The following is a 43,880-nucleotide window of genomic DNA, read 5'->3' as shown; positions in this document are numbered from 1 at the left end:
GCCTGCTTCGCCTGGTAGGCCTCCGACATCGGCTTGGCGTAGCCGGCGGCGGTTTCGGCGGCCTTGAACTCGTCGTCCTCGACGGCGATGAACTTGGCGCCGAGCGAGGCGACCTGTTCCTTGGCGGCGGGGCGGACATCGGTTGCGGTGACCACCGCGCCGAGACGGCGGGCCGTTGCGATCGCCTGCAGGCCGGCGACGCCGGCGCCCATGACGAAGACCTTGGCGGCCGGAACCGTACCGGCAGCGGTCATCATCATCGGCATGGCGCGGCCGTATTCGTGGGAAGCGTCGATCACCGCGCGGTAGCCCGCAAGGTTCGCCTGGGAGGACAGCACGTCCATCGACTGGGCGCGGGTGATGCGCGGCATCAGTTCCATGGCGAAGGCGGTTACGCCAGCCTTGGCCATCTCCGCCAAGGCGGCATCGTTGCCGTAAGGGTCCATCACGGCGAAGACGACGGCACCGGACCGGTAGGCGGCGATCTCGGCGGCGGTCGGCCGATTGACCCTGAAGATGACGTCACCGGACCCGGCATCGGCAACCGTGCCGATCTTCGCGCCGGCCGCTTCGAAATCGCTGTCGGGAATGCCGGACGCCAGGCCGGCGCCGCTTTCCACCACAACCGAAAAGCCGAGTGCCGTCAGCCGCTTGACAGTCTCGGGCGAAGCAGAAACGCGAGGTTCGCCCGAGCCGCGCTCGGCGGGAATGAAGATGATCTGGCTCACGCTTGGCTACCCCCTCCCCGGCACGCGGCACAACTGCGCGCCTGCCGTATCGTTTAGACTTTACAATAATCCATAAAATGGGCAACTTGTCCACATCTTTGAATATGGTACTTGTTCGACATATACCGATGCCATATCAATGGCCAAACGGCGGCTCTGGGAGGTTTAATTGTTCAAGATCAACGGCGCGAAGCGGCTGCGCGCGCGAGTGGTTCGACAATCCAGACGACCCCGGCATGACGGCGCTTTATCTGGAGCGATAACTGAACTTCGGGCTGACGCGCGAAGAACTGCAGTCCGGAAAGCCGCTTATGTCTGTCGAAATCGAGGGCAATTGTCGACAGCTTCTGCAACCCCGCCGCCAAGTTGTTCGTCCCAGTCTGCGTTCAAGATCGGTGCCCGATGGGCGAGGAACTGTGATTGATCTGGAATAAGGGCTTGAAGATGCGCTATTATTTGTTTTCGCGCGGCAACGGAACCCGGATCCTGTGCCGGCTTCCGCCTAAGGTTTGATTGGAATGGCTTCTCCTTTCATCGCTGCGATCCGCGGCATGAATGACTGGATCTCAGGACCGGCCTCCCTGCTGGATGAACTCGCGCGCGTCAAATCCGGCAGCCGCGTGGCCGCGCGAATCGCGGACGATTTGAGTGCGCTTGAAATCGAGCCGACGAACAGCAGAAAGCGGTCAGCGGCCCTGTCTTTCCCGATTTCCCCCGACTTGCAGGCGCCGGCTGGATTACGCACATTGGTGAACGGGAAGACGGTCTATCTCGAAGTCCCTGCGAATTGGATAATTGCGCGCCGCATCGAACTGCCGCTGGAGGCAGCCAGCCACGTTGAAGGCATCGTTACGTCGCGCATAGGCGCGCTCTCTCCGTTGCCGGCGTCCGAAATCTACTTCGGCTATAAGGCCCGCGGGGTCAGCCGCGAAACGCGGCAAATCACCGTTTCTGTGGCGATCGTTCAGAGGTCGCGCGTCGCTGCGGCATTGACCTGTCTGAATTTGGCCGAGACCCGTCAAGTGGTGATTTCGGCGTTGTGTCGGGAGGGTGATGTCGTAGAAGTATTGACTCAGCGGCAACGCGCCGCCGGCGCGCGCACTCGTATAAAATTCGTTCTTGCCGGGGTCTTAGGCGCGAGTTTGGTCGCTGCAGTCACGGCTTTGGCGGTGCGACCGATAATCCAGACCAGCTATGGCGAGCGCCGCACCGCTCTCGATATCCGTGCTGAGAAGGCGCGCCAGATAATCGCGCAGGCGGCGGCTCCCGACAAGGCGGATACGGCGCCGGAGCAGGAGGCACTGAACATCAAGGATGACGCGATCAGCGCGCTGGGAGCATTGGACGACCTCGCCGGGGCTTTGCCGAAGCATTCCTATGCCGTTGAGGTATCTTTCGCGAATGGCCGCATGCGTCTCTCGGGCCGGACAATGGATGTACCCGAAGTGCTTACAGCGCTCGAATCGTCGGGTCGCTTTGAAGACAGCAAGTTGGTTGGGGCCGCCCTGCGAGTAGAGGATAGTGTGACCTCGGAGTTCGAGGTCGAGACCCGCCCACTCATACGTACGGGAGGTTCGCTCAAATGAGGATGGCACCGCTCTGGCGCGACACACGGCTTCAGTCCCTTGTCGTCATAGCCCTGCTGGTCGTCGGAGCACTTGTGGCCGTTGTCGATACGCTTCTGTTCTTGCGAACGGAGGCGCGCGCGCTGTCGCTATACGAGGAGCGTACCGCTTTGCTCGAAAGCAAGGCGTCCATGTCCCAGCTTCCACAGAGTGCAAAGCAGGCGCTGGAGCCAGGCGAAGGCAAGATTCTTCTCGAGGCGCAGACCCGCGGGCTTGTCTCGGCCACATTCCAGCGTCTGCTGTCCAACCGTGTAGAACGCGCGGGTGCCGTTATCCGGCGTATCGACGTTGCCGCCGATGGCCAGGTCACCAATATTGACGACCCTCAACTGCAATCCCTGGAGCGTATTCGTTTGACTGCCGATATCGAGGTCATGCAACAATCGCTACCGGACCTGATGTACGCGATTGAAGCCGGCTCGCCCGTGATGGTCGTTGATAGCTTCACGCTTCGGCTGAACCGTAAAGTCGGCATCTCGGAGGCAGATCAGACCTCGAGTTTCATGGATCGACCGCTGTCGCTGAACGTCACGCTGTCGGCATTCCGGGAGAAGGGAGCCGACTCGTGATGATATTGCTGCGCGCGACAATCATGCTCTCTGCCATCGCGGTTTCCCTGAGCTTGTCCTTCGGCGCGGAAATACGATCGGTCAGGAAGCGCCCTGTGAGCGACTACTCGGCTCTTCGGGACCTGCCGCTGTTCTCGCCGGACCGGGCAGCTCCGGTCGCGTTTGTGGCGCCCGAGCCGGAACCCGTTGTCACGCAGCCCGAACCGGAGCCTGAGCCGCCGCCCGCTGCAGCGCCCGATTGGCAACTGGTTGGGATCGTACGATCGGAGAAGGTCAACAGTGCGATCTTTACCACTTCAGCCGACATGGCTGCCTTCACACTGCGCACTGGGGAAAGCCGGGAAAGCTGGACACTGAAAGAAGTCGGCCAGTTTGAAGTGAAGCTCGATGGAGCGGGGGGACGTGCCTCGCTGCGGTTTTCCGATCAGGTGAGCGGTGGGCAGATGTTTCCGCCGGAGCCAGCCGATACCAGTGGAGAGGGTGGTTGATGAGCAGACTTTTGCGAGCGCCTTGGTAACTCACAGCTGACACCAGATATGATCGTGCCAGGCTACGAGCGGGAATAGACATTCAACCGCGCAGTTAGGAAGTTTGGCCGCCATGGGCACCACAGCATTTGCATACAAGGCTTTGAATGGCGAGGGACGGCTCGAACTCGGGCGGATCGATGCGGCCGATTCCGACGATGCAGTTCAGAAACTCGAGGCACGCGGGCTGATACCGGTAAGTGTCGACCAGAACCGCCAGACCGCATCGCGCGTACCGATATCCTCGACGCAGATACCGACGGCTCAGGTCACGCGGCTGCTCTCCGACCTGTCAATCATGTTGAATGCGGGGATCCGGGTCGACGAGGCGCTGGCCCTGATGGAAAAAGAGTTCGACAGCGGCAGGCTTCAGCCCGTGGTTGCAGACATCCGCACCGCACTGGCATCGGGACAGTCGTTCTCCGGTGCGTTGGAAACCTGGCCTGCACTTTTTCCGGCGTTCCAGATTGCTATGGTTCGTGTTGCCGAAACCTCTGGCAAGTTGCCAACCCTCCTGTCGCGGATCGTGCAAGAACGGCAGCATTTCGAGACGTTGCGAGTCAAGGTCAGCGAAGCGCTGCGATACCCGGCGGTGCTATTTGCCGGGACCATCTGCGTATTGGTTTTCTTCTTGGTTGGGGTCGTCCCTCAGTTCGAATCTCTGATCATGCAGAGCGGCAAGCAAGACACGGTGATGACCATGATGTTTGCGGTTTCGAATTTCTTGCGTTCCTACGGGCTGGTCCTTTTAGTCGCGGCTTTGGTTTTCGTATTGATAGGATTCGCGGCTGCGCGGCGCGGTCTTCTCTCGGCATTGCTCTGGGGGGTTGCGAAGAAACTTCCGCTCCTTTCGGAGATACCGGGAAGCTATCGCACAGGGCGCTTCGCGCGCCTCCTGGGTATCATGGTCGAAACGGGTGTCGCAGTTCCAGTGGCCTTCAAGCTCATCAGTGATACCATCGATCATGGCGAAGCCGCCCGAATACGCGCGCAGCAGGCATCCGATGCGCTGAGGCAGGGAAACAGGCTCAGCTATGCGCTTGAGATCCTTCAACTTCCCCCGCTGGCTGTACGTATGTTGAGGCTCGGCGAGCAAAGTGGCGAACTCGCGGGGCTGGCTTATCGCGTCGCAGATTTCTATGAGGTGCGGCTCGAACGGTCGCTGTCCCGTATCGTCGGGCTTGTCGGCCCTGCCGCGGTGGCGACGATTAGTATCTTGATCGGTGGGATGATCGTATCGATAATGACCACCCTTATGTCCTTCAACGACATGGTCCGCTAGGGAGCCTGTTTGCATGAGCGTACGTCTCGCGTTTTTTACCGGTCCAATGCAGCGCAAGCGTTCTCGGCGTCGCAGAGCGGGCTTCACGCTGATCGAAATGCTGGTGGTGCTGGCCATTATCGGCTTGATCTCCGCGCTCGTTGGCCCTCGCGTGCTTGAGCAGTTATCCGACTCCCGCGAGCGCGCGGCGAAGCTTCAGATCGAGGCGTTTTCCAGCGCTCTCGACATTTTCTACATCGATGTCGGCCGTTATCCGGCGCAGGCCGAAGGCTTGGGGGCTCTGCTACGCAAACCCTCGACCGTCCCGGTCTGGAACGGGCCGTATATTCGCGGCGAGAGCGTTCCGCGCGATCCATGGGGCAACGAATACAAATACACGAGCAACGGAAAAACGTTCAAAATCACCACCGACGGACCCGGCGGTCGCGGCTCCAATGTATCCGCTCAGCCATAAGGGAAACCGCAGAAGCACGCAGCGGGGCGTCGTGTTGCTCGACGTGGTCGCGGCGCTTGCCGTCGTAGCCCTGGCGGCCTTCGTCATAATGCCCCGCCCGCGGTCCAGCATCGGAGTTGCCGAGCTTTCAGCCGAGGCGGTCCGCGTCAGCGGCGAATTCCGTAAGGGCAGGGTCACGGCGATATCGACCGGCGGTGTGGTCGACGTTACTGTCGATGCAGGAAATCATCGCATCCAGGTAGATGGCGCCAATCCAATTTCAATCAGGGAAGAGGTGGTCCTAGACTGGGTCACATCCGACCAGTGTCCCATACGGAACGGGAGCAGAGCCTTGAGATTCCTCGCCGACGGACGCTCCTGCGGCGGCGTCATGACACTTTCCGCCAACGGTAAAGAGATCGAACTTCGCGTCGATTGGTTGACCGGGCGTGTGGAAATGAGCCCGAAATGACAGCGCGGCGCAGTCGCGGCTTCACGCTGATCGAAGTCTTGGCTTCTCTCGCCATCGCCGTTCTGCTGACCATTCCCATTGCACGGTTGGTTGCGGGCGCTGCCGGTGCATTCGCGAGTTTGGAGCGATCTACGGAACGACGTGTCGGGATGCAGGCTGCGATGGCAGCCGCGATGACGCTTCAGCCGCTGCGAGCGGGGCGGAGCGCGATCGGAGATTTCATAGTCACCGCGGAACCCTATCGATTCGAACGGAGCGCCGCGTTGGCGAAGGCGGGATGGCAGCTTTACGCCATTACTGTTCGCAGCGCCGGCGGATCGCATGACATCGTGGTTCAGACCGTGCGTCTCGGCAAACTGCAATGACGTGGAAACGCGATGCGCGAGCCGGCTTCACGCTGATCGAGGCTCTGGCTTCGCTCGTGCTTACAACGATGCTGTTTGGCGGGCTGGCGCTCTACACCGGAACCTGGCTGCCCCACTGGCAGGGAATCATCGCGAGAGGCGGCCAGGAGGACACCGTGGCCGTGGTTCTTGATCGGATGGTCGAGGATCTGGAGGCGGCGCAGCCCAGCTATGCCAAGTCGCAAGGGACCGCCGTGGTTGACTTCACGGGCCATATTTCGGAGGTCACCTTCGTGCGCCAAGCGCTCGGTTACGAGCCGCGTGCGGGACTTGATGAAGTCACCTATCTAGTGGGTCGGGATGGCGCCCGCGCCGCTCTTATACGCGCCCGCCGGGATTATGGTACGGGCGAGAACGGGGACAGAGACGAAGACGAAGACGGAGAGGAACTCCCCCTCTTGCGCGGAGACCTGAAGCTTTCGTTCGGCTATGCCGGGCCGGACGGCGACCTTAGCCCCGAATGGGCAAGCAGGAACCGCATGCCGTCACTCGTCCGCATCGAGATATCCGGAAGCTCTCCGCGTCCCTGGCGACAATGGGCCTATGCGCGGTTGCGCGTCGATCTGCCCGCGCGTTGCGGCGCCGCAGACGCGCTCGCGCCGTGCCTGCAACGCTACGGCAACGGTTCCTGAACGCCGCAGGCTGTACCACGGCAGAGGTCGGATACACTGAACCGGGTCTTTCATGCCCCGGCGCCGAACATGCTGTGATTATCCGACTCCACCCTATGTCAGCACCTGGTCGGGCTTCGTCTACGTGGCCTTCGTGAATCGATGCCTATGCCCGCCACGTCGTCGGCTGGCTGGTGAGCAGGACGCCGCATACCCAATCGAGTGGGTCGTGGTCATGGCTGGGTTGAGCAAACGTTATACCGAGATCACATCTTCTCAGTTGTCGCGCGAGCCAATGCTGCAATAGTGCGGTCGGTTAGGTCTCTACGGCGATCATGATAACGAGTGTTGCTGTTCGGGCCCAGATCCAGACCAGAGAGGATGAGCTGGTCTAAAATTCGGGAGGAGAACGTAAATGACAGTCAGCCGACGCTCATTGTTGAAGGCAGGTGCCGGGATCGCCGCCGCAGGGGTGGCTAGCAGCGTTTTGCAGGTGAACATTGGCCATGCCGCGGACCCGCGCGTAGCCGATATCGTTGTTGTGGGTTGCGGCTCGGCGGGCCTTGGCGCCGCAGTCGCCGCCGCGGAGGCGGGCGCGTCGGTTATTGTCCTCGAAGCGCAACCACACATTGGCGGACGTGGCATCGTCAGCTCAGGCAACATTCCCATTGGAGGCGGAACCCCTGCCCAGATAGCGGCCGGCATCGTGGACACACCAGATCTCCTGTATGGCGATCTTACCGACTGGTCCATCACCCTGGCGAACGGCTCTACGAGCTACCGCTATAACGATCGCGAACTCATCCGGGCATTTGCCGACCTTAACGTCGACCTTTACAACTTCTTGGTCCGCCATGGCGTCAGGTGGACGAGAAGCACGGTCGACAACGTCGGCGGCAATGAAGTCGGCAATTCTGTCAACCGCATGATGCATACGGCGATCATGGACTACGTATCGGTCCGGACCGGCTTGCAGGTAGCCGCGAACCAGCAGGCGACGACATCTCAAGGGCCCGGCTTCATACGTCCGCTGGAGGCCGCAGCCATCGCGCGTGGCGTGAAGATCCTGCTGAACTACCGTTTGGAGTCGCTGCACCGATCGCAAGCGGGCGTGGTCGGGGTCGTAGCCTCCAATCAAGGCCGCCTCGTTAACATTCAGGCACGCAAGGGCGTAATCATCGCGAGCGGCGGCGGAAACGGGAATGTGGAATACCGCCGACAGTTCGACCCACGTCTCACTGCGGAGTACTGCGGCGTCGCTGGCGAGCCCTATTCCTTCCAGGACGCCAGCGGCATCATCGCAGGGCTGAATGTCGGCGCGTCCCTCGCGGGCACGTACAACCAGACCGCAGAGTTCGGCACTAACATCACGAAGCCAACCGCCATCGGAACGCGGTACAACTACTCGTTCCTACAGTGGGGGCCCCAGAGCCCTGTCTTCCACCTTGCGAAAGCGTCAGGACTGGCCAACGTCAACAACCAGAACGTTATCCACGTAAACATGATCGGGAAGCGGTTCTTCGACGAAACGGGAGGTCAATTCCCGACAAACAGCGCTAGATCGGTCAACCCGTACACTCAGGGCAGCTACCTGAACGCCAAGAACATCACATACAATCCACAAAACTGGATCAACGCCGCCATGGCGGGAATCGGCGACGGCAGAAATGGCGGCGGCCCGATCTGGGCGATCTTCGATGCAGACGCCGTGACCCGCCAGAGATGGACTGTGGCGCCACCCTTCGTCGATCCTGACGGATTCTTTTTCGAGGCAAACACGCTGGAGGAACTCGCACAGAAGATCGTCATGCCGCATCAGCGGGTTCCCATGCCGCCGGGAAACCTGGTCGCCACGGTGGAGCGGTACAACAGCTTTGTTGGGGGTGTCGACACCGACTTCGGCAAACCGACACCGCAATACAAGATCCAGAAGGCGCCCTTCTATGCCGCCTGGTCGACGCCGGTGCTCCACGACGCCCGGTCCGGCTTGCGCATCAACGGCTCAAGCCAGGTCCTCGACTTTGCCGGTAAGGTAATTCCCGGTCTCTACGCCGCCGGCGAAGCTGCTGGCGGATTCAGTCAACACGGGAACGCCCGAGCTCTCATTCAAGGCATCATCGCAGCAAGGCACGCAGCCTCACGTTCGGCTTAGCAGGACTGCAGCTCTCAACAATAGTCTCGCCAGACCTCTAGGTCCGGCGGGACTACCTGTTTCCCGGAGCCGATTGCGGTGAATCCGGCACCGGCTGCATGGGACCGGCCATCAGCGTCACCCAATCACACGGTCATGATTGCGCGTCACCTGACTTTCACGCGGACACCCGGGCGCACGGAAGGGACCACGTCGCCACCGACACGCAGCGCTTCGCCGGCAAAGAACTTGAAGATATTGCCGGCTCGTCGTGCGCGCCGCAGCCCATCGAGCGCGATGCCGTCCGCGGGCGGATTGAAGGCGGGCGATAGGAAGGTGCCGATGCAGTGTGCGATGGCATTCATCCCCCGTGGTCGCCGTCAGCGCCGGCGACAGGCCGAGGATCAGTGCCGGGTCGCAGATCGCGTCCACGGCGCGAGGAAGGGCGAGATGACGCCGACCTTGCGGCCATTTTCGAGGATGAGGATCTCGCCCCGGCCATTTCGCTGCCGGTGCCGACGGCCGTGCGGGAGGTAACGCGATCGGCCCCCGCTTTCGATTACGGCAAAGCTTTGCAGCGACGTCGTGTGTCGCGCAGACGGCGACGCCTTTGGCAAGATCCATGGACGAGCCGCCGCCCACGGCGCCGATGCCATCGCAATCGCCTTCCTTGTACAAGCGCACCGCCTCGCGCACGGCAGCCTTGTTCGAACTCGGCGGAATGCCGTCAAAGAGGGCAACGGTGCCCGCGTGCGCGAACGTGTCCGGGACGGTCTCGATGATGCCGGCCGCCTCCCCGGTCCGTCACGATTAGCGGACAGCGGATGCCGACCCGTTCGCACTGCTGCCGGAGCAGGCTGATGGCGCCGAACTCGAATTGGATCCAGGTGATGTCGTTGATGAGAGCCATCGCAATGAGCGCTGGTTATAGCACACGAACCGGCCGAGATCGCCACCACCGGCCGCTTCCGATACTCCTTTCTGGGTGACGGCGACGCCCTGACGGACACAGCTCCGACCGGCGCGGTCGCGCCGACCTCAGGACTGGCGATGGACCAATTCGTCAATCAGCAGTTTGGCGGCAGGCGGGACCCGCGTCCCCTTGCGGGTGACGAGCTCATAGGGCTCGCTTCGCGACGCCAGGACCAGCGGCAGGATGCGCATCATCTGCCGGTGCGCGAAGAACTGCGCGACTTCTATCGACACTAGGGCCACGAAGGACGGGTTGGCCTGCAGCAGCGCCAGCGTCGCAAAAGCGGAGGTCGTCTCGAGCAGGTGCTGCGGGAACTGGATCCCACAATCGCGGTATTCGCGTTCGAGCGAGAGCCGCATCGGCATGTTCGCGCGATATACCACCCATCGGTATGGCGCCAGCTCCTGCAGGGTGAGCTTCTTTGCGTATCGAAGCGGATGGCTGACATTCGCGATCACCGCGAGCGTTTCATCCTGGAGATTCACGCTGTCGTAGGCCTGCGGCGCTTGGCTGATGGTCGTGCGGCAGATCGCCAGGTCGAGCCGGCCGGCGTCGAGCTGGGCCAGCAGGGCAGCGCTGGTGTCCTCGACAATCTCGACGGACAAGTCGGTCTGCCGCGCGACGAGTGCGGAGATGGCATCGGTGAGCAGTGGCACTGCGCCCATGATAACGCCCGCCGCCACCCTCCCGCCTTGGCCACGCATGATTCCGACGATCTCGTCGCGCAGGTGCGCGAGATCCGTCTGGATCAGGCGCGCATAGCGGATCACGCAATGGCCGACGGCATTGGGCTCTAGACCCCGGTTGGTGCGAACGAACAGCGGCGTACCGAAGGTTGTCTCGATTTCCTGCAATGCCTTGCTCGCACCCGGTTGCGTCAACGCGACCTGCTGCGAGGCCTTCAGGAGCGAGCCGTGCTCGTCCAGCGCGACTAAGAACCGCAGCTGTTTCAGGTGGAGCCTGGAAATGATCGAGTGGAGCGGTGGAGTCATGCCTAAATGTTATATCAGCATCACGTCGGCTGCAAGAATTTCAAATGAAGATCGTTGGCGGTCCTTCGCCAGATTGGGTGAGCCGCTTTGTCCGAATATGCGACGAAGGACCAGGAAATGGCTGATTCTTGCATTATCGGACATTGTCGTCAGTATATAGAGATGGGCCAAGTCATCGAGCGAAACGGCGTAAATCACCTCGAAGAAAGCGCGGCGCTCTCTCAGCACCGCTTCCGGCGGTGATGTTTCCGCGCCGGAGGTGTTGGGCGAACGCTCCTCCCCTGTCGGCGAGGAGCGGCCGCCAGCTCATCTCGCTAGCCTTGCCGATCGCGCCCGCGGTTATGTCGAGGCCGCCAGTTCCGCCAACACGCGCAAAGCCTACGCCGCCGACTGGAAGCATTTTTCTGCGTGGTGCCAGCGGTCCAATCTTTCTCCTCTCCCCCCGCATCCGCAAGCCGTCGGGCTTTACATCACAGCCTGTGCCGTTGACACCGCTTCCGGCTCAGCCCAGTGAGGCGCCAAGGCTAACTCGGTCTCAACCATCGAACGGCGTCTTTCCTCACTGTCCTGGAACTATGCCCAGCGCGGTCTCATGCTCGATCGCAAGGATCGGCATATCGCCACCGTGATGGCCGGCATCCGCAACAGCCATGCCCGTCCCCCGGTGCAGAAGGAAGCGGTCATGGCTGAGGATATCATCGCCACGGTCGAAACGCTCGATCGCGGCTCACTGCGCGGGCTATGGGATCGGGCCATGCTGCTCGTCGGCTTTGCCGGCGGCATGCGGCGCTTCGAGATCGTCGGCCTCGATCTGAAGGCTGATCAGACCGAAGACGGCCGCGGGGGGATCGAGATCCTCGATAAGGGCATGCTCGTAACCCTGCGCGGCAAAACTGGTTGGCGAGAGGTCGAGATCGGCCGCGGCTCAGCCGATGCGATGTGCACGGTTGCCGCGATCGAGACGTGGGTCAAGTTCGCCAAGCTGGCTCATAGTCCCCTCTTTCGCCGCGTTGCTGGACAGGGGAAGGCTGTTGGGTCAGACCGATTGAACGACAAGGAGGTGGCGCGGCTTGTGAAACGCGCTGCTATGGCCGCCGGCGTTCGCGGCGATCTCAGCGAGATCGAACGCGCCTTCAAGTTCTCCGGTCATTCCTTTCGTGCTGGCCTCGCCTCCTCTGCGGAGGTCAACGAACGCTACGTTCAGAAGCAACTGGGCCATGCCTCCGCCGAGATGACGTGGCGTTACCAGCGGCGGCGCGACCGGTTTCGAGTGAATCTCATCAAGGCGTCGGGACTTTGAACATCGCCTCCCCTGCCCCGGCCGGTGTGACACGCTAACCCTCTCCCCCAGCCGGCACCTCCAGGAATAGTAGCTTCTGAGTTCACCGATCTGAAACAATCATGCCTGAGACGTGTTCGCCATACTTCCCCAGAAGGAGCCAACCATGTCTTACGGCCGCTTTACCGCAACGATCGTCACCTCGACGGTGGCCATGTTCGGGTTGATGTATCTCAATACTTATGCTCTCGATCATGTGAGCTACAGCCAGACAAGGACCTGGATGGCCCTGTTGATGGGCGCCGTCATGACAATCATCATGATGTTGTTCATGTGGTCGATGTACAAAAACAAAACCACAAACCCAGCCATCATCGTGGCAAGCGTTGTAGTGTTCGCCGGTTCGCTCTGGCTCGTGCGGAGCCAGGAAACGGTTTACGACGTCAACTATATGAAAGCGACGATATCACATCGTTCGATTGCGATCATGACCGGCGAACGCGCTCATATCAGAGATCCGCAAGTGCGAAAGCTGGCGGACGAAGTAAAAAACACATCATGGTAAATGATTTCATAAAGGAACTCTATCTATAAGTTTGAGGTTCCTCACTGGATATGCTTCGTAGTTCGATTGTACCACGATGACCTCTACGATGAAAACGGTTTGCCGACGTGATTGCCGCCCACACGTCTGTCATTGTTGCCACGTCGCTCGGCGAGCCTGAAGCTCAATAGTTCCATACGCTCATTACCCGTGAGGACATCGTCATCGGGTGGCTGACGCTGGTCGAAGCGCGCATGGTACTTGCCGATAAGAATTTCCCGAATGCTGCAACCATCATTTCACAGCTGGTCGCATTGCCGAACGTCACCGCCGCATTTGGTGAGCGTCACTTTTATGCTGCTGAGAAGGCTTTTGAGGCGTTCGGCAAGGGCCGGCATCCCGCCGGCCTCAACATGGGTGACTGTTTTTCCTATGCGGTGGCGGCGATCGCCAAGGCCCCTCTCCCCTTCAAGGGCCAGGACTTTGGACAGACCGACCTGAAACTTCATCCGTCGTCGTCGCAATAAGCAAGGGAAATTTATGGAAGACCGCGTCAGGTCCGCGCTCAAAAAGCCGCCCAACATCGCCCATTCCGATACGGGCCAGAGCAGGCTAGTCGCGAACTTCATTCCCTCCTAATGGAACGCCGAAGTGTATGGCGGCTTCGATCTGACCGAACTCACCAGTGTCGATCCTCATGTCGGCGAGGACATAGCAACGATTTTCACATTCCTCGTCCGCGAGAGGGATGTCGTCTACCCCACCGACTATCACAGCGAGATCGGGACAGATCATCGCCCGCTGGCGCCCGCAGGCCAGGGCGGCGGATTTGTGGGCCGTCGACATCAGACCGTCTCTGTCCGGCGTCGAGCGCCGTGCCGTCGAGCTTGACACTATCGCATCCGTGTTGCCTCTCGAGCGCCGTGACGAACTCGCCGAACTGTTGACCGATCGCAACGTCGAGACGCTGCGCCATCTTCTCAACCAGGGCATGGGCGCCAATACGCTGTGGGCACTGACCTCCGATCTCGCCTATCTCGATACCTGGGGGATGGTGGCAACCGGAACCGCTCTCCCCTGGCCGGCACCGGAGGCGCTGCTGCTGAAATTTGTCGCCCATCATCGTTGGGATCCGGACAAGCGCGCCGCCGATCCCGATCACGGCATGCCGGTTGAGGTCGACGACAACCTGCGGCGCCAGGGCTTTCTGAGATCCACCGGTCCGCACGCACCGGATACCGTGCGCCGGCGGCCGGCGAACTGGTCGACCCTGACCAAATGGCGCGGGTTTGACGGCGCCTTCACCTCCCCTGCCCTCAAATCCGCCATCCCGCCTCTGACCTGAGACCCCAAAGCTCCTCCAGATTTTGGTAGAGTCCGTGGTATCAAGTTGACGGACGGAATGAAGCGTGCACGGTTTACGGACGAGCAAATCATCAGAATGCTGAAGGAGCAGGAGAGTGGCCAGAGGACGGCCGATGTCTGCCGCAAGCACGGAGTATCCGAGGCGACCTTTTATAAATACAAGGCAAAGTATGGCGGCATCGATGTCTCCGACGTCAGGAAGCTGAAGGCCTTGGAAGATGAGAACGCCAAGCTGAAGAAGCTGCTCGCCGAGGCGATGCTGGAGGACGCCCTTCTGAAGGATGTGGCATCAAAAATGGTAACGCCCGGCGCAAAGCGGGATGCGGTGGCCCATGTCTGCAAAGAGCATGACGTGAGCACAGCGCCGGGCGTGTGCAATCCTGGCGGTGGATAGGTGGAGCGTGCGACATTGCAGCGTTCGGCCGAGCGATGTATCCATCCGGGATGGTCTGGTACCTGACATACAACCCGTCCGCGCCCTCGAACAGGCGTGCCACTCCATCGCTCTTTCCAACGATCTAGTTTATGGGGAACATATCATTCAGCTTGTAAGCGACCTCCGTCCGGTTGGTCGCTTTCAACTTCTTCATGATATTCCGGATATGAACCTTGACGGTGCTTTCTCGCAGATTCAGTTCGTAGGCGATGATCTTGTTCGCCTTACCCTTGCGAAGAGCTTCAACCACCGCTTCCTGGCGCAGCGTGAACATGCCGGAGAGAAGCCGCGGCTCCGAAGCCGTCGGCGTGCTCATCAGGTGCCTTACGGAGAGCACACTGCTTGCCGGGACGAAGACGCCCCCGGCAACCGCCAGTCCGATCGCTTCGACGCAGACAGCAATCCCGACACAGGAAGGAATGAAGCCCCGTGCTCCATATTCCAGCATCTTCACGACCTGGGCCAGATCATCGGAGTCGGAAAGCACAATGATGGGTGGCGATCTGAACTCCGCCATCACCTTGGAGATCTCGCTCGCCAAGGTCGAATCATCTGTTTTCCGACTACCGATGTTGAAGAGGACGGCCTGGACAGGCGGGTAGAGGTCTTTTTCGTGCTTCCACTCCTCAATGGAGCCGACCGCGCACACATCCATGTTCAGACCACGATCGATAAGAGCCTTGGCCAGGCATTCGCGATCCAGTGCTCTTGAATCGAGTATTACGAGAGAACCACCGTAACTTGGTTTAGTCTCCATCCCAACATCTCTATCGGGAATTTTGGGAAATTCATTTACAGGGCGAAAAGAATCCACAGCTGCAGGCGACCGGCTGTTGCCGTTAATCGTCAAACTCATCGTACCCCCTAACCTGAGGTCAAAGCGATACGCCCCTCAGGATCGTAACTCAGAGCGTCAACAGCCTGCACTTGTCATTTTTATCATTTATTGTCTCAATGATACGCCCGATACGTACTTTCGTCTATCATCATATATGAAAAAATAGTAAAAATTTCGTCAGAACGTCCCGCTAAGATACCACAATGTATTATATTTCCAAGTTGACTGACGCTCACGTCAAAATCGGGGTTTAGTTCCCCGTGTAAGGACCCAATTATAAATTTGAACAATCTGGTCAGCTTTGACATCCCAAGTGTATCTTTCTTGAACACGCGCAGCAGCGCCCATACTAAGAGAGGAGACCCGTTTCGGGTGAATTTCCAGATCCTTAAACGCCTGGGAAAAACCGGCGATCAACGTTTCTCGGCTTCTGAAATCGACTGATATCCCGGATTGCTCGTCAATCAGTTCGGCAGGACCGCCGTAATTTGCGACGATCGGGACCAGGCCCATGGACATCGCCTCCACCACGACGCCGCCGCCAAATTCCCGAATGCTTGGCGATGCCAGCACCTGATAGTTCGATAGCACGGCCGCAAGGTCCTTTTGCTCTACCCAGCCGGCAAAGCGAACCTTATCCTGCAGATCTTTCAGCCGGACCGCATCCTCTAGTTCCTGGCGTTGCGGACCCTCGCCAATGATCAGGATCTCGATCTCCAGAGGCCCTTGATATCGCGCCACCGCTTCGATCAGAACATCCGCGCCTTTGTAGGGAACCAACCTGCCGATGAATACGAGCCCCAGCCTATTGCCAGTGAGTTCCCGTTGACGAAATGGAAATCGGTCGAGATCGGCGGCGTTTTCCGGGATAATGAAGGTCCGCTCCTCGCAGCCTTTCGGAAGCTCGCTCCAAGTATGGTGAGACCCCGCGATAATGGCCGCGGCATTCGCTCTGGTCGAATGATAAAAAGGCATGAGGAAATGAAGCTTGCGGACTATCGACAGCCATTCGCGCTCCTTGCCTCTCACGTCGTAAAAACCCTTCGGCCAGGGCAGACCACCATTCAACGGTCCCAATACGAAGGGAATGCGGTACCGCTTCAACCTGTTCGCGATCGGGCTCTGGCTCGTCGGACTGAGCGGCGTGATCCTATGGACCAAGTCGAATTCGCCGGCGACCAATTGATCACCCAGCAGCCTCCAGACTTCACGCTCGAAGCTGTAGTACGAAAACGAGGACAGGGCTGTGACAACTGTCCAGCCCTTGTTGCCGCCGCCGCGCATGACTTCGCCGAACCTGTAGAGGGCTCGGGCGGTCCGCTCATTGTCGATCACCACGAAATCGCGATTCGGGACCAGACCGGCCCTCAGGAAGGCATCGCGGTTTCGAATCTGGGTGACGAGAAGGGCGTCGGTTTTCCGCATGATGGCACGTGCGAGATTCCAGCCGACAAGCGGCACGCTCGTCCACTCCGGGTTGGCCGCCTCGACGATCAGCAAGGGCCTGAGCTTTCGACGATCCAGACCCGACACGTCGGCCACGGAGGCTCCTGCGAAGATGGACCGGTCACCTTGGACATCGCGAGGCGCGGTTAATTCTGCCTGCAGCACGTACTCCATGTGCTGACCATCCATATTCATCGACAATAACCCTTTGTGACAGGCGCGGCATATTTGGACCGGCGCCTTCCGTATGATGGTGCTTTGCGGAAAGGGCTTGCGTAAAGCACGACCTAGCCCCCGGATAATCTTGACGACGGCTACCCCGAGATGATGAACCGCCGCCGCATGTATATATAAAGAGAGGTTACACGGGAGACACGATGGACGGCAAATCTGAAAAAGGACGCAGGGATACACCTTTCGATGTATAATTTGATTGTACGCTTAAAAAAAACCTTTAAGCACTGCATATAGATGGACAGAAATACTTCCAATGATGTAACCGACGGGCCAGACAAGCAGAACGGCTGCCTCATATCGAAAATTGTTGAGCCTGTGACGCTGATTGAAATAAAGCATTGCAGGTATGGTCGGCACGCTGCAGAGCGCTATTGCCCAAACTGCGCCGTAGAATCCGAAGGCAAAATAGGCGAACGGCAGACAGATAAAGACCGAGAATGCCCGGATCAAATTCAAGATGGTCTGGTTCCGTGGTTCATTCACCGCAAGATAGATGGCGGATAGTGTTCCGAACCGTGAGACCAGCAGGCTGAAGGACAATATCTGGATGATCGGGCCTGCATCCAGATAACGATCGTCGTAGAGGAGTTCGGTCAGCATCCGACCGCCCGAAAAGACCGCGCCGGCGCTGCCTATGAATACGAGATCGAAAGGCAAGCGAATTTTCTGGAACATCGGGCGCAGCCGATCGGGTTGCTCGCGCGCTATCTTGCTGAGCGCCGGCATCGCGACGCTTGAAAACAGCCGTCCGCCGGCGCCCTCCAGCATGGCAACGAGGTTGAAGGCGAGAATATAAAGGCCGAGCGTGACGGGGCTTGCCCAACCTGCGAGGAAAAAGCGGTCACCGTTTGCCGCGATCACCGTGAGGATCGAGGACAGCATGATCCAGCGGCCGAAGCGAACTAGATCCATCACGGCTTCTCTGTTCCAATTCAGGCTGTTATGCTCTCCGCGGAGCCATAGGTGGCTGAGAATGGTGGTGGTCAGCGAAGAGACGAGCGTCGAGAGTACGAAGGACCAGATGGAGCCCGTGGACCAGGCCAGTATTACGGCAACCGTGAGACTGATCGCCTGCGCCGCGATCTCGATGACCGTCAGGCGCCCGAGATCGAGATGGCGGAAAGCCGTGATGAACTTCGTCGATTGCAGACCCATGATGACGGTGCAGAAGGATGTTCCCATGATGACGGCAGGAAGTTCCGGAACGGCATAGACAGACCCGGCGGGAAACAGCCCGAATTGAGCGGCACGGCCGATCGCGACTGCAACCAGCACGCATGCGAACCAGATCAGGCATCCGTGCAGGATCTGGAGGGACCAGGCCGTATCCAGATAGGACTTGTCGTCTCCCATCTCGCTTTGAATGGCTGCCGGCCTGAGGCCAAGGTCGGACAACATCGCGATCGACACCTGCACGGTCGTGGCGACCGCCATGATGCCAAACATTTCCGGCATCAATAGACGCGTCAGGATCAGGCTGCTGGCGATGCGCAATATCTGCAAAGCCACATAGCCGATCATCGACCATCCCGCAGCCCGCACGATCAGGCTGCGAAAGCCAGCCTTCGGCGGTTGCTCCTGTGCCTGCGGATCGCCGGAAAGCTGATCGTCACCGCCGCCACGGGATACGTCATCCCAATCAGGAGAGACCGCCGATTCGGTCATTGGATATGCCCTCGGTCCGTCACCGCCGGATTCAGCGGCGGCATCACGCGACTTCAAAACTTGCGCGCGATGCAAGGCTCTCTCTTAGAAGCAGCTCTGTCGCACCTGAGGGTTCGCTGTGCTTCTGCTCCCCGGACGCCTCGGCAACGACCATCCGCATGCGTTCGGCAAGCACGCGGACATAAGGATCGAGCACCATGCTGTCGTGATCCCCTGGCACTTCGGAGATGTTGAGTTGCGCAACGTGCTCGCGCCAGCCATTGTCGGCCAGCAGGATGTCGCGGTTCTCCTTGAGGCTGCGCCCTCCGCTCAGGCGATAGAAGGCCGCAGGCTTGGGCCTGAACAGCGTGACCGGTCCCGCATAGGGCTTCACCTGATATTCACGGGCAGCGTGCCTGAAGGCGAATTCGATCTTTTCGTTGTTGAACTGGTCCGTCGTGCCGCTTTCGTGCCCGGCCTCCTGCCTTGCCCGGTTGCTGGCTTCATGACGTTTGCGATCCCGAAAATATTTGGCGAAGTAACTTGCCTTGTGGCGGCGAATATCCTGCAGCTTTATGAGCAGGCGGTCGCGGAAGGCCAATTGCGGCTGACGCGGCAGCGGCGTATCCAGCATCACCACATGGGAAACCTCCTCTCCGGTTTCCTTCAACTGCCGGGCTATCTCGTAAGCCGTTATGCCGCCGCCCGAATAGCCGCCGAGCAGATAGGGCCCGTGAGGCTGCACCATGCGCATTTCGGCAATGTAGTCGGCCGCCATATCCTCGAATGACAGATGGGGTTCGCGGTCGCCAAAGAGTCCGCGCGCCTGCAGCCCGTAGACGGGCCTGTCGGCACCCATGGACATCGCCAGATGGCGGAGATTCAAGATGTTGCCGAACATGCCCGCACAGATGAAGAGCGGCGTTGCCTTGGTGTCCTTGCCCGGGTTCATCAGGACGAGATGAAGCGGTTTTGCCGCGACAGACCCAGTCGTCGCCACGCCGGGTCCGTCTGACCCTTCCGCCGCCGGCAGCTCGGCAGCGATCTTTTCGGCACATTGAGCAATCGTCGGAGCTTCGAACAGCATCGATATCGGCAGATCCAACCCATATTGCTTCTTGATCATGCGGAAGAGGCGGACAGCGATCAGGGAGTGGCCTCCGATATCGAAGAAGCTATCGTGAACACCCACTTTGGCGATGCCGAGCAGTTCCCGCCAATAACCGGCAAGTGTTTCCTCGATGGCGTTCCTCGGCGCGATGAATTCGTTTTCGAGATCCGGCCGCTCGAAATTGTCGCCCGCAGGTGCGGCCACTTCGGCAGTGGCGGCGACCCAGTTCCGCAACAGCTCGAGATCGATCGAACTGATGATCGGTTGAGGTTCGGATGTGGCGATCGCCCGCAGCAATGCCTCGAAACCTTCGGCCGGCAGGATACCGTTGCGCAGCTGCGCTGCGAGCCTCGCCAGAGACGGAGACGGAGACGGAGATGCGTGTTTCCGCGGAGCCGTCGCGTGGGGATCCGAAACGGCGAGGCTGGCTAGAGCGACATCGCTTTCCAGCCTGCGCATGACGAACCGCTCGGCTTCGAAGACAACATCGCCCCGCCGGTCGGCGATCGTCACATCGAAGGCGGCATAACCTTCACCCAAATCACCGCTGTCTGCGATATGTACGATGCTGACGATCTCGGGCGGAAGCGGCTTGTAGAGGACTATCCGACCATAGGCGGCAGGCGCCCACAGGGAGGTTTCCGGTTCATAGTCACGCGCGAGTTCCAAGGCGAAACCCGTCGCGATGTCGAGCAGGGCAGGATGCAGCAGCACGCCCTTTGCCAGATCGCCGGCGAAAGAAGAGTCGAGCCGCAGATCTGCGACGGCCATATCCTCTCCCATCGCGATTGATCGCAATACAGCCCAGCGAGGACCAAAACGGATATGTCTTTCCTGCACTGAGGAAAGTGTCGCGTCACCTTCCGCGACACGCTTTTGACGACACGAAGAGCCCAGGCTGGCGATATCGATGAGCTGAGCGGGCCTCGCCTTCAGCGGTTTCAAAATAGCTTCCACATGCTTTGCGAAGGATTCGACCTGGCCATCCGGAGGTCCGGCCAGAATGACAACGCGATATTGCCCTTCCAACGGCTCCAGCCGTAGGCGTAGAGCTCTCGTCTCGCCGTCTCCGAACACGAGGGGTTTCAGGAAGACGAGGTCGGTAACCTCGGCCTCAAAGGAGAGGCCATATTCGCGAACCGCCTGAGCGAGCACTTCCATATAACCCGTACCGGGCATCACCGCCTGGCCGGAAACCAGCCGGTGCTCACTCAGCATCCATTGCGTTTCCGGGCTCGCCAACCCTTCGAGCCAGGGTGTGCCCGTTTCATCCTCCATCCAGCGCTGGAAGAACGGGCCGGCTGCAGGCCCTGAAACGGGGCGAACGCCGTCCTGCGCTTTCGGATAGCCGAGCGCCCGTGCAGCAAGACCGATCTCGCTCCAGACACCCCAGTGCAATGCAATCGTCGCACGGTCGGTGCGGTGCGATCGGCTCTGCGCAAAGGCATTGAGGTAGGCGTTGGCCGCTACATAGTCGACCTGTCCCGCCCGGACGACGTCGGTACTCGTGGACGAGAACATGACGACGAAATCGAGAGGGACACTTTCAAACGCAGCGTCCAGAACGGACGTACCGAGCACTTTCGGCGTCAACACCCGATCCATACCTTCGCGCGTCTTTGTCTGGATCAGGCCATCGTCAACAAAGCCGGCGGCATGGAACACGCCGTTGATTTCACCGAAGCGGGAAAGCGATGTCTCGACGGCGCGAGCCATCTGCTCGGGATTGGCGACATCGGCGTTGAGATAGAGCACGTCCGCCCCACTCTCTTCGAGCTTGCGGATCGCGGAGATCGCCCGCCGAACGCTATCATGCCGGTGGGTTCGGTCATAGAGATCCCAATGTTCGCGCCGCGGCAATATTGTCCGGCCAACCAGGACGATCCGGGCTTGAAACCGGCGAACGAGTTCGCCGGCAAGAGCAAGCGCAATCTCGCTCAATCCGCCGGAGAAGAAATAAACGTCCCTTTCACGAAGCTTGGCTTCCTTCCCGGGCACATCCTTCAACGGCAGCCGCTGATGGACCTGCGTCCATCGCCGCCCCTTTCGAAGCGAGACGACTTCGCATGCGGGCTTTGCATGGATATCTTCCCAGAGTTGTTCGATGAGTGCAGCCGCATCAGGATTTTCCTGTTCCGTCGCCCTTCCCGTCAGTCGAGCAAGAAGAGATCCGTTGCGGAGTGCGCGAGCCGCCACGGGCAGATCGATATCGACCACCTTGATCGTGGCGCCCGCGATCTCCTTCGGCAGCACCAGAGCGGGGCCTAAGACCGTCGCTTTTTCCGGATAGGGCAGAGGCTCTTCCGCCACCTGCTGCATGCCGTTCGTCACAATCGTGAAGTGTATGTCCTGCGGACCGCCCGCATCTGCCCACGCCTGCGCAAGATAGAGAATACTGTCGAAACCGCATTCCTGATTGCGGTGGAAGAAATTCGAGCCGGGCCGGAAGATTTCTTCCTGTGTCAACAGCCACATATGCACGACATGCGATGGCAGCTTGCCATCGCTCGAAAGGCCGGCGATCAGGGCATCATATCCCGCACGGCCGAATTCCGGGCACAGCGTGTAATCTGTAGCGCTGCGGCGAATGAAAGCATCGCCCAGCGATATCGTCACCACCCGATGGCCTGAGGCTCTAAGCCGATCGACGAGGCTTGAAGCAATCCCTGCAGAGTCCATGAAGAAAAGCCAGGATCGCGGCTCCTTCTCCCTACCCGGCTCATAGTCGACAAGCGTCTGCTTCCAAGTGGGGCGATAGCCCCATCGTTCGATGTCCGCTTCCTTTGCCAAAACGGGATCCGAGCCGGAACGCCGGTCGTTGGCTGAACGTTCGATGAAGAAGCGCCGATGCTGGAACGGATAGGTCGGTAACCGGACGCGCCTGGGAACACATCCCTCCCAAAGCCGGTCGATATTGACATCGAGGCCCACGGCCCAAGCGCGGCCGATGGCAGAAAGGAAATGGAGCCGGTCGTCGCCGGCCTCGTCCGGATGGGGCAGGCTGTTGATCACCCGGTTTGCAGGGATCGAGCCTTGCGCCTTGGTCAAAGACGAAAGCACCCGGCCTGGACCGATTTCAATATAAACCAGCCCAGGATCTGCGGCGAGAGCGGCTATCCCGTCCGAGAAATGGACGGTCGAACGAAGGTGACCGACCCAATACATCGGATCGGTCGCCTCTTCGGCGTTCAAAGGCAATCCCGTACGATTCGATAGGATCGGAACTGCCGGAGCGCGAAGAGAAATACTGCGAAGAAAAGTCTCGAATGCGTCAAGGATCGGATCGACAAGCCGCGAATGGGCCGCGATATCGATGGGGATACGCGTTGCATCCACGCCTTGTTCGGAAAGCGACCGCTGGAAATCCTCAAGATCTTCGTTCAAGCCCGAGACGACGCAGAGCGATGGCGCATTGACCGACGCGACATCCAGCGACGCGGGGAGAAGTTCCGAAACGGCATCGCGTGAAAGCGGCACGCTCAGCATCCCGCTCGGACGGATCGTCTCGAACAGCCGACCGCGCAGATGCACCAGATTGACGGCGTCCCGGAAGGATATGACCCCTGCAAGACAGGCAGCCGCGTTCTCACCCATGGAATGGCCGATCAGCGCCTTTGGCTTGATCCCCCAATCGATCCAGAGCCGCGCGAGCCCGATTTCGGTGATCAGGATCGCCGGCAGTTGGAGGGAGGGGCGCAGAAATGCCTTTGCCGCGGCGGCATTGTACTCCGTCAGCCAGGTGGCGCGGATCTCCGCCGCTGCGTCCGACGACAGATAGGAAAGCCCTTCATCGACAGTGGCGCGAAAGGCATCCTCTTCCTCGTAGAGCCGTTTTGCCATCCCGACATGTTGGGCACCGCCACCGGGGAACAGGAATACAGCTCCGGACGGATTCGGCACAGGCTGGTGGACAAACCCGCGGCTGGCGGAATTCGAAAGGGCGTCGATGGCATCTTCGCGCCCCCTCACGGCAAGGACCATGCGGTGGTCGAAATGTTTGCGGCCATGCTGGAGCGTATAGCTGATGTCACTCAGCGAGAGCCTCGGTTGACCGGATATCACCGCAGCCAGCCGGTCCGCCATCTGGTCGATCGTTCTACGCTGCCGGGCCGAAAGAAATAAAAGTGTAGGTTCGGAATCGCCTTCCGTTTCGGAACCCTCCCCCTCGGCCTCGAGCGTATAGGGAGATGGTGCCTGCTCGATGATGGCATGTGCATTCGTGCCGCCGACACCGAGGGAATTGACCGCAGCCCGGCGCGGGCCTGGCGCGTCCGGCCACTTGATCAGCGTATTGTTGACCCGGAACGGGCTGCGTTCGAAGTCGATGGCCGGGTTGGGCCGCTCGAAGCCGACCGTCGGAGGAATAGTGCCTTCGCTTACGGCCAGAGCCGCCTTGATGAGGCCTACGACGCCGGCCGCCGTATCCAGATGACCTATGTTCGATTTAACCGACCCGACATGGCAGAATCCCGTTCGGTCGGTGCTTTGACGAAAAGCCTCGGTCAAAGCTTCGATTTCGATCGGATCGCCGAGAAAAGTTCCGGTCCCGTGGCATTCCACATATTGGATGGTCTCGGCTTCGACGCCTGCCAATCCCTGTGCCTCGAGGATCGCCGCCGCCTGTCCGCTAACGCTCGGCGCCAGATAGCCCGCCTTGCTGCTGCCGTCGTTGTTAACGGCCGTTCCCTTGATGACGGCGTGGATTGCGTCGCCGTCGCGCAACGCATCCGACAGGCGGCGAAGCACCACTACGCCGACCCCGCTGCCGAACACCGTACCCGCGGCGCGATGATCGAAGGCACGGCAGTGGCCGTCCGGCGACAGGATTTCCCCCTCCTGGAACATGTATCCGCGCCGGTGCGGAAACTCGATCGTCACCCCGCCGGCAAGCGCCATGTCGCATTCGCCGGAGATCAGGCTCTGACAGGCGTAGTGGACGGCGACGAGCGAGGTGGAACAAGCCGTCTGGATATTTACGCTCGGACCTTGGAGATCGAACGTGAACGAGGCGCGCGTGGCAAGAAAATCCTTGTCATTGCCCGTATGTCGCAGCAGGAACATGCCGACCTGATCGACGAGATTGCGATTGCTGCAAACGTTGAAGTAAAAATACGCACCCATTCCACAGCCTGCAAAGATGCCGACCGGACCACGGCGGGCGTGGGGGGACGAGATCCGGCCGGCATCCTCCATGGCTTCCCAAGCACATTCCAGGAAATGGCGGTGCTGTGGATCCATGATTGCTGCTTCTTTGGGATTCAGGCTGAAGAATTCCGCATCGAACATTTCCATGTCGGGCAGATCGGCGCCGCGGGGTACGTAATTCGGATGATGAATCCGCTCCGGATCCTCGCCTTCCGCGAGAAGATCGTCTGTCGAGAAGGTGCGAATGGATTCCACACCGTCGCACAGGTTCTTCCAGAACTCGGTGACATTGCGCGCACCGGGGACGCGCAATGCCATGCCGACGATAGCGATATCGCCGGCACAGATTTGGTTTGCCCCTTCAAGCATTGATGACCGCCCTTGCCCCGGAAACACGCCCCGGAAGCTCACCCCAATGAGCCATCGGGTCTTGTTTCGCTTTCCATTGAAATGTTCACGAGTACAACTCGCCTGGTTCAATCTGCTGCCAGTGGAGACGCAACCGCAATTCGTCCGTTGGACGGGGTGATCATCTTTAAGACGGAAGGATAGCCGGACCTTACAATTCAGGCTGAGGCACACTCATCCCGATGGCTGATCTTGCGCATGTTGAAAATCACCCCGCCCCCCGGTTCTATCGAAGAGGCCGGAACATCAACGAGCGGGGACGAGATTCATGCGCGAATTGACATGCGTTCTAATCGGTGGCGGATCGTTGCTGGTTCAATGCGCCGAAATCCTGAAGGCACACGGACATCGGATCCCGGTTATCGCGACATCGAGCCCGTTTGTGCAAAAATGGGCTTTGATCGGAGAGACCCGCATTCTCGACGCCGACAAGGACTATACGCCCGGCATGATGGAACACGATTATGACTGGCTCTTCAGCATCGCCAACCTGCACATGGTTCCACAGGCCGCCTGGCAGCACGCCCGCGTAGGCTCAGCCAATTTTCACGACGGATTGCTGCCGCAGATGGCAGGGTTGAATACTCCCGCCTGGGCGATCATCGAAGGCCATAACCGGCACGGCGTGACCTGGCACGCCATCAACGCAGGCATCGACGAGGGCGACATCTATGCCCAGCAGAGCTTCGACATCAGTCCGGACGAAACCGCCCTGACCCTGAACACCAAATGCTTCGAAGCTGGAATTGCGACATTCTCATCGATGCTCGCCGACATCGAACTAGGCACGCTGTCGCCTCGCCGGCAGAATCTCGAAGCTCGAACCTATTACGAACGATTCAAACGACCCGCTGCTGCGGCAACGCTCGACTTCGCCATGCCTGCCGGAGAGCTCTCCCGCCTGGTGCGCGGTCTGGATTTCGGTCCGGGTTATTCCAATCCTCTCGCCACGCCAAAAATCCGCCTTGGTACCGGTGTGTATACGGTCTCGCACCTGCGCGTCCTCGAAGGCGACCTGAATGGTGAACCTGGACTGGTGATGTCGGTCGGCGCCCACGGCGTCACGGTCGGCAGCGCCGATATGCCGGTCCTGCTCGAAGCCACCCGCAGAGATGGTCTGAGCGTGTCTGCGCTTTCGTCGGTCCTGCGTCCGGGCGACCGGCTGCCAACCCTAGCCGACGTCGATAAGGCTTCCCTTTCCGAAACGGTTGCGGCCCTTGCAAGGCATGAAGCGTTCTTTCGCAATGCGCTCGAAAACAGCGTCGATATTGACCTGCCATATGTGACGGCGCCGGACGGGCATGCTACTGATATTCACACAATAAGTCTGCCACTTTTCAGACAATTCTCGGCACCGGAGCGGGCGGCTCTGGTCATCGCGTTCCTGATGCGCCTTACGGTCCAGCCTGCATTCGATATCGCCTACACGAATGACCGGCTGATCGATCTATCCGCTCGCCATCCCGGATATCTTGCCGGATCCCTGCCCCTGCACGCCGATCTGGCCGCATGTACAACGGTCGATGACGTCGTCGCGCAGGCGGAGCGTACATTGAAAGCTCTCGACGCCCGCCAAGGCTATTGCAGCGACCTTCCCGATCGCCACCCCGGCCTCCCAATGCAGCAATTGACGATCGGAATCGCAGACACACGCAATCCGTCTTTTCCCGGTCCAGTCAAAGGCTGCGCCCTGACTTTCCTTTTCGCCGAAACCCGGACCGACCTCGTCTACGATAGGACGCGCATCGATGACCGGCAGGCCGAGAACATGGCGACGGCATTCGCCGTGCTGGCTTCCGCATTTGACCGTTCGGTCGCGATCGAAGCCCTACCGTTGATGTCCGCAGCCGATCGGAAGATGGTCGTCTACGACTGGAACGAGACCGGGCGAAAGTATGATGCCGGTGCATGCGTTCATCGGCTTATCGAAGAGCAGGTAGACCGGACGCCGAATGCCGAGGCGCTCGCGTTCCACAGCCATTCGCTGACCTACCGGGAAATGGACCAGCGGGCGAACCGCATCGCGCAGGCGCTGATTGCCGAAGGCGTCGGCCCGGACGTGACCGTCGGCCTATATCTTCCGCGTTCGCTGGACTTGGTCGTCGGCGCGCTCGCCATCATGAAGGCGGGTGGCGCCTATATCCCTCTCGATCCGCACTTTCCGGCAGATCGGCTCGCATTCATGATCAAGGACAGCCGCGCGAAACTGGTGCTGACCGAACGAAATCTTGCGAAATCCTCGACACTTGCGGGAGCGGATTTCCTGTGTATCGAGGATATCCTCAAGAGGAAACCGAGTTGCGACCGCCCGGCAAGTCATGTCGAATCAAACAACCTCGCCTATGTGATCTACACCTCGGGATCCACTGGCACACCCAAAGGGGTGATGATCGAGCACCGCAACGTCGTCAACTTCTTCACAGGCATGAACGAGCGGGTGCCCTCCTCCACTGACGGGCGCAATGTCTGGCTGGCGGTGACCAGTCTCTCCTTCGACATCTCGGTTCTGGAGCTCTTCTGGACGCTTGCTCGCGGTTTCAAGGTCGTCATCCATTCCTCGGAGGTCATCGAGGCAAAGGCAAAGAGCAAAGCTTTTGCGGGTCGCGGTACCAATCTCGATTTTGGTCTCTTCTACTGGGGCAATGACGACGGGACGGGACCGGAAAAATACCGGCTCCTCATCGAGGGCGCGAAATTTGCCGATGCGAACGGCTTCGACTCGCTTTGGACGCCGGAGCGTCACTTCCATGCCTTCGGCGGCCCCTATCCGAACCCCGCGGTAACCGGCGCGGCCGTCGCGGCGGTGACCAAGAACCTCTCGATCCGGGCCGGCAGCTGCGTCCTGCCGCTTCATCATCCGGCGCGCGTGGCGGAGGAATGGGCGGTCCTGGACAATCTCAGCAACGGTCGCGTGGCCCTCGCCTTCGCTTCCGGCTGGATGCCGGAGGACTTCGTATTGCGGCCCGAAAACGCACCACCGAGGAACAAGGCGAGCCTGGTGCGGGAAATCGAGACGGTCCGCAAACTCTGGCGCGGCGACAGCGTCGAATTCGATTTCGGCGCCGGCACGATTGCGGTGGTGACCCAGCCGCGACCGGTTCAGAAGGAACTTCCGGTCTGGCTGACCACCGCGGGCAACCCGGAAAGCTATCGGGAAGCCGCAAGACTAGGCGCCAACGTGCTTACCCATCTGCTCGGGCAATCCATCGAGGAGCTTGGTGAGAAGATCCATATTTATCGGGAAACGTTGGCCGAGGCCGGCCGCAACCCGTCAGACTACAAGGTCACCCTGATGCTGCACACTCTCATCGGCGAGGACCGCGAGGAGGTGCGGGATCTGGCCCGCGATCCCATGAAGACGTACCTGCGCAGCGCCGCCGCGCTGATCAAACAATACGCCTGGGCGTTTCCGGCTTTCAAAAAGCCTCAGGGCATCGTCCAGCCGATGGATATCGACCTTCAGTCGCTCGCTCCGGACGAGATGGACGCGATCCTGGAATTCGCGTTCCTGCGCTATTTCGAAGACAGCGGGCTGTTCGGCACGGTGGATGATGCGCTCGAACGGCTGGAAGAGGTCAAGGCTGCCGGCGTCGACGATATTGCCTGCCTCATCGATTTCGGCCTGCCGGCCGATGCCGTCCTGGAGGGGCTTCCACTACTGGCCGATGTCGTTCAGGCAAGCAAACACCTCGTCGATGACGAAGGCTCCGGAGGCTTTGCAGACGAGATCCGCAGGCACAAGGTCACCCATCTGCAATGCACGCCCTCGATGGCACGCATGTTCATGATGGTGGACGAGGATCGAGCAGCGCTCAGCGATATCCGGCATCTCTTCCTTGGCGGCGAAGCATTGCAAGGGTCCCTGCTGGCGGCGCTGCGGACGGTGACGGATGCGAGTGTCGAAAACATGTACGGCCCGACGGAGACGACCATCTGGTCGTCCACCTACACCGCCGGCCCTTCAACGGGAGTCATCCCGATCGGCCGCCCCATCGCAAATACGCAACTCTATGTCCTCGATACTGCGCTGAGACCCGTTCCACCCGGCGATGTCGGCGAACTCTGCATTGGCGGCGATGGCGTCGCCCGCGGATATTTCAACCGGGAACAGCTCACCAAAGAGCGATTCCTCCCCAACCCCTTCACTGCCGGCCGCATCTACCGGACCGGCGATCTTGCCCGCTTCGACAGGAATGGAACCCTGCATTTCCTGGGCCGGACCGATCATCAGGTGAAAATCCGCGGTCATCGCATAGAACTTGGCGAGATCGAGGCTCGTATCGGGACATTTGCCGGCATCCAGGAAGCCGTCGTCATCGCCCGCAAGGACAGTCCCGGCGATGTAAGGCTCGTCGCCTACATGCGGACCAACGGAGCGCCGATCTGCGAACAGGCGCTGCGCGCGCACATCGCCGAGACCCTGCCGGACGTGATGATGCCTTCGCATTTCGTGACGATGGAGACTTTCCCGCTCACCCCCAACGCCAAGGTGGACCGCAATCGACTGCCGGCGCCGGTGGAAAAGGCGCAAGCGCCCGCCGTCACGTTCATCGAGCCCTCCAGCAATCTTCAACGGGAGATCAGCGAAGTTTTCGGCCGGGCACTCGGTCTGCAAAAGGTCGGCATATTCGACAACTTCTTTGCGCTCGGCGGGCACTCGCTTCTGGCCGTCCAGGTCCATCGGGAGATGAAGGCGAAGCTGGCACCGGATCTGACGATTACTGACCTCTTCCGCTTCCCGACCGTAGCGCTCCTGGCCGACCGCATCTCCGACAAGGGCAAGCCGGATTCCAACATGACGCAGGCGGCAGAACGGGCTGCCATGCGCCGCAGCGCGCTGGAACGGCGTGCAACGCTTGTCCGGGTGGAGACGAAAGTCTGACCGATGTTGTTCGAGGGCATATTCGACCCTTTCATCTCAGTGGCGGAAAGCGCCCTGTCGGCAGACTTTCCCGCCCTTTTTCCCGAAGAGCAGACGGCGATAGCCGGGGCCATGACCCGCCGGCAGCGCGAGTTCATTGCCGGCCGCACTTGCGCCAGACAGGCCATGAACGGCCTGGGGCTGGCCGATATGCCGATCCCCATGGGTGTTGACCGCGCACCCATATGGCCTGGGGGGGTCACCGGCAGCATCAGCCATTCCACCACCCGCTGCGCGGCCGTCGCGGCGCGGCATTCGGACGGCATAAAGGCGCTCGGGATCGATCTGGAGGAGGCCGCACCGCTCGATGAAGCGTTGGCGGAAGATATATGCACGCTCTCCGAACGCATCTGGCTTGAGCGCCAGCAGCCATTCATCCGGGGGCTTTTGCTGACGGCGATTTTCAGCGCAAAGGAATGCGCGTACAAATGCCAGTATCCGCTGAGCCACGCCATATTCGGCTATGACGCCGTCCGCGTCGAACTCAAGCTGGCGGAAGAATCCTTCACGGCATGTTTCGAAACGGATATTGCGCCCTTCAGGACTTTCGACCGGTTGGACGGACGGATCGCCTTTCGGCGAGGTTACATCGTCGCCGGCATGATGATCCGCTGAGAAACTCAGCCGGGACCAAGCCGCGATCCGCGGCCGATTAGTTCGCCGTAGAAAAGCATGGCGAGGGGCAATACGGCATAGACATACCGCCGCCACAGTCGGCGCGGATCGGAACAGAGCCTGTGCAGCCACTCGAGACCGGAACGCCGCATCCAGACGGGCGCGCGTCTCTTCGCACCGACGAGGAATTCGAGCGAGGCGCCGATACACAGGCCGATACCCCGTGCTTCCGGATGGCGCGACAGCTCATAGGCGATCTTTTCGGATTGCGGTGAGCCCACGGCAATAAAGAGAAACCGAGCCTCTGCCGCTACAGCGAATTCGACGCAGGCTTCCAGAGCTTCGGGATTGTCCCAGATTCCATGAGGTGGCAAACAGGCGCGGAACTGCACGCCGGGATATCGGGCGCGGAGATCCCGCACGACGGATTCATGGGGCGCAATGAGGGTGATCAAATCGCCGTCACGGATGACGGAACTGAAAATACCTGCCGTGAGATCGGAGCCGGTGACCACCGGGAGCTTCAGGAAGAGCAGTCTGGCCAGGCCTGCAATGGGCCGGCTGTCGCAAACGGAAATCCATGCGTTCTTATAATATTGCCCAAGGCCGCCGTTTCTCTGCAACCTGACGACATGGTCGACATTGGGGGTGACGATATAGCGGAAGCGTAATCCCGGAGCCGCGTTCCTGACCATGTCGAGGACGTTTTCGTGGGTGAGAGGATCGAACGGTGATCCCAGAAAATACCGCCTTCCAGACTTGGCCGGACCACGGTCTATTGGATAGGACGGGACATCGACGATCGCCATGGACCAGTTCCTCCTTATCTGCGACCACCACACGAAACATCGGCAGCGAAGAATTACTTTCCCAAGTAACTCTCTGCTTTCATTACCTTAACTGTAATATCTACCGACACCCTCGCTCAATCGCACCGGCCGGCATCAGATGGACGTAGGCGTTTCCAAATCGGCCCTTCACCGTCCGAAAAAGGATGAGCCTTCGTCCCCTCGAACGTGGTAGGGCGAGGTAAATTCGATCGGCGAGCTTTTGACTATGATGCCGCTCATGAAGTCACTTCAGGGGCGAGGATCATGTCGCAATATCTGTTGAGTTCGGCCGCACTGCTATTATCGCTGGTGCTTCTCTTTCCCGCGGTTGTCCTCGCGATTGAATGTGTCGCAGGCAGCGCCAGCCCACGCAAAGCAGCACTGCGGGACAGGCGGCGACCATCGGTGGCGGTCCTTGTTCCCGCACATAACGAAGAGCTGCAGATCAGCGATACGGTGCGGAACATTCAAGAGCAGCTGCGGAATGGTGATCGGCTGGTCGTGGTCGCGGACAATTGTAACGACATGACATCGATGAATGCACGCGACGCGGGTGCAGAAGTTGTCGAGCGCTTCGATGCGCTTCACCGCGGCAAGGGATATGCACTGGACGCCGGCGTCCGATATCTTGCCGAGGCGCCGCCGGAGATCGTCGTGATCGTCGATGCCGACTGCTGGCTCGAACCCGGAGCGCTGGACGAACTCACCCGCATGTGCGCGGCGACCAATAGACCTCTTCAATCGCGCTATCTGATGATCGCACCGCCTGTTGCCGCGATCAATCTCGCAGTGTCAGAGTTCGCCTTCCTTCTCAAGAACCGTATCCGGCTTCTCGGATTGACGAGGCTCGGCCTTCCCGTCCAGTTGACCGGATCCGGCATGGCATTTCCGTGGTCGGTAATCCGCGAAGCGGAACTCGCACACGGCAATCTCGTGGAGGACATGAAGCTCGGATTGGATCTCGCCCGCGCCGGCCATGCCCCGCTTTTCTGCGATACGGCGGTGATAAGGAGCAGGTTCCCCTATTCGATTAAGGGACTTGGAACTCAGGTCTCGCGATGGGACGCCGGACGCCTCCGTCTGATGCGTTCACTGCTTTCCGCTTTGCTGGATACCGGCACGTTCAGGAACAGCGGCTATCTGGCACTGGTTCTCGATGCATTGGTCCCTCCGCTCACACTGCTCGCCGCGCTCCTCTTCGCTATGCTGCTTCTGACGGGGATACTTGCGGCGACGGAGGCGGCAATGGTGCCCTTCCTTGTCTCCACCTTGAGCGTCACACTTTTTGGGACTGCCCTTGCGAATGCGTGGTGGGTTCACGGAAAGCGCGTGCTTCCACCGCATGCCCTGATCGAACTGCCGAAATATGCCATCGGCAAGATCAAGCGCTATCCCGGTTATATGTTGAATTCACGCAGGTCAGTCTGGATAAGGACCGATCGTGACCGGCCGACAGAGACCTGATCGGCACAAGGCGAGCAGCGCGGCAGCGGCGAACCCTCGCCCTGCAGCGTGTTCAGACGCAGATCTTCGTCGCCAGTTCCTCGGCGATATACGCGCCCACCCGCAAGGCATTGGCTGCGATGGTTAAGCTCGGATTGGCTCCCCCGCTCGTGGGAAAGAAAGAAGCATCCACGATGTAGAGGTTGGGAAGATCATAGGTGCGATTATTGACGTCCAGAACCGCAGTCGACGGATCCGTGCCGAAGCGGCAGGTGCCGCAGGCATGGCCGAAATTGAGATTCACCTCGGAGCCCAGCACCATCATCCGATGACGCTTGAAAGCTTGCCTATAAAGGCGGCGAAACGCCTTGATCCGCTGACGGAGTTCTGCGTGAACCGTATATTCGAAGAAGATCCGGTCCGGCTCCTGGGGATTGGGCTTCACCCGGTTTTCCGGGTAGGGCATGTCCTCGAGAATTGAAGCGAAGATCGTCGCTTTGCCGGAAATGAACGCGCCAATCGCCGCCGGAATGCGCATCAGGGGCTTGAGCGGCTTCAGCCAGATCCAGCCCTGCCGGTCGATGATCGATTTCAGGAAATGCAGGATGTTCCTGGAGGTCGCGGTCAGTCCGGTCGATTGGATGACCCCGAATTTCAGGCCCTGATATTCGTAGAAATCCCGGAAGGCGATCGACTTTCCCGGCGTCGACACGCGCATACGGCCCCGTGGCCAGACGGCAAAAAAGTCGGAAACATGAAACATGAGGTTGCGGCCGACGAGATCAGATGTGTTTGCCACGCCGTTGGGCCAGAGTTCGTTCCGGGAGTTGAGAAGCAGCAATGGCGTAGAAAGCGCCCCTGCAGCCAGAACGTAACGTTTGGCAGTGAAGGTGAGCGCCTTGCCATTCCTCCGGCAGAGCAATTCCGTCACTTCACCTTTGCCAGCTTCGATCTTTTCCACATTGCATTGATCGACGATCATGGCGTTGCCGGTCGCAAGCGCGGGCTCGATGAAGGCGTGACGGGCATCCTGTTTGCAGGACTTGTGGCAAATGGCACCGCCGCATTGGCTGCAATCTTCGACGTATCTACATGCGGTATGAACCCGGTAGGGATGCATGCCGTTGGATTGCACTGAATCGAAAAAGTATTGATCGCATCGCGTCATCACGGGGGGATCGATGACATCCGCTTCGGGCTGCAGCGGGTCCTGGCTGCCGCGTACCTGAAGAAGGCGCTCGGCCAGTCGATAAAACGGTTCAAGCCCTTCATAATCGATGGGCCAGGCCGGCTCGCCGAGCTCATCGGTGGCCTGGAAATCTCCGGGCGAGAAACGTTCGAGTGCCGCCGCGTAAAGGAGCGTTGATCCTCCGGCGCCGCATCCGAGCGCTGGAAAGAACCGGACGGATTGATTGTCCACCATGCCGGAAATCTGCTGCGGCCATCGCCCGTTCCTCAAACGCATGGTTTCATCGAAAGTATCCGGGTCATCCTCGTCCTGCGAAAATTGCGAAAATCCTTTTTCGATGAACAAGACACGTCGGCCGGCTTTTGCCAGCGCATAACCGACGGCCGCGCCGCCCATTCCTGCGCCTACGATGGCGACGTCCCACTCAAACTCCATTGCATCACCATACAACTAGGACCGTGGCGGAAGCTTCTGACCGCCGAAGCCGCGACTGGATGGATTGCCAAGTGAGAATTGAAAATAAAGAAGAACAATAAAGTTTAATCTCCCTTCACACCCGTCAAACAATGAAATAAATGTCAACTGATAATAAATTTAAGTTGCGACCTATTCAATTATTAATCCAAATCTACCCATGATCCAATTACCACCTAAGGCATATCCAAGCCGAAAATAGGCTATAAACCTCTCACTCTTAGGACGTAGGATGGATACATTGTCGCCCCTCCGGCGCCAGCTATACTCGTATTTCTGGTAGGGGTTTAATCATGTTCACACCGATCGAGACGCAGACAGAAAGGTATAATAACTCGTTCGAGCAGATGCCCCAAAGCAGAGGGCTCGAATATCGCAGCATCGCCTACGTTGCTGCGGGGCTGGATCTCATCTTTCTCGTCGGTGCGAGCGGCCTCGGATTTGCGGGTTACGAGTATATCGCTTTCGGGTCTGTTCCGGACCCTTCACCGGTTATCGGGATCGGGCTTGTTCTTTCAACGACCTTTGTGCTCGCCATGCACAGTGCCCATGCTTACAGTCCGGAAAGCATCCAGCTCCTCAGACCACAGATCCGGCTCATCTGCATTCTCGTCCCGAGTACGTTTGCCTTCCTTCTTACCGTAATCTTCTTCCTGAAAATCGGGCAGGCCTACTCTCGCGGCGGGACCTTGATGACCGCGATGATCGTCTTCGTCGGCCTCATATCCACGCGCGTGTTCTGGCATCTCTATCTGCCATCTGCGGCTGCCGCCGGCTCCTTCAGGATGAGGCGAGTATTGCTGATATGTCGGGAAGACTTTCCGACCGACCATTGGCAGCACGAAGCTGCGGCAAGCGGGATGGTCCTGACGCAGACCCTGCGTCTGTCGGAGGAAGGGTTTCTGGCGGCCAATGCCCTGGAGAGGTTAAAACAGAGCGAATCCGACTATATCGATGAGGTCTTCATCATCTGGCAGGATCCCAACGTCGCCAATCTCGAATTCTATCTTGGTGAACTCCGGCGTTCCGCTTTGCCTGTGAACGTCATCTTTGATGGCGTTATCGGCCGGCTGACGAGCGCGCCGTCAGGCAAGATCGGCAGCATGACGGCTTTTCAAACGCAACGTCCACCTCTCAGCCTCTACGAACGAGGAACGAAACGCGCGTTCGACATCGTCTTTTCGCTTACGGCCATCCTCTCCCTCTTCCCTTTGCTCCTCGTCGTCGCCATCGCGATCAAGCTGGATTCTCCCGGCCCCGTCCTGTTCAAACAGATACGCAAAGGGCATGGCGGGCGCTGTTTCCGAATCTTGAAGTTCCGCAGTATGACAGTGATGGAAGACGGCGGCGACGTCCGCCAGGCCACGCGAAACGATCCCCGGGTCACCAGAATAGGCGCAGTCATTCGTGCAGCCAGCATCGATGAACTGCCGCAATTCTGGAACGTTCTCAGAGGTGAAATGTCGATCGTCGGGCCTCGTCCGCACGCGCTTGCGCATGATGATCTCTACGACTCCCAGATCACCAAATATGCCTATCGCAGGCATGTGAAACCGGGCCTGACCGGCTGGGCGCAGATCAACAACTGTCGCGGGGAAACGCCAAACATCGAAAAGATGGAGGAGCGGATATTCCACGATCTCTGGTACATCAACAACTGGTCGTTCTGGCTGGACATGAAGATCATTATCCGCACTGCCGTCCAGATCTGCGACTTCGGAAAGGCCTACTGATCGAAGGCAATCTCAGGCCAGCGGCAGTTGCCCGATATATGTTATCTCGCGCATGCCGGCGACCTCGATCAGCACTTCGCGCGGAGGGGTATGGCTGATGAAGTGGACGGGGCTGGCAGTCAGCCCATAGGCGCCGCTGTTATGGATAGCGATGAGATCGCCTTCTTCGATCCGCGGAAGCATGACGCCGATCGCAAGCCGATCGATGGACGTGCAGAGGGGACCGACGAGGTTGACCTTCTCTACATTGCCGAGCCCTGCACTCCCCCGCCCGCCGACCTTGTGCATTGCGTAGTTGCGGTGCATCACCATTCCGAAATGACCGGACGCCGGCAGGTGGTTATTCATTCCGCCATCGCAGATGCCGATCCTGACGCCACGCGATTCCTTGATGGAAACGATGCGCGTCAGGAAATATCCGGCCTCGCCGACCAGATAACGTCCAAGCTCCAGCACAAGCAGCGTGCCGGCAAATTGCGGCATCGCCTTGAATTCCTCGATATCGGCGGAGATGCCCGTGGCGACGGCATCGAGATCGATCGGCATGTCGCCGTCGTGATAGGGAATCCCAAGCCCGGAGCCGAACACCAGCTTCTCCGGCGGCGCCAATCCGCGGCCGTAGACCTGCCGGAAAATGTCGAGAAAATTGCGGTAATTCTCGCAGATCGCCTGGGGCTTCAGGCATTGCGTGCCGGAATAGATGTGCAGCCCGACAATGCGGAGGTTGGATAGAGCCGCGATTGCCGGAATGTCCCGACCGGCATCCTCCCAGTCGATGCCGAAGGCGGAAGGACGGCCCGCCATCTGATCTCCGAACCCCTTGGGAACAGTCGGTGGGGCGATGCGGATGAGGACAGGTTGCATGAGCCCCAGCTCTCCGGCGACCTTATCGGCGAAAATAGCTTCGCGAACCGATTCCAGGATAAGCTCGCCGATCCCGCCTTCGATCGCCTGCCTGATTTCGAAATCGCGCTTGCCCGGACCGGTGAAACTGATCCGCGCCGCATCCCATCCCATGGCGACGGCCGTCCTGAATTCGCCGATCGACGAGACATCGAGAAATTCTGCCTGATCCTTCATGAAGCCAAGGATCGCGGGATTGGGATTGCTCTTTGCTGCGAAGCTGAGTTCAAACCGCCCGCTGAATGCCTCTCGCAGCATAGACGCCCGGTTTTCGATAACGGAAGCAAAATAGACGTAGGATGGGGTGCCGAATGATGCCGCGGCACTATCAAGCAGGGTGTCGAGCGATGAGGTGCAGTCCATCAGACGGTGGCTTCGGTAAAGCGCAGTATGCGGGAAGGTGTGTCGAAATTATCGAGCGTCACATCCTCGGCGCGGATGGCCATGCCCGTCGACTGTTCGATGAAAGCCAGGAGGTTCACCATCGAAACAGAATCCAGAAGGCCTGACGAGAACAGCTCGCTTTCGGTGTCCGCGTTCTCGATACTCAACGAATTGCGTAGGTAATCGATCAGCGTTCCATGAGTAAGTTTCATATCAGGTTCTCCCGCTTTTCCTCGATATTGGCTGATGGAATATCCCGGGGCGGAACACCGCCCAGATGCATCCACTCGCGGCAGATGCGCACTACGTCCGGCCGGGCGATCTTGCCGCTTGAGGTTCGCGGCATGCTTTCCGGCCAGATATGGAACTGTCGAGGAATCATGTAGGACGGCATTGCCCGCCGGCAGTAACGCACCAGCGCCTCTTCATCGAATTCGCCGAGTCGGGTAATTGCGACATGCACGGCTTGTCCGAGATCATCGTCGTCGACGCCGAAGGCAACCGCCTCTGCCACCACACCGCTGCGGCAGATGAGATCCTCGATCTCATCTGGGCTGACCCTGAAGCCGCTGGTCTTGATCATCGCGTCGTTCCGGCCGACGAACCAGAGGTCGCCATCCGCATCGATCCGGACGATATCGCCGCTGTAGACCACCGGCTCGTCGCCGATCAGATGCCAGAGTTCCGGGCATGGGCGGATCTTCTGCTCCGTCGCCTCCGGCTTGCCCCAATAACCGAGGCTGACCAGCGGGCCACGGTGAACCAGTTCACCCTGTTCGCCCGCATGCGCAATCCCCTCGCCATGCTTGATGACGTAAACTTCCACCCCCGGAATGGCGCGGCCGATGGCGCCCATCTTGCGAACGAATTTCTCCGGCGGGAGATACGTGGAGCGAAAGGCCTCCGTGAGGCCATACATCAGATAGATATCCGCATCCGGGAATGCCCTCGGCATCTGCTGCAGGATGTTGAGAGGGATCTTGCCACCGGAATTCGTAATACGCCGGAGGGCTGGAAATTCCGTAGGATTTTCCATGAGGAGGCGGACGATCTGACTCCAGAGTGGCGGCACCGCGGCGAACCCCGTGACGCGATGCTTCTGCATGGAAAGAACGATCTCGGTGGCTATCGGCACCGCCTGGTGCACGACCGTTCCGCCCATGAGCATCATCGAGGTTAGCTGATTGAGGCCGTAGTCGAAACTGTAGGGGAGAACGCTAAGAAGACGGTCGTCTTCTCGGAGCCCGAGATAGCGCGACACAGACCGGGCACCGCTTACGATGTTACGGTGGGTCAGCATCACACCTTTCGGCATACCGGTGGAGCCGGATGTGTAGATGATCATGGCGAGTTCGGTATCGAGGCGCGCAATCTCATCGCCGGACAGGTCGTTGGCGAGCTGATCCCAGAGATCGAACATCGTGTCGCCGGAGAAATTCCCCCTGATAAGGACACTGTCAACAGTCGGCGGCAACTTACGCGAGGCCAATGCTTCTGCGGCTCTCGCCTCGATGATCATCAGCTTTGCGCCGCAATCGCTGGCAACGTATCCGAGCTGCTCCATGGTCCATTGCGTACTGACATTCACGATCACACCGCCGACTTTCGCTATCGCGAACATGGCGGTGACTTCGGCGATGCTCTTGCGAAGATGCACGATCACCCGATCGCCGGGCCGGATGTTCCTGCTCTGGAGATAGCCCGCCAGACGATCCACTTCCATCGCGATCGAAGTGTAGCTCGCGGCACGATGACCGTCGATGATCGCCGGCTTGCCTGGACGGACGTGTATGTTATCGGCCAGCAATTGATAGAAAGTCGTCGTCAGTGCGTTCATGAGTTCTACTCCCACAAGGTCCGGTGTCTCGGCTTCCTTCACCCTCTTTTGCTCCTCCGCTCAAGAATGGACCCAAGCGGGGATAGATTTTCGCAGGCGAGCCGATAACGATGGAATCGGAAGGAACGTCGGTGCTGACCGCCGTATTGGCGCCGATGCGCACGCGGTCACCGATCCGGATATCACCCAGGATGGTGGAATTCACGCCGATGAAGACGTCGTCACCGATATGCGGCGCACCGGCGGTCATGTTGGTGCCGATGGTCACATTGTGCATGATGCCGCATCGCTTCCCGATCACGACATCCGGATGAATCGAGATCGATCCCTCCGCGTGAATGATATGAAAGTCGTCGCCAAGCGTCGCCTGAGCAGGGATCCATACACGCGTTACAGTCGAGACGACCGTACTGATCGCGCCATAGATTTTCTGCGCGATCTTGCGGGCAAGATATGTCCGGCGCAGATCCGCCCATCTACCGAAGCGATAGACAAGCAACGAGACGAAGCCGGCACTTAGAACCCTGTTTCCGTGCCGCCGGTAGTCCTTGCGGACGAGTTCCCGGAAGGACGCCGATCGTATAGCCGGTGGAGCGGACACGCGGCAGTTCGGCACCGGATTGGATTGAGGATTGAGGAAGCGAAGACGCGACATCATGCAGCCACCATATCCATCGTGCGCTCGATATCGGACCACTCGACGCGGAAGCCGCTGTTGGCTCCCTCGCCGACCACGAAGGCATATCCCTGCCCCTCACGATCCGTGAGTACCTTGAGAGCGGCAACCACCCGGTCCGCCGGCTGGATGACGAACAATGTCGAGCTAGCGGGCATGACCGTGAGGCCATGAACGAGATGGCTCCCCTCGACACCCACGACCACGCGCGCTCCGGCGCAGGCGTGAATGATGTCATCGACCGACGAACCGGATGGATCGAGAACACAAAATCCGTATTTCGATACGAATTGTAATGCGATATCGGCTTCATTCACCAATACCCGCTGATCGCCCCGCTCCCCGCGCAGGATGAAGACACCTGGATGATGCGGAAAAGGCGACGCCGATGCGAGAAGCCTCCCACGGGCCTGATCGGCGCGACGCTTCTTTCCCTCGTTCTGCCCCTTGTCCCTGAAAAGGATGACTTCGTCGAAATGAACGTCCCTAACATGAACCGGCTTCAGATCGAGCTTGCGGGCATATTGCGGCTCATGACCCTGCGTGATCGGTCGCGTCGTCACCGGCGTTCCATATTCATCCGCCAGGGAATAAGTCAGGCAATCGTCTGCAAGCCAGTTGCCAAACCAGCGATTGCCGACCCAGGATTCGAAAATCGCGCCGTTTGCCGAAATCTTTGGACGGGTGTAGATAGGCAACCGGCGACGGCGCGGCTTCAGGCTCCTCGAAGATGTCCGGTGATAGAGAACGCCATCTATGAGATCGACGTCTGCCAGCCTGTAGCCGATCGTCGCCTCCTGCGTCGTTTCATAATTCCCCCGGAAACCCTTCAATACCTCGGAAACGGTACCGAATTGCGCAGCCTTGATACGGTCGAGATGATGCGGAAGAAATTTTGCCGGCCGGATGAATCGCTTAGTGGCCGGAGCAATCGTCCAGCGATCCGCGGCTGCCGCCTCGATATCTGGAAAAGGCACGCGGGCAGCTTTCCTCAACGAATGCACGATCGGCAGAAAAGAAAACAATCCGCCCTCCTCGGAAGCCTGCAAACCGCATCGCGGGATGAGGATCCAGCTCTCCGCAATGCCGTGATCTCAGGAAGATAATCGCATAGTTGCCAAGGGTTTCGCCGTAGCCTTTGGGCTATCGGCATACTCATTTCGATGTATTCGGTGCCGCCGTTACCCGCTGCTCCAAAAGTGACGCCACTGCATGCGCACTGATGCGGTGATGGAATTTCGCGGAGATCTTTGCTCGAGACGCCCGGCACAGCCGGGCTGAAAGCTCACGGTTCCGCAATACTTCCGTGATCGCGTCGGCCATTTCCTCCGGGCGCTCCGGAGTGACCAATATGGCGTCCACCCCGTTGTCGATAAGTTCGCTGTTGCCTCCGACGTCCGTCACGATCACCGGCATTTCCATCGCCATGGCTTCCATGATAGCGACGGATATTCCCTCATTGAGGCTGGCGAGCGCAAAAACATGCGCTTCTTCCAGAGCCTGCCGTACCTGGTTTTCGGAAATCGCTCCCAGAAGCTCGACGCAACCGGTAAGCCTCTTTTCCACGACGAGAGCTTCCAGGTTTTTGCGATAGCCGGTTCCACCTCTTTCATCCTCCCCGGCAATCTGCAGCCGGGCGTCGAAGCCGCGCTCGCCGAGCATTTCAACGGTCTCCAGTAGAAAGTCATGTCCCTTGACCGGGTTGAGCCTGCCGCAGGTGAAGATCCGGCAAGGCTCCCCCGGTTTCCATGGGACGTAAGGACGAATCCGGCGGATCTGTGTGAGGTCTACCCCCATGGGTGCGATCGCGACATGGGCCGGCTTCGATCCGTTCAGCTTGGCATCCACATCATCGAATAACCGTTTCGAAATGACGGTGGCGAAGGCCGCGTTTTTCCATTTCAGCGGCTGGTTGGGACCGTAACCCTCCAATGTCGGTCCGTGAAGCGTGAGGCTGTAAGGTATCCCGGACAGGAGTGACGCAAACATTGCGACATTGGCAGCCTCGGCGCAGGAATGGACATGAATATGCGACCATCGGCCTCGATGAGCCAGCCGGACCAACTTGCCCGCCACCAAGAGGGCAGCGAATATCCGCAGGCGGCCAAAGGGGGATTTGACTTCCGCTGCCGCGACGGTTGCCATGCTCTTCGCAATATTCCTGGGGCCGGCTTTCAGGATTTCGAACACTGCCGAGAGCGCATCCGAAAAACCGAACGGCAGCAGATATTCGGTTCTATTGCGCGCCGCATCCGCCCAGGCATGCGACGCAATGGCCGCGGGAGGGCGGGCTGTCGAGACGAATTCGGCTTCGATGCCCAGTTCCGACAAGGCTGCATGCTCGCGCCACAGGAATATATGAGTCTGGCCCGGAAATTCTGGGATGAAGAAGCCGATGCGGCGCGCCATGAACTCTCCACTCTTTTTGGATTTAAAGTGAAAGGATCGCGTCCCCGTCAATATCACTGGCCGACGGCTGCCCTTCTCTCCATCGGCATCGTCGGGACTTTCCCCCCGCCTCACAAGTTTGCCCTTGGATTGATACCTTCACCCGAAAGGATATAACCGCTTCTACCTCGCCCGCTCGGTCTATACCCTAAGGCGGATGCGTACTTCTTTGTGCTTTGTTTGCACGCCTTCTCGGCAGCCTTAGTATGAACCCGTCCTATTCCTGCGACATGGAAAGGGGATAGCCAATCATCGGGGGTGCGTGAATGCGTGGGATCGTGAGGCTCGCGGGGCTTCTGCTTGGCTTGGCGTTTGGGGATGCAACCGCCCAAACGATCTATAAACTGCAGCCCGGCGACACCCTGCAGCTATGGCTTGCACAGGAGCCCGAGCTTGCCCGGGAAGTCGTAATCGGGCCGGATGGATGGATGTCGTTTCCGCTCGCCGGCCACATAAAAGGAGCCGGTCTCTCCGTATCGGAACTGGAGGGGCAGCTTATCGAGCGGCTGAAAGTGTATTTCAACGATAAGCCGAATCTTACCGTCATGCTGAGGCCGAACTCCCAGCACCAGCAGCTGGTCTATGTCACCGGAGAGGTGGTGAGGCCGGGAGAATACCCCTACCGCGCCAACATGACAGTGCTTCACTGCGTCAGCGTCTCGGGCGGCCTTTACCGCACGACATTGCTGGCCGCCGACCAGGACCGGTCGATCCTTGTGCGGCGACAGGTCGAACAATCGCAGATGCGCCTGGAGGAACTGAAAGCACGGATTATCCGCCTGGAGACAGAAATTCGGGAGGAGAGATCAATAGCAACCCCTGAGGCTCTCGCCGCGTCTCCGGCCCTGGCGCAGGAGCAATCGTTGCTGAATGCCCGCATGGAAGCGCTGGACATGGAGGAAAGAGCGAAAAATCAGGCCAACGACCTTGCCGAAGGTACGGCGACCGCCATGCGGGAACAGGCTGACACATTGTCGAAACGCGTCGATCTCGCGAAGCGGCGCCTGCAGAGCATCAACAGCCTTGTAGCCAAGGGCGGAGCGGAAAGCTCTCAGCAGTCGCTACAGGAGGGCGTGATCGCTGAGCTCGAAGGGCAAATCAGCCGCCTGCAGTCTGAGATGATGGTCGCGGAACGGGCAAGGATTGCGGAGATCGCCCGATACGAAAGCGTCCGCCAGGAGCGCCGCACCCAGTTGCTGATTGAACTTGGCGCGGCGCGGCGCGAGC

The 43,880-nt window shown here is 59.5% G+C and carries 31 protein-coding genes and 6 pseudogenes (1 of these 37 only partly in view); 21 read left to right on the top strand and 16 right to left on the bottom strand.

All coding sequences use genetic code 11. The features are described from left to right. Positions 1–728, bottom strand: a pseudogene (locus DMO26_RS02850) (NAD(P)(+) transhydrogenase (Re/Si-specific) subunit alpha); the annotation flags it as partial. A gap of 128 nt (positions 729–856) precedes the next feature. Here DMO26_RS02850 and DMO26_RS35030 point away from each other — a divergent pair. From DMO26_RS35030 to DMO26_RS02805, 10 genes and pseudogenes are all read left to right on the top strand, one after another. Next, a pseudogene (locus tag DMO26_RS35030) lies at positions 857–1,063 on the top strand (dihydroxy-acid dehydratase); the annotation flags it as partial. Positions 1,064–1,246: 183 nt separating this feature from the next. Continuing rightward, positions 1,247–2,314 carry a PilN domain-containing protein gene (locus DMO26_RS02845; protein ID WP_117190482.1) on the top strand — a complete coding sequence of 356 codons (1,068 nt, stop codon included), beginning with the start codon at positions 1,247–1,249 and terminating at the stop codon, positions 2,312–2,314. Continuing rightward, a complete protein-coding gene (gene gspM / locus DMO26_RS02840; RefSeq protein ID WP_117190481.1) occupies positions 2,311–2,922 on the top strand; it encodes a type II secretion system protein GspM in 612 nt (203 codons plus the stop codon). Before DMO26_RS02845 ends, gspM begins: the two co-directional genes overlap by 4 nt. Then, the gene (locus DMO26_RS02835; protein ID WP_162894673.1) at positions 2,919–3,410 is read left to right on the top strand and encodes a hypothetical protein; all 492 of its coding nucleotides are present in this window, start codon (positions 2,919–2,921) and stop codon (positions 3,408–3,410) included. The genes gspM and DMO26_RS02835 overlap by 4 nt, the downstream gene beginning before the upstream one ends. Before the next feature lie 112 nt (positions 3,411–3,522). Then, the gene (locus tag DMO26_RS02830) at positions 3,523–4,731 is read left to right on the top strand and encodes a type II secretion system F family protein (RefSeq protein ID WP_117190479.1); all 1,209 of its coding nucleotides are present in this window, start codon (positions 3,523–3,525) and stop codon (positions 4,729–4,731) included. 13 nt (positions 4,732–4,744) lie between these two features. Then, positions 4,745–5,185 (top strand): type II secretion system major pseudopilin GspG, encoded by a 441-nt coding sequence (gene gspG, locus DMO26_RS02825; RefSeq protein ID WP_117190478.1) that lies wholly within the window; start codon positions 4,745–4,747, stop codon positions 5,183–5,185. A gap of 34 nt (positions 5,186–5,219) precedes the next feature. Then, positions 5,220–5,636, top strand: coding sequence for a hypothetical protein (locus DMO26_RS02820; protein ID WP_117190477.1), 417 nt, complete (start codon positions 5,220–5,222; stop codon positions 5,634–5,636). Then, a complete protein-coding gene (locus DMO26_RS02815) occupies positions 5,633–6,001 on the top strand; it encodes a PulJ/GspJ family protein (RefSeq protein WP_117190476.1) in 369 nt (122 codons plus the stop codon). The genes DMO26_RS02820 and DMO26_RS02815 overlap by 4 nt, the downstream gene beginning before the upstream one ends. Further along, positions 5,998–6,672: a PulJ/GspJ family protein gene (locus DMO26_RS02810; protein ID WP_117190475.1), complete on the top strand. Its 675-nt coding sequence runs from the start codon at positions 5,998–6,000 to the stop codon at positions 6,670–6,672. The genes DMO26_RS02815 and DMO26_RS02810 overlap by 4 nt, the downstream gene beginning before the upstream one ends. Positions 6,673–7,066: 394 nt before the next feature. Continuing rightward, the gene (locus tag DMO26_RS02805; RefSeq protein ID WP_117190474.1) at positions 7,067–8,803 is read left to right on the top strand and encodes an FAD-dependent oxidoreductase; all 1,737 of its coding nucleotides are present in this window, start codon (positions 7,067–7,069) and stop codon (positions 8,801–8,803) included. A gap of 146 nt (positions 8,804–8,949) precedes the next feature. Here DMO26_RS02805 and DMO26_RS34110 read toward each other — a convergent pair whose 3' ends face one another. The 3 genes and pseudogenes from DMO26_RS34110 to DMO26_RS02795 form a co-directional block, all read right to left on the bottom strand. After that, the gene (locus DMO26_RS34110; protein ID WP_205421164.1) at positions 8,950–9,147 is read right to left on the bottom strand and encodes a hypothetical protein; all 198 of its coding nucleotides are present in this window, start codon (positions 9,145–9,147) and stop codon (positions 8,950–8,952) included. 202 nt (positions 9,148–9,349) lie between these two features. Beyond that, positions 9,350–9,562, bottom strand: a pseudogene (locus DMO26_RS35025) (iron-containing alcohol dehydrogenase); the annotation flags it as partial. A 258-nt stretch (positions 9,563–9,820) separates the two neighbouring features. Further along, positions 9,821–10,747, bottom strand: coding sequence for a LysR family transcriptional regulator (locus DMO26_RS02795; RefSeq protein WP_117190472.1), 927 nt, complete (start codon positions 10,745–10,747; stop codon positions 9,821–9,823). 162 nt (positions 10,748–10,909) lie between these two features. Here DMO26_RS02795 and DMO26_RS02785 point away from each other — a divergent pair. The 6 genes and pseudogenes from DMO26_RS02785 to DMO26_RS33510 form a co-directional block, all read left to right on the top strand. Further along, positions 10,910–12,047: pseudogene (locus DMO26_RS02785) on the top strand (tyrosine-type recombinase/integrase). A 145-nt stretch (positions 12,048–12,192) separates the two neighbouring features. Further along, positions 12,193–12,591: a DUF305 domain-containing protein gene (locus tag DMO26_RS02780; RefSeq protein ID WP_319025387.1), complete on the top strand. Its 399-nt coding sequence runs from the start codon at positions 12,193–12,195 to the stop codon at positions 12,589–12,591. A 233-nt stretch (positions 12,592–12,824) separates the two neighbouring features. Next, positions 12,825–13,097 carry a type II toxin-antitoxin system VapC family toxin gene (locus DMO26_RS02775; RefSeq protein ID WP_226951165.1) on the top strand — a complete coding sequence of 91 codons (273 nt, stop codon included), beginning with the start codon at positions 12,825–12,827 and terminating at the stop codon, positions 13,095–13,097. Positions 13,098–13,221: 124 nt separating this feature from the next. Continuing rightward, positions 13,222–13,461 carry a hypothetical protein gene (locus DMO26_RS35170; protein WP_450088441.1) on the top strand — a complete coding sequence of 80 codons (240 nt, stop codon included), beginning with the start codon at positions 13,222–13,224 and terminating at the stop codon, positions 13,459–13,461. Further along, positions 13,400–13,900: pseudogene (locus tag DMO26_RS02765) on the top strand (integrase); the annotation flags it as partial. The gene DMO26_RS35170 and the pseudogene DMO26_RS02765, both read left to right, overlap by 62 nt. A 72-nt stretch (positions 13,901–13,972) precedes the next feature. Next, a pseudogene (locus DMO26_RS33510) lies at positions 13,973–14,378 on the top strand (transposase); the annotation flags it as partial. 75 nt (positions 14,379–14,453) lie between these two features. Here DMO26_RS33510 and DMO26_RS02760 read toward each other — a convergent pair. From DMO26_RS02760 to DMO26_RS02745, 4 genes are all read right to left on the bottom strand, one after another. Continuing rightward, positions 14,454–15,128 carry a response regulator transcription factor gene (locus DMO26_RS02760; protein WP_226951173.1) on the bottom strand — a complete coding sequence of 225 codons (675 nt, stop codon included), beginning with the start codon at positions 15,126–15,128 and terminating at the stop codon, positions 14,454–14,456. Between the two features lie 318 nt (positions 15,129–15,446). Next, the gene (locus DMO26_RS02755; protein ID WP_162894672.1) at positions 15,447–16,829 is read right to left on the bottom strand and encodes a glycosyltransferase family 4 protein; all 1,383 of its coding nucleotides are present in this window, start codon (positions 16,827–16,829) and stop codon (positions 15,447–15,449) included. Between the two features lie 267 nt (positions 16,830–17,096). After that, complete coding sequence (locus DMO26_RS02750) at positions 17,097–18,557, bottom strand: oligosaccharide flippase family protein (protein ID WP_117190468.1); 1,461 nt, start codon at positions 18,555–18,557, stop codon at positions 17,097–17,099. A gap of 43 nt (positions 18,558–18,600) precedes the next feature. Beyond that, complete coding sequence (locus tag DMO26_RS02745) at positions 18,601–25,110, bottom strand: type I polyketide synthase (RefSeq protein ID WP_264319340.1); 6,510 nt, start codon at positions 25,108–25,110, stop codon at positions 18,601–18,603. A gap of 358 nt (positions 25,111–25,468) precedes the next feature. On the opposite strand from DMO26_RS02745, the gene DMO26_RS02740 reads away from it, so the two are divergent. Both DMO26_RS02740 and DMO26_RS02735 read left to right on the top strand, forming a co-directional pair. Further along, entirely contained in the window at positions 25,469–30,082 is a 4,614-nt protein-coding gene (locus DMO26_RS02740) for a MupA/Atu3671 family FMN-dependent luciferase-like monooxygenase (RefSeq protein ID WP_117190466.1), read from the top strand. A gap of 3 nt (positions 30,083–30,085) precedes the next feature. Further along, the gene (locus DMO26_RS02735) at positions 30,086–30,736 is read left to right on the top strand and encodes a 4'-phosphopantetheinyl transferase family protein (protein ID WP_117190465.1); all 651 of its coding nucleotides are present in this window, start codon (positions 30,086–30,088) and stop codon (positions 30,734–30,736) included. Positions 30,737–30,741: 5 nt separating this feature from the next. On the opposite strand, the gene DMO26_RS02730 is transcribed toward DMO26_RS02735, so the two are convergent. Continuing rightward, positions 30,742–31,545: a WecB/TagA/CpsF family glycosyltransferase gene (locus DMO26_RS02730; protein ID WP_117190464.1), complete on the bottom strand. Its 804-nt coding sequence runs from the start codon at positions 31,543–31,545 to the stop codon at positions 30,742–30,744. 426 nt (positions 31,546–31,971) lie between these two features. On the opposite strand from DMO26_RS02730, the gene DMO26_RS02725 reads away from it, so the two are divergent. Then, positions 31,972–33,030 (top strand): glycosyltransferase family 2 protein, encoded by a 1,059-nt coding sequence (locus tag DMO26_RS02725; protein ID WP_162894671.1) that lies wholly within the window; start codon positions 31,972–31,974, stop codon positions 33,028–33,030. Positions 33,031–33,082: 52 nt separating this feature from the next. Here the strand turns inward: DMO26_RS02725 and DMO26_RS02720 are convergent, their stop codons facing one another. Continuing rightward, positions 33,083–34,633: a GMC oxidoreductase gene (locus DMO26_RS02720; protein ID WP_117190462.1), complete on the bottom strand. Its 1,551-nt coding sequence runs from the start codon at positions 34,631–34,633 to the stop codon at positions 33,083–33,085. A 332-nt stretch (positions 34,634–34,965) separates the two neighbouring features. Here DMO26_RS02720 and DMO26_RS02715 point away from each other — a divergent pair, with 332 nt between their 5' ends. Next, positions 34,966–36,405, top strand: coding sequence for an exopolysaccharide biosynthesis polyprenyl glycosylphosphotransferase (locus DMO26_RS02715; RefSeq protein ID WP_117190461.1), 1,440 nt, complete (start codon positions 34,966–34,968; stop codon positions 36,403–36,405). A gap of 12 nt (positions 36,406–36,417) precedes the next feature. Here the strand turns inward: DMO26_RS02715 and DMO26_RS02710 are convergent, their stop codons facing one another. From DMO26_RS02710 to epsE, 6 genes are all read right to left on the bottom strand, one after another. After that, positions 36,418–37,671 (bottom strand): type III PLP-dependent enzyme domain-containing protein, encoded by a 1,254-nt coding sequence (locus DMO26_RS02710; RefSeq protein ID WP_117190460.1) that lies wholly within the window; start codon positions 37,669–37,671, stop codon positions 36,418–36,420. Continuing rightward, positions 37,671–37,904 (bottom strand): acyl carrier protein, encoded by a 234-nt coding sequence (locus tag DMO26_RS02705; RefSeq protein ID WP_117190459.1) that lies wholly within the window; start codon positions 37,902–37,904, stop codon positions 37,671–37,673. Before DMO26_RS02705 ends, DMO26_RS02710 begins: the two co-directional genes overlap by 1 nt. Next, entirely contained in the window at positions 37,901–39,529 is a 1,629-nt protein-coding gene (locus DMO26_RS02700; RefSeq protein WP_117190458.1) for an AMP-binding protein, read from the bottom strand. The genes DMO26_RS02705 and DMO26_RS02700 overlap by 4 nt, the downstream gene beginning before the upstream one ends. Then, positions 39,486–40,184, bottom strand: a complete 699-nt coding sequence (locus tag DMO26_RS02695) for a serine O-acetyltransferase (RefSeq protein ID WP_226951164.1) — start codon at positions 40,182–40,184, stop codon at positions 39,486–39,488. The genes DMO26_RS02700 and DMO26_RS02695 overlap by 44 nt, the downstream gene beginning before the upstream one ends. Beyond that, a complete protein-coding gene (locus tag DMO26_RS02690) occupies positions 40,184–41,230 on the bottom strand; it encodes a glycosyltransferase 61 family protein (protein ID WP_226951163.1) in 1,047 nt (348 codons plus the stop codon). The genes DMO26_RS02695 and DMO26_RS02690 overlap by 1 nt, the downstream gene beginning before the upstream one ends. Positions 41,231–41,360: 130 nt before the next feature. After that, a complete protein-coding gene (gene epsE / locus DMO26_RS34895) occupies positions 41,361–42,614 on the bottom strand; it encodes an exopolysaccharide biosynthesis GT4 family glycosyltransferase EpsE (protein WP_117190456.1) in 1,254 nt (417 codons plus the stop codon). A 305-nt stretch (positions 42,615–42,919) separates the two neighbouring features. Between epsE and DMO26_RS02680 the strand changes: the two genes are divergently transcribed. Next, positions 42,920–43,880: the 5' portion of a polysaccharide biosynthesis/export family protein gene (locus tag DMO26_RS02680; protein ID WP_117190455.1), read on the top strand. The gene runs 296 nt beyond the window's last position; 961 of the gene's 1,257 nt are visible here — the first part of the coding sequence; it begins with the start codon at positions 42,920–42,922; its stop codon lies beyond the right edge, outside the window.

The organism is Rhizobium terrae (assembly GCF_003425685.1).
Taxonomy (GTDB): domain Bacteria; phylum Pseudomonadota; class Alphaproteobacteria; order Rhizobiales; family Rhizobiaceae; genus Neorhizobium; species Neorhizobium terrae.
Note: the sequence above shows the minus strand (reverse complement) of the source record. Positions and strands in the feature narration are given on the sequence as shown.

Coding starts and splice junctions, on each gene's coding strand:
- DMO26_RS02845 (WP_117190482.1), top strand. CDS start 1,247: ATGGCTTCTCCTTTCATCGCTGCGATCCGCGGCATGAATGACTGGATC.
- gspM (WP_117190481.1), top strand. CDS start 2,311: ATGAGGATGGCACCGCTCTGGCGCGACACACGGCTTCAGTCCCTTGTC.
- DMO26_RS02830 (WP_117190479.1), top strand. CDS start 3,523: ATGGGCACCACAGCATTTGCATACAAGGCTTTGAATGGCGAGGGACGG.
- gspG (WP_117190478.1), top strand. CDS start 4,745: ATGAGCGTACGTCTCGCGTTTTTTACCGGTCCAATGCAGCGCAAGCGT.
- DMO26_RS02815 (WP_117190476.1), top strand. CDS start 5,633: ATGACAGCGCGGCGCAGTCGCGGCTTCACGCTGATCGAAGTCTTGGCT.
- DMO26_RS02810 (WP_117190475.1), top strand. CDS start 5,998: ATGACGTGGAAACGCGATGCGCGAGCCGGCTTCACGCTGATCGAGGCT.
- DMO26_RS02805 (WP_117190474.1), top strand. CDS start 7,067: ATGACAGTCAGCCGACGCTCATTGTTGAAGGCAGGTGCCGGGATCGCC.
- DMO26_RS34110 (WP_205421164.1), bottom strand. CDS start 9,147: ATGAATGCCATCGCACACTGCATCGGCACCTTCCTATCGCCCGCCTTC.
- DMO26_RS02795 (WP_117190472.1), bottom strand. CDS start 10,747: ATGACTCCACCGCTCCACTCGATCATTTCCAGGCTCCACCTGAAACAG.
- DMO26_RS02780 (WP_319025387.1), top strand. CDS start 12,193: ATGTCTTACGGCCGCTTTACCGCAACGATCGTCACCTCGACGGTGGCC.
- DMO26_RS02775 (WP_226951165.1), top strand. CDS start 12,825: ATGGTACTTGCCGATAAGAATTTCCCGAATGCTGCAACCATCATTTCA.
- DMO26_RS02760 (WP_226951173.1), bottom strand. CDS start 15,128: ATGGAGACTAAACCAAGTTACGGTGGTTCTCTCGTAATACTCGATTCA.
- DMO26_RS02755 (WP_162894672.1), bottom strand. CDS start 16,829: ATGGAGTACGTGCTGCAGGCAGAATTAACCGCGCCTCGCGATGTCCAA.
- DMO26_RS02750 (WP_117190468.1), bottom strand. CDS start 18,557: ATGACCGAATCGGCGGTCTCTCCTGATTGGGATGACGTATCCCGTGGC.
- DMO26_RS02745 (WP_264319340.1), bottom strand. CDS start 25,110: ATGGCATTGCGCGTCCCCGGTGCGCGCAATGTCACCGAGTTCTGGAAG.
- DMO26_RS02740 (WP_117190466.1), top strand. CDS start 25,469: ATGCGCGAATTGACATGCGTTCTAATCGGTGGCGGATCGTTGCTGGTT.
- DMO26_RS02735 (WP_117190465.1), top strand. CDS start 30,086: ATGTTGTTCGAGGGCATATTCGACCCTTTCATCTCAGTGGCGGAAAGC.
- DMO26_RS02730 (WP_117190464.1), bottom strand. CDS start 31,545: ATGGCGATCGTCGATGTCCCGTCCTATCCAATAGACCGTGGTCCGGCC.
- DMO26_RS02720 (WP_117190462.1), bottom strand. CDS start 34,633: ATGGAGTTTGAGTGGGACGTCGCCATCGTAGGCGCAGGAATGGGCGGC.
- DMO26_RS02715 (WP_117190461.1), top strand. CDS start 34,966: ATGTTCACACCGATCGAGACGCAGACAGAAAGGTATAATAACTCGTTC.
- DMO26_RS02710 (WP_117190460.1), bottom strand. CDS start 37,671: ATGGACTGCACCTCATCGCTCGACACCCTGCTTGATAGTGCCGCGGCA.
- DMO26_RS02705 (WP_117190459.1), bottom strand. CDS start 37,904: ATGAAACTTACTCATGGAACGCTGATCGATTACCTACGCAATTCGTTG.
- DMO26_RS02700 (WP_117190458.1), bottom strand. CDS start 39,529: ATGAACGCACTGACGACGACTTTCTATCAATTGCTGGCCGATAACATA.
- DMO26_RS02695 (WP_226951164.1), bottom strand. CDS start 40,184: ATGTCGCGTCTTCGCTTCCTCAATCCTCAATCCAATCCGGTGCCGAAC.
- epsE (WP_117190456.1), bottom strand. CDS start 42,614: ATGGCGCGCCGCATCGGCTTCTTCATCCCAGAATTTCCGGGCCAGACT.